This window comes from Kitasatospora sp. NPDC096204, from assembly GCF_044763205.1.
GTDB lineage: Bacteria > Actinomycetota > Actinomycetes > Streptomycetales > Streptomycetaceae > Kitasatospora.
In genome coordinates this window covers 57,214-101,739 of record NZ_JBIWFT010000036.1, presented here as the reverse complement: position 1 = coordinate 101,739, position 44,526 = coordinate 57,214, and the positions used below count along the sequence as shown (strand labels likewise).

Sequence of the window (44,526 nt, the reverse complement as noted above, 5' to 3'; positions counted from 1 at the left end):
GCCGTCCTCATCAACCGAGGAGTCCAAGCACACCTGCTCGAACTCCTCGGCATCGACGAAACCCGACCCCGCTGGCTGGAAACCTAAAACCCCATGTGCGAAGTCCGGGCCTAGCCGGCCACCGCCCGCCCCGCCGCATCGAAGTCCCGCAACGCCTTCGCCAGCCGCTCGGACTGCATCCCCGCCGCGGCCGAGCGCGCCAGCGAAGCCGTGCGGGCCGCCTCCCGCTGGTCGCCGAGCCTGCGGTGGGCCTCGGCGAGGCTCACCATCAGCAACGCCTTGGAGCGGGCCCGCCCCGGCCCGAGCCCGGCCACGGCCTCGGCGAGCAGCACCTTGGCCAGCCGGTGCTGGCCGAGCGCCAGCCGCCCCTCCCCCACCATCCCGGCGAGGGCGGAGCGGGCCTCCTCGGCGCCGGGTAGGCCGTCCAGTTCGGCGAAGGCCCGGGCGGCGGCGGCCTCGGCCTGCTCGGCCTCGCCCCGGCGGCCGTACGCGCGGGCGAGCCGGCCGTACTGGCGGGCCCGGGCGGTGGGGCCGAGCGCGGCACCGTGGGTCTCCAGGGCGGTCGCGAGCGCGGAGACGGCGTCCAGCCCGCGCCCACCGGTGCCCTGGGTGGCGAGCACGACCAGCGCGCCGAGCACCGGGACCCCGAGCCGGGGGTCGCCGCTGACGTGGGCGGCGCGCAGCGCGGCGACGAAGGCGCGCTGGGCGGCCGCGTCGTGGCCGAGGTCGTACGCGGCCCAGCCGGCCAGCCGGGCGAGTCTGCTGGCCGTGCCGTAGAGCTCGCGACCGAGCCGTTCGTCGTACGCACCGAGTTCCAACAGCTTGGCCAGCATGGCGAGTTCGGCGCGGACGGGGCCGAGGACGAGGCCGCCGCCGCAGGCCCGTTCGAGCTTCTGCTTGCTGCGGTAGGACAGTCCGAGCTCGCCGGCCAGCCCGGGTTCGACGCGCAGCGCGCCCTCCCCGCCGCCGACGGGTGGTGGCGGGGAGTCGAGGCGGGCGGCGGCCTGGTCGAGGTCGGCACTGCGGAACAGGTCGGTGAGGCGGACCGGCCCGGCGTCGGTGGCGGCCTCGCGCAGCGCGGTCTGGGCGGTGTCGGCGGTCCACGGGTCGGTGAGCAGCCGGGGCGAGAGGATCTTGGCGCCGCGGTGGCCGCCCATCCGGCCCCAGAGCTGCTCGTAGGTGACGGCGATGCCGAGGGTGCGGCTGAGCACCTCGCAGACCGCCTGGTCGTGCGGGCTGCGCGGCACCATGCCGCGGTCGCGCCACTTGTACGGGGCGGTGGAGCTGATGGCGAGGCCCGGCGGCAGGGCGAGGCTCACCTCACGGGCGAGCCGTTCCGGACTCCAGCCGAGCTGGTGGAGTATCCGGGCCAGTTCCTCGTTCCGCCTTCGCTCCAGATCGGCCATGGCACGACGGTAGCGGGATTCGGGGCTCTTCGACCGGTGGCGGGAGCAGAACGACGAAGAGCCGCCTCCCGATTCCGGGAGGCGGCTCTCGACTGCTGTGGAGCTATGGGGAATTGAACCCCAGACCTCTTGCATGCCATGCAAGCGCTCTACCAACTGAGCTATAGCCCCTTGACCTGCGATGTCACCGCGGTTCCCGGTTGTTTCCGGCCGTTTCCCTCGGCGACATCGACTACTTTACACGGTCCGGGGCGTGCTCCTGAAATCCGTTCCCCGAGGCCCGCACCACGCACCCCGGGCGCCCCACCTCCCGCACTCCGGGCGCCTCATCTCCCGCGCCCCGATGCCCTGCCCCGCGCGCCGGGCGCACGCTTCCCGCCCCGGGCGCGCGGCAACCGGCGCACACCCCGCCACCGGTCACCGTCACAGCCGCCAGCCACCAGCCACCAGCCACCAGCCACCGACCGAAACACCGAGAGCCCGAAACGCCGGAAGGCCGCCACCCCTTGGGTGACGGCCTTCCGAACTCCTGTGGAGCTATGGGGAATTGAACCCCAGACCTCTTGCATGCCATGCAAGCGCTCTACCAACTGAGCTATAGCCCCGCGACACGGGCGACCCTGGCTTACCACGACCGCCGATGCGGAGTGGAGCTATGGGGAATTGAACCCCAGACCTCTTGCATGCCATGCAAGCGCTCTACCAACTGAGCTATAGCCCCGCACTCACCGGATCTCCCGCTTCCCTTCCGGGCCGCGTTCCTTCCCTGCGAACGAGGAAGACTCTAGCTGGTCAGGGCCGGAACTGCGAAATCCGCCCTTCCGGACCCCCGCCGAGCCTCCCCTCCGCGCCCTCGCCGCACCCCGGCCGAGGGCCCCTGAGGGCCCCCGGCACCCGCTGCCGCCCGAGCCGGTACGGCAACGGGTCAGGTGTCGTCGCCGATGACCGGCTGCGGGAGCGTGCCCGCGTTGTGCTCCAGCAGGCGCCAGCCGCGCGCCCCGTGGCCGAGCACCGACCAGCAGCAGTTGGACAGCCCGCCGAACCGCTCCCACTGGGCCGGCTCCAGGTCGAGCAACCGCCCGAGCATGGTGCGGATCGTCCCGCCGTGGCTGACCACCACCAGCGTGCCGTTCTCCGGGAGCTTGCCGACGGCCTCCAGGACCACCGGCACCGAGCGGTCGGCGACCTCGGTGGCCAGCTCGCCGTCACCGCCGCGCCGCACCGGCTCGCCGGCCGCCCAGGCCTCGTACTCCTCCGGGTAGCGCTCACGGATCTCGGCGTTGGTCAGGCCCTGCCACGAGCCCGCGAACGTCTCCCGCAGGCCCTCGTGGTGCTGCACGTCGAGCCCGGTGACCTCGGCCAGCTCCGCGGCGGTGCGCCGGGCCCGCTGGAGGTCCGAGGAGATCAGCAGGTCGGGACGGAGCCCGGAGAGCAGCCGGGCCGCCCGCTGGGCCTGCAGGACGCCCTGGCCGGTCAGCTCGATGTCCGTGGTGCCCTGGAACCGCGATTCGAGGTTCCAGGCGGTCTGGCCGTGCCGCCAGAAGACGATGCGCGGGCCCTGCGTGCCCCGGCTCAGTGCAGGTCCTCGGGCTTGCCGAAGTCGTCGGCGGGGGCGACGGCGTTGCCGGCCTCGTCGGTGTACGCGTCCGGGCGGTTGCGGGAGGCCAGGGCGTCCTCGGGAAGCGGCAGCTCGGGGCAGTCCTTCCAGAGGCGGTCCAGCGAGTAGAAGGAGCGCTCCTCGGAGTGCTGGACGTGCACGACGATGTCCAGGTAGTCGAGCAGGATCCAGCGGCCCTCACGCTCGCCCTCGCGGCGGACCGGCTTGATGTCCAGCTGCTCGCGCAGCTGGTCCTCGATCTCCTCGGCGATCGAGCGGACCTGGCGGTCGTTGTTCGCGGAGGCGATCAGAAAGGCGTCGGTGATCGACAGCACCTCGCTGACGTCGAAGGCGATGATGTTGTGCGCAAGCTTGTCGGCCGCCGCCTGCGCGGCGACGGTGATGAGCTGCTGGCTGTGGTCAGTGACGGTCACGGTGTTCTTCCGGCTCGGCTGCTTGGGGCGCCCCGGCGCGCGGCCGGGGTCGCCTTCCAGGATCTCACGCCGCCCGGGCGGGCCCGGAACCGATTTACGCGCCCCGGGCCCCGACCGCCACCGGGCCCCGACCGCCACCGGGCCCCGACCGCCACCGGGTCGGGGCCGAGGCCGGCCGGGACCGGAGCCCGAGCCGACCGGAGCCGGACCCGGATCGGAGCCGGGCCACCGCCCTACTGGTTCTTCGGCAGCTGGTAGTCCTTGCCGAGCACGACCAGCAGGTCCGCGTTCTGGGTGTCGCCGGTCACCTTCTTCACCGCCGTGTCCGGCAGCCCGAGGCTGGTCGCCAGCGACTTCGCCGCGCCCTGCCGGGCGTCGTCGGTGTAGCGGATCTCACTGGCGGCCTGCGGGGCGGCCTTGGCGCTGCCCGGGATGAAGGTCAGGCCGGAGTTGACGATCTGGACCTGCGCGGCGGCCGCCGCGGCGTCGTTGCCGCTGCCGTCCTGGAGCGCGACCCGGGCCGGGGCGTCGCCGACGGCCGCGGACTTCACGGTGCCGCCCAGCACGTCCTTGACCTGCTTGCCCGCCGTCGCCTCGTCCAGGCTGCCGTCCGGCTTGACGGTCAGCGCGGTGGTCCCGAAGTGGCCGTCCTTCGCCTGCTGGGCGAGCTGGACGAGCACCCCGGCGAGGGCGTCCTCGGGCAGCGAGGGGTCGAGCACCGCGTTCATCCGGTGCACGTCGTCCTTGGCATCCTTGAACTCGGTCGGCATGGTGCGCACCACGGCGTCCATGACCTGCCCGAACCTGGCCAGCTGGGCGTCCCGGTTCTCGCCGGGGTTCTGCAGGGTGGCGTACGCGACCGCCGCCTTCCCGCTGAGCATGGTGTTCTTCCCGGCCGCGGACAGCAGCTTGCCGTCCGGCTTGCCGCCCTCGTGGGTCTCGGCGTTGGTGTCCACCCGGACGCCGCCGAGTTGGGAGACCAGCAGCTCCAGGTACGGGGTGTCCAGTCGCCAGGTGCCGGCGACCGGGGCGCCGAGCACGGTGGACAGGCCCTCGCGGGTCGCCGAGGCGCCGATGCCGTCCATGGACTGGCCGATCGTGGTGACCGGCGGGTCCCCCGGGCCGGGCAGCCGCAGGTTGTCGGGCAGCAGCAGCACCGTGCCCTTCTTCCCGGAGGCGTCGTTGACCAGCAGCGCGCTGGACACCTTGCCCTGGAGGTCGCGCAGGTGGACGACGTTGACCTGGCGTCCGCCGGCGGCGGTGGCCGCGCTCGGCTTGCCGCCGGTGAGGAAGAGGTAGCCGCCGACGCCGCCGGCCGCGAGCGCCACCACCACACCGAGGCCGATCAGCCGGTTGCGCAGCTTGCGGCGGCGCTCGGCGCGCACCTCGCTGCGGGACTCGGCGAACTTCAGCCAGTCGATGACGTCCTCGGTCTCCTCCGCCTCCTCGTCGACGAAGGTGAACTCGCCCGTCGTGTAGTTGTCCCTGGGCGCCTTGCTCCCGGCCTTCCCGGCCCGCGCCCCGGCGACCTGCTCGGACGGCGGCCCGGCCTTGGCCGGCGCCGTCGCCGACTCCGGCTCCGCGGCGGGCCGGGGCACCCGCGGACGCGGTGGGGCGGCAGCAGCCGCAGCGGCGGGCGCGGCGGGAGGCACGGCGGCCTCGGCCTGCGGCTCGGCGGCGGCCGGGGCGGCGGCCTGGTAGGGCTGCTGCTGGTACCCCTGGTAGCCCTGCTGCTGGTAGCCGTACGCGTCCTGCCCGTACACCGGCTGCCCGTACTGGTCGTACTGCTGCTGCTCGTACTGCTGCTCGTACGACTGCGGCTGCTGCTGCGGGAACTGCCCGGTGTGACCGCCCTGCTGGTACCCGTCGTACCCCTGGTAGCCCTGCTGCTGGTAGCCGTACGCGTCCTGCCCGTACACCGGCTGCCCGTACTGGTCGTACTGCTGCTGCTCGTACGACTGCGGCTGCGAATGCTGCGGCTGCGGAGGCTGCTGCGGCTGCGGCTGCTGCTGCGCCTGCTGGTAGCCCTGGTACGGCTGCTGGTACTGCCCGGTGGACCAGTCCTCCGGCCGCCGGCCGTCGTTGCGATCAGTCATGCACCGCTCCTGGATCAGTCCCCGCGCGGCGCGTACAGCGCCCGCTTGTCGATGTAGCGGACCACGCCGTCCGGGACGAGGTACCAGACCGGCTCGCCCTTGGCGACCCGGTTGCGGCAGTCCGTCGAGGAGATGGCCAGCGCCGGGACCTCCACCAGTGAGACCCCGCCCACCGGAAGCCCGGCGTCCGACAGAGTGTGCCCGGGACGGGTGCAGCCGATGAAGTGGGCCAGCGAGAAGAGCTCGTCGGAGTCGCGCCAGGACAGGATCTGGGCGAGCGCGTCGGCGCCGGTGATGAAGAAGAGGTCGGCGTCCGGGTGCAGGGCGTGCAGGTCGCGCAGGGTGTCGACGGTGTACGTCGGGCCCTCGCGGTCGATGTCGATCCGGCTGACCGAGAACTGCGGGTTCTCGGCGGTGGCGATGACCGTCATCAGGTAGCGGTCCTCGGCCGGGGTGACGTGGCGGTCGCTCTTCTGCCACGGCTGTCCGGTCGGCACGAAGACCACTTCGTCCAGGTGGAACGCGCTCGCGACCTCACTGGCGGCGACGAGGTGGCCGTGGTGGATCGGGTCGAAGGTGCCGCCCATCACGCCGAGGCGCTTCTTCACCGGTTCCGGTCCGCCGGGATTCCCGGCCTGCTCTCCCATGCCGCCACACCTTACGCGACACCCGTTACGGTGCGGGAACGGCCGGGTGGGGGTTCTCCGCAGATGCGTGAGGGAGCGGCCGGCCGGTGGCCGGACGCTCCCCGAGCTGCCCCAGGACCGGGCTCAGCGGTCCCGGTTGAAGCGGGTGGTGATGAAGAGCAGGACCAGCAGGATGACCAGCGCGGCGCCACCGGTCAGGGCCGGGTTCAGACTGTCGTGGTTGCCCCCCTCGCCCTCGGCGAGCAGGTTCAGAACGGGGAGTGCGGCAGCAGTGCTCATGGTCGGCGGGACCTTCTCGGCTCGGTGAACGGACCTGGGGGTGGTTCCGGGCCGGTGAGGGCCCACCCGTCATCGTACGGGGGGTTACACCGCAACCGCTCGGCGGCCCACCGCCGCTGACCGGGCGTGAGCGCGCACCCGCGGGAGGGCCGGGAACGGGCCGGGGAAGGACCGGGGAAGGACCGGGAACCGGCCGGTCTAGTTGTTCTTGAAGGCGCGGGCCATGATCCAGACCAGCAGGCCGATGCCCACGAAGGACGCGATCACGATGATCCGCAGGAACAGGCCCGGACCGGTCTCGTCGGAGATGGGTGTGGCCAGGCTGACAAGCGTCTCGGTGGACATCTGCGGGGGCTCCTCGAACTGCTCGGTACCGCGGCCGGATCCGGTCTCGGTCGTCCAGGCCTCAGGTTAAACCGGCCTCACACCGGCGCCGCCCACCGGCCCCGGTGACGCGCCCGCCGCCCCGGCGCCCGCCAGCCCGGCGCCCACCGACCCAGCGCCCGCCGGCCCGAAACCCGCCCACCCCGTGCCGCCCCGCACCCGCCGCCCGCCGCCCGCCGGAAGGACCGCGCGTACGCTGACCCCTCGGGGACGAGTACGCAACCGCACACGTTGCACAGACAGTCGTTGCAGGCGAAGACCAGCGGGGGGCCGGCCAGCGGGCCGCGGCCGCCGTCGACCAGGAGGGTACTCAAACCATGACCGACACGACCGCGAAGACCCCGAGCCGTCGCCGCGAGCGCTTCCCCGGGATCTCCACCCGGGCCTGGGAGCACCCGGCGGACCGCTCGGCCCTGGTCGCGCTGCGCAGGCTCACCGGCTTCGACGACATCCTGAAGAAGCTGGCCGGCCTGGTCTCCGAGCGGGCGATCCGGCTGATGTTCCTGGCCACCGCCGTGAAGACCTCCGAGCGCCAGTTCCCGGAGCTCCACGACATGGTGCGCGACGCCGCCTACATACTCGACCTGGACCAGGTCCCCGACCTGTACGTCTCCCAGGACCCGACGGTCAACGCGTACTGCATCGGCATCGACACCCCGATCATCGTGATCACCAGCGGCCTGGTCGAGCTGCTGGACGAGGAGGAGCTGCGCTCGGTCATCGGCCACGAGGTCGGCCACGCGATGTCCGGCCACGCCGTCTACCGGACGATGCTGATGATCCTCACCAACATCGCCACCCGGATCGCCTGGGTGCCGCTGGGCAACCTGGCGATCACCGCGATCATCACCGCGCTCAAGGAGTGGTTCCGCAAGGCGGAGCTGTCCAGCGACCGGGCCGGCCTGCTCGCCGGGCAGGACCTCCAGGCCTCCATGCGGGCCCTGATGAAGCTGGCGGGCGGCCACAACCTGGCCGAGATGAACGTCGACGCCTTCCTGGAGCAGGCCGAGGAGTACGAGAAGGCCGGCGACCTGCGCGACGGCGTGCTCAAGGTGCTCCAGCTGCTGCCGCAGACCCACCCCTTCGCGGTGGTCCGGGTCGCCCAGCTGAAGAAGTGGGCGGAGAGCGACGACTACCGCTCGATCATGGCCGGCGCCTACCCGCGCCGCTCGGACGACCCGGACGCCTCGGTCACCGACCAGTGGAAGGCCGCCGCCGAGCACTACACGACCTCGGTCAAGGAGAGCAAGGACCCGCTGATGGGCCTGCTCCGGGACGTCGCCGGCGGCGCGGCGACCGTCGGCGGCAAGCTCCGCGACACCTTCACCGGCAACAGCGCCCGCAACGGCTCCTCGGGCAGCGGCTCCTCGGGTGCCGGCTCGTCCGGCACCGGTTCCTCGGGCAACGGCTCCTCGGGCAGCGACGGCAGCTGACCCCACCGCGAACGCGACGGCGGCCGGTGTCCCACCCGGGGCCCCGGCCGCCGCGCCGTTCCCGGCCCCCGCCCGGGCCTGCGCCCAGCCCCCGCCCGGTCCTGCGCGCCTCAGCCGCCCGCCGCCAGCACCCCGCACACCTGCCAGCCCGGCCGGGCGTGGTTGCCGGGGTCGACCGGCGTCGGCGGCGCGACGACCGTGCCCTGCGCGGTGGCCAGCACCGGCTGCAGGAAGCCCGCCGCCGAGGTGCCGCAGGGCTCCGGCCCGGCCTGCACCACCGAGTCCACCAGCCGCAGCTGGCCCGCGGCCAGGTCCACCCGGTCGAACTCGAAGGTCAGCTGCCGCCGCACGGTCTCCAGGGTGACCGGGGCTCCGGCCGGGGCCCCGGCCGGCTTCAGCGCGTAGACGAAGGTGTGGTCGGTGGTGATCTGCAATGTCCCGCTGTCCGCCTCGTCGATCCGCATCGCACCGGCCACCTTCACGGTGTTCGAGGCCAGTGCGACCTGCGCCGGGTCGAAGCGGACCATCCAGCCGGTCGCCGCGTGGTGCCGGTCGTCCACCGGCTGCGTCACGCTCGCGTCGAACTCCGCCTGCTCACCGGGCGTGACGAAGTCCCGCACCTCGGCGGTGGAGCCCTGGACCAGCACGGCCGGGGAGAACGAGGAGGCGACCAGGTAGCGCTGGACGGTGTCGAGTGCCTTGGCCACCTCGACCCGGCCGAAGTGCCCGGTGGCGGCCCCGGTCGGGGTGTTCAGCCCGAGCGCGCCGTCCCCGTACCCGGGTGCCAGCGCCGCGAACGGGTCCGTCCCGTCGGCGACCGGATGGACGGCCGAAGCCGGGGCCAACGCGACCAGGCTGACGGTCAGTTGACTGCCCTCGGGCCGCGCCGCGGTCCCTTTCGGCGAGGTCACCCCGAAGTACACCGCGGCCCCGAAGGCCAGCAGGATGAGGAGCAGCAGCACGAGCGCCTGGCGCGGCACGGTGCCCAGCGGGCCGAGCCGCACCCGCGGCCGGGTGGACTTGCCGAAGGAGCCCGACAGTCGCTCCCGGGCGGACAGTTCCCGGATCCGGGCAGCCCGGACGAACGATTCGTCGAAGACGACGGACCGGAATTCGTCCTCGTTGCCGGAACCGCCCTCGGGCGCACCCTCAGGAGGCTCTCGCGGGTCACCCACACCACCAGGGTAGGCGGACACCAGCGCCGCCACGAGGGTCCGGGCGTACATTCCCGGGAACGCTCCGTGACCACCGCCCCGGGGCGTGCGCCCGCGCCCGGGCGGACCGTGCCGACCCGCCGCCCACGCCGCCCCGCAGACCCGTACCGACCCACCGCCCGCGCCGCCCCGCAGACCCGCCGCCCCGCAGACCCGCAGACCCGCAGACCCGTGCCCGGGCTACCCGGTCGGCGCCGTGACCACCAGCGGGGGCTCCGCCGGGGCCTGCCCCGGGCCGACCCCCGCGCTGCTGCTGCCGGACTCGGGGCGTCTGGGCGTACCCGAGGAGCCGCCCACGCCCTGGTAGACCGCCGCGACCGCGACCGCCACCAGGCCCACGCCCATGATCACGGCGAGCACCCAGGCCACCGGCCGGTGCCAGCGCTGCTGGGCGACGTACCGCCCGCGGGCGCGCACCGGGTCGTAGCCGCGTCGCCACCGCCGCCGGGCCCTGCGGTCGCCCGCCCGGCCCGGCCCCGACCAGGGGTCGGGGTAGAGGTGGTCCGCGTCGAGTCCGCTCGGGTACGGGCGCAGCTCCAGCGGCAACCCGTCCCCGGCCGGGACGTCACGGCCCCAGCCCGGACCCGCGGTGTCCGGCTCGAACCGGGCCTCGGCGGCGGCGAGTTGCCGCTCCTTGGCAGTCGGCTCGTGCACGGCGGCGGACCGGACGAAGGCCTCATCGAGGACCACGGTGGCGAACTCGTCGTCCGCACCACCGTGGTCGGCGCCGTCGGGGTACGGGAAGCCCCCCACATCCTCAGCCACGGATTCAGCGTATTACCGGCCGGGCGTTTTGTCTGTGGCTCCCGGCAGTTGGTCCGTCACACGTGTGAAGGACCCCGCTCGCGCGCCGTTCAGCGGCCGTCCGCGGCGCCGCCGACGGTCTGCGTGCTCTCGCCGCGGACGTGCCCGTCACCAGTGACGATGTACTTGGTGCTGGTCAGCTCGGGCAGGCCCATGGGGCCGCGGGCGTGCAGCTTCTGGGTGGAGATGCCGATCTCGGCGCCGAAGCCGAATTCGCCGCCGTCGGTGAAGCGGGTGGAGGCGTTGACGGCCACCGTGGTGGAGTCCACCAGCCGGGTGAAGCGGCGGGCGGCGGCCTGCGAGGTGGTGACGATCGCCTCGGTGTGGCCGGAGGACCAGCGGCGGATGTGCGCGACGGCGGCGTCCAGCGAGGGCACCACGGCGGCGGCGAGGTCCAGCGAGAGGTACTCGGCGCCCCAGTCCTCGTCGGTGGCCGGCACCACGGTGGCCGGGCCGCCCTCGGCGGCCTTGAGCACCGCCTCGTCGCCGTGCACGGTCACCCCGGCCTCGGCGAGCGCCGCCAGCGCGAGCGGCAGGAAGGCCTCCGCGACGTCCTGGTGGACCAGCAGCGTCTCGGCCGCGTTGCAGACGCTGACCCGCTGCGCCTTGGAGTTCAGCAGGATGCCGACGGCCATCGCCAGGTCGGTCTCGGCGTCCACGTAGACGTGGCAGTTGCCGGTGCCGGTCTCGATCACCGGGACGGTCGAGCCCTCGACCACGGTGCGGATCAGCGAGGCGCCGCCGCGCGGGATCAGCACGTCCACGTAGCCGCGGGCGCGCATCAGCTCCTGCACCGAGTCCCGGCTCTCCCCCGGCACCAGCTGGACCGCGTCGGCGGGCAGCCCGGCCGCGGCGACGGCGTCGCGTACCACGGCGACCAGCGCGGTGTTGGAGCGGTAGGCGGAGGCGGAGCCGCGCAGCAGCACCGCGTTGCCGGACTTGAGGCAGAGCGCGGCGGCGTCCACGGTGACGTTCGGGCGGGCCTCGTAGATGATGCCGACCACGCCGAGCGGCACCCGGACCTGCCGCACGTCCAGGCCGTTGGGCAGGGTGTAGCCGCGCACCACCTCGCCGACCGGGTCGGGCAGGCCTGCCACGTCCCGCACGTCGGAGGCGATCGCGGCGATCCGCTCGTCGGTCAGGGTCAGCCGGTCGACCACCGACTCGGCCGTGCCGGCCGCCCGGGCCCGCTCCACGTCCTCGGCGTTGGCCGCGACGATCTCGGCGCTGCGGGCCACCAGCGCGTCCGCGATCGCCAGCAGCGTGGCGTCCTTCGCGGCGCGCGGCAGCGGGGCGAGTGCGGCGGCGGCCTCCCTGGCTCGGCGCGCTACGGCGAGGACAGGACTGTCGGCGGTGGCGAGATCGCTGGTCATGCTGCCAAGGGTAGCGACTGAACCGGCCCCGCCCGGGCGGTATTTCGCCCGATGAGACGCCGCCTCGACGGTCCCCGGCCCGACGGCCCCCGGCGCACGGCTCCCGCCCCGACCGGGCGGGCGCGGCTCAGTACGGGTGCACCCCGCCCAGGTGCGGCGGCGGATCGCCGAAACCCTCCGCCACCCGTTTGTGGTACGTCGCCCGGTCGACCACCTCCAGCCCGACGATCTCCCAGGGCGGCAGCTTGGCGGTGACCTTGTGCTCGCCCCACAGCCGCAGCGCGATGGCCGCCGCGTCGTGGAGGTCCCGGGCCTGCTCCCAGTAGCGGATCTCGGCGTGGTCGGCCGCGTAACGGGCGGTCAGGAAGAACGAGTGGTCGTGCGCCAGCTGCTCCAGCGAGGCGCGCAGCGAGGGCAACGGGGTGACCTGCCCGGCCACGCTCAGCACCACGTGCCACAGCCGGGCCTGCTCGGGCACGGTCGGCGGCTGGGCCGCCCGGTCGCGTTCGGGCCGCAGCCTGCGCACCCCGCCGGGCCTCTGCGACGGCGGACCGGCCGGCTCGGCGGGGCCGTCCCCGCGTCCGCCGTCGATGCTGGTCAGCCGCCGGCCCGCCGTCCCTGCGGTCAGCGCTGCCTCGCGCCTGCGTTCCACCGGCGGCCTCCTGTTCGGCGATGTCCTGTCGTCCCCACCGGCCCCGTCGGCCTCGGCCGACCGGGACGGCTGCGCCCCTCCTCGCCCGTGGCCGGGCCGCTCCCGGTACGGAGCGGCCCGCCGTCCGCGCTGCGCCGATCGGCCTGTGCCGGCCCGCCGGGCCGGTCAGTCGCGCAGAACGACCAGGTCGTCGCGGTGGACCACCTCGCGCTCGTACGCGGCGCCGAACTCCTGGGCCAGGTCGCGGGTGGACCGGCCGAGCAGGCGGGGCAACTCCCTCGCATCAAAGTTGACCAGTCCGCGAGCCACGATGTGGCCGTTTTCGGCAAGAAGGTCCACCGGATCACCCGCGGCGAACTCCCCGTCGACCCTGGTGACCCCGGCCGGCAGCAGCGAGGCGCCGCCGGAGACGACGGCCCGGACGGCGCCCTCGTCCAGGTGCAGCGACCCGCGCGGGCTGCTCGCGTGGGCCAGCCAGAGCATCCGGTCGGAGGTTCGGCTGCCGGTGCGCAGGAAGAGGGTTCCGGTGGGCCGGCCGGCCAGCGCGTCGGCGGCCTGGCTGGCGGCGGTGAGCACCACCGGGATGCCCGCGCCGGTGGCGATCCGGGCCGCCTCGACCTTGGTGACCATGCCGCCGGTGCCGACCCCGGCCTTGCCGGCGCTGCCGATCTCGATGCCGTCGAGGTCCCGCGGGCCGCGCACCTCGGCGATCCGGCTGGTGCCGGGGCGGGACGGGTCGCCGTCGTACAGGCCGTCCACGTCGGAGAGCAGCACCAGCAGGTCGGCCCGGACCAGGTGGGCGACGAGCGCGGCGAGCCGGTCGTTGTCGCCGAACTTGATTTCGGCGGTGGCGACGGTGTCGTTCTCGTTGACGATCGGCATCGCGCCCATCGCCAGCAGCTGGTCCAGGGTGCGGTAGGCGTTGCGGTAGTGGGCGCGCCGGCTGGCGTCCTCGGCGGTGAGCAGCACCTGGCCGACCCGGATGCCGTACCGGGCGAAGGAGGCGGTGTAGCGGGCGACGAGCAGGCCCTGGCCGACGCTGGCGGCGGCCTGCTGGCGGGCCAGGTCCTTGGGCCGCCGGTCCAGGCCGAGCGGGGCGAGCCCGGCGGCGATGGCGCCGGAGGAGACGAGCACGACCTCCGGTGCCTCGGGGCGGGCGCGCAGCTTGGCGAGCGCGTCCACCAGGGCGTCGACGCGGTCGGCGTCCAGGCCGCCGGTCGCCGTGGTCAGGGAGGAGGAGCCGACCTTGACGACGATCCGCCGCGCGGTCAGCACCTCCTCCCGCAGAGAGTCCTCACTCATCTCGCTGTACGCCCTTCCGGTGTGGTGCGGCTGGGCCCGGGCCCGGCCGTCACCCCCGAAATCTACGCGATCGGTGCAGGTCACCCGCAGGGTGTTTCACTGTCCGGACCCGGGCAGGTCACGGGCTCGCCACAGCCCGGCCGCCGATCCGGAGGCCTGGTATGGTCCCTGACCACAAGCCAGATCGGGGGACGGCTTCTTGCCCGCTGGACCCATGTCGTCATCGACCCTTCCTGTTCACGACGGGCGGCGCCGCACTGGGCAAAGGCCGGCAACGGTCGCGGCCGTGCGCCCAGGAGAAATGCGCACCATGCGTTCGTACACCACCAAGCTGACCGTCGCCGCGCTCGCGGCGGCCACCGCCCTGTCGCTCGCGGCCTGCGGGCCGGACAACGCGGACACTCCGGCCGGTACCGGCGGCGCCACCGGCGCTGCCCCGGCCCAGACCGGCGCGGCCCCGGGGGCCACCACCGCAGGCGCGGCCGGCGGTTCGACCGCGGCCCCGTCGGCCGCGGCGACCGGCGGCGCCACCGCGGGCGGTGCGGCGGCGGGCGGCGCCGCGACGGCCGGCGGGGCCGGTACGGCCGGCACCGCGGACGGCGGGGCCGGTGCCGGTGCCGGTGCGATCCCGGTGGCCGCGAGCAGTGTGAAGATCGGCCAGCCCGCCACCGTGGACTTCGCCGACAAGACCTCCAAGGTCGCCACCAAGCTGGAGATCACCGTCACCGGCGTCGAGGTCGGTTCGCTGCAGGACTTCACCGCCGCCAAGATCAACCTCGTCGGCCTGGAAGGCCGCACCCCGATGTACGTCAGCTACACCATCAAGAACCTCGGGGACGCCAGCCTCTCCTTCACCGCCCCGGACTCGAAGTTCGTGCTCTTCGACACCACCGGCAAAAAGGGCGTCAACGCCATGACCGCCGCGACCCCGCTGCCCAAGTGCACCAGCGCGAAGTTCCAGGGCGTGGCCAAGGGCACCGAGGTCAAGGGCTGCACCATCATCACCACCACCGGGAACACCCCGGCCGCAGTCGGCTACACCGACCTGACGGACCTGCTGAAGCTCCAGGCCTCCTGGACCAAGTGACGTCCCGTCACCGCTGAACACGCGGACGGCCCCCGCCACCTCGACAGGTGGCGGGGGCCGTCCGCGTGAAGCGCTCAGCGCGCTCAGTAGTCCTCGTCGTCGTCGCCCTCGATGGCGGCCTGGCGGCCGCTGGAAAGCGCCTCGAAGGCGAGGAACTCGGCCTCGGCCGCGTCCCGGCCCTTCTGCTTCTCGCGGCGGCGGTCGACCGCCGGGCGCTGGGTCTCCATGCGGTGGTCCTCGCCGCGGCGGCCGAGCATCTCGGCGCCGGCGGCCATGGTCGGCTCCCAGTCGAAGACGACGGCGTTCTCGTCCGGGCCGATGATGACGGTGTCGCCCTCGTGCGCCCCGACCTTCCAGAGCTTGTCCTCGACGCCGAGGCGGGCCAGCCGGTCGGCGAGGTAGCCGACGGCCTCGTCGTTGCTGAAGTCGGTCTGGCGGACCCAGCGCTCCGGCTTGACGCCGCGGATGCGGTAGGCGCCGTCCTCCTCGGTGATGGTGAAGCCCGCGTCGTCGACGGCCGTGGGCCGCAGCACGATCCGGGTGGACTCCTCGGCCGGCTTGGCGGCGCGCGCCTCGGCGACGATCCCGGCCAGCGCGAAGCTCAACTCGCGCAGGCCCTTGCGGGAGGCGGCGGAGACCTCGAACACCCGGTAGCCGCGCTCCTCCAGGGAGGCGCGGGTCAGGTCGGCGATGTCCTGGCCGTCCGGGACGTCGACCTTGTTGAGCGCGACCAGACGCGGGCGGTCTTCCAGGCCGCCGTACTCGGCGAGCTCGGCCTCGATGGTCTCCAGGTCGCTCAGCGGGTCACGGCCGGGCTCCAGGGTGGCGCAGTCCAGCACGTGCACGAGCACCGAGCAGCGCTCCACGTGCCGCAGGAACTCCAGGCCCAGGCCGCGGCCCTGGCTGGCGCCCGGGATCAGGCCGGGCACGTCGGCGATGGTGTAGACGGTGTCGCCCGCGGTGACCACGCCGAGGTTGGGGATCAGGGTGGTGAACGGGTAGTCGGCGATCTTCGGCTTGGCTGCGGAGAGCACCGAGATCAGCGAGGACTTGCCGGCGCTCGGGTAGCCCACCAGGGCCACGTCGGCGACGGACTTGAGCTCCATGACGATGTCACGGGCCTCGCCGGGCTCGCCGAGCAGCGCGAAGCCGGGCGCCTTGCGGCGGGCCGAGGCCAGCGCGGCGTTGCCGAGGCCGCCGCGGCCGCCCTGGGCGGCGACGAAGCTGGTGCCGTGCCCGACCAGGTCGGCCAGCACGTTGCCCTTGCGGTCCAGCACCACGGTGCCGTCCGGCACCAGCAGGACGAGGTCCTCGCCGTCCGCACCGGTGCGGTGGCCGCCGGCGCCCGGCTTGCCGTTGGTGGCCTTGCGCTTGGGCGAGTGGTGGTACTCGAGAAGGGTGGTGACCTGCGAGTCCACGGTGAGGATGACGCTGCCGCCCTCACCGCCGTTGCCGCCGTCCGGCCCGCCGAGCGGCTTGAACTTCTCGCGGTGCACGGAGGCGCAGCCGTGGCCCCCGTTACCCGCGGCGACATGAAGTTCGACGCGGTCCACGAAGGTGGTCATGGGTGTGCCTCCAGTGCGCGAGAGTCTGCTTGCTACCTGCGTAAAGCGCGAAGGGTGGACCGGAGAATTCCGGCCCACCCTTCACTGTGAGTCTTCTCAGACCCGGTGAGCCCGCCCGGACCCGGTGGGTCCGCTCAGACTCGGGAGTCCGCGGGGACTCAGGCCTCGACGGCCACGATGTTGACGACCTTGCGGCCGCGACGGTTGCCGAACTGAACCGCACCGGCGGTCAGCGCGAACAGCGTGTCGTCGCCACCGCGACCGACACCGGCACCCGGGTGGAAGTGGGTGCCGCGCTGGCGGACGAGGATCTCGCCGGCCGAGACGACCTGGCCACCGAAGCGCTTGACGCCGAGGCGCTGGGCGTTCGAGTCACGGCCGTTACGAGTAGAGCTTGCGCCCTTCTTGTGTGCCATTTTTCGCTATCCCCTTACTTGCTGACCGAGTCGATGCTGGTGATGCGCACCGCGGTGTGCTGCTGACGGTGACCCTGACGGCGGCGGTAGCCGGTCTTGTTCTTGTAACGCAGGATGACGATCTTGTCACCCTTGGTCTGGTCGACCACCTCGGCGTGAGCCTTCACGCCGGCCAGGACCCACGGGTCGGAGGTGACAGCGTCACCGTCGACGACGAGGATGGTCGAGAGCTCGACCGAGTCACCCGGCTTGGCCTCGATACGGTCGATCTCCAGCACGTCGCCCACGGCGACCTTGTGCTGGCGGCCGCCTGCGCGAACGATCGCGTACATGCGGTACCTGCTTTCCTTGCTCGGTCGGAACCCCCGACGCCAGCCACCTGGGTACGGACACAGGAGCCTCTCCCCGGCCCTCCGCGCGAACGCGGCGACCTCGGAAGGTGATGTGCTCGGGAGCATGGCGTAGACACGCCGATGGTCAAGAATACGGACCGGCCGCCCGGGGGGCAAACCGGCCCGTACGACCCGGGGCGGAATCGCTCCCGCCCCGGGCGTGGGCACTACTCGGCCGCCGTATCACCCTCGGCGGCCGCGGCCTTCTTGGCCGCCGCGCTCGTCCGCTTGGTCGCGGTCTTGCGGGCGGTGGTCTTCTTGGCCGCCGTGGTGGTCTTCTTGGCGGCGGTCTTCTTCGCGGCGGTCTTGCGGGCGGCCCGCTTCTTCGGCGCCGGCGCCTCCTCGGCCGGAGCCTCGGCAGCGGCCTCGGGGGCCTCGGGGGCCTCGGGGGCCTCGGCGGCCTCCGGAGCCTCGGCGACGACCGCGGCCTCCACGACCGGCTCGCCCGGCGCCTCGACGGCGGCCTCGGCAGCGGCTTCCGCGACCGCCGGGGCGGCGGCCTCCAGGGCCGCCTCCAGCGCCGCCTCGGCCTTGGCCTGGAGCACCACGATCTCGGCGGAGTCCGGGGAACCCGCCGGAGCGGTCGCCTTGCGCACCGCGCGACGACGCGGACGGCCCGCCGGAGCGGCGGCCGGGGCCTCGGCCACGGGAGCCTCGACGACCGGGGCCTGCGCGGCCGCCTCGGCCGGAGCCTCGACGCCCGGGACCTCCAGGGCCAGCTGGCCCTCGATCTCCTCGCGCACCGGCTCGGCCGGCTCGGCGACGGCCTCCACCGGCTCGGCCACGACGGCCACCGCGGCCTCGACGGCCTGCGGCTCCTCGTGGCCCGCACCGCCCTTGCCCCGGCGACGGCGCTTGCCGCCGACGGCCTCGCCCGCCGCCACGGGGGCGTGGACGTGGGCGCTCGGCTGCTCCATGTGAACGATCACGCCACGGCCGTTGCAGTGCACGCACGGCTCGGAGAAGGACTCCAGCAGGCCCTGGCCGACCCGCTTGCGGGTCATCTGGACCAGGCCCAGCGAGGTGACCTCGGCCACCTGGTGCTTGGTCCGGTCCCGGCCCAGGCACTCCAGCAGGCGGCGCAGCACCAGGTCGCGGTTGGACTCCAGCACCATGTCGATGAAGTCGATCACGATGATGCCGCCGAGGTCGCGCAGCCGCAGCTGGCGCACGATCTCCTCGGCCGCCTCGATGTTGTTCCGGGTGACCGTCTCCTCCAGGTTGCCGCCCTGGCCGACGAACTTCCCGGTGTTGACGTCGATGACGACCATCGCCTCGGTGCGGTCGATCACCAGCGAACCGCCGCTGGGCAGCCAGACCTTGCGGTCCAGCGCCTTCATCAGCTGCTCGTCGATCCGGTAGGTGGCGAACACGTCCACCTCGGAGGTCCACCGCTGGAGCCGCTCGGCAAGGTCCGGGGCCACGTTGGAGACGTACTCGTGGATGGTCTTCCACGCCTCGTCGCCGGAGACGATGACCTTGCTGAAGTCCTCGTTGAAGATGTCGCGCACGACCCGGACGGTCATGTCCGGCTCGCCGTACAGCAGCGCCGGGGCGTTGCCGGTCGCGGCCTTCTTCTGGATGTCCTCCCACTGCTGCTGGAGGCGCTGGACGTCGCGGGTCAGCTCCTCCTCGGAGGCGCCCTCGGCCGCGGTGCGCACGATGACGCCCGCGTCGTCCGGGACGATCTTCTTGAGGATCTGCTTCAGGCGGGCGCGCTCGTTCTCGGGGAGCTTGCGCGAGATGCCGGTCATCGAGCCCTCGGGCACGTACACCAGGTAGCGGCCGGGCAGCGAGATCTGGCTGGTCAGGCGGGCGCCCTTGTGGCCGATCGGGTCCTTGGAGACCTGCACCAGCACGGACTGGCCGGACTTCAGCACCGACTCGATCCGGCGCGGGCCGCCGTGGCCGCCCAGCGCGCCGAAGTTGACCTCGCCGGCGTACAGCACCGCGTTGCGGCCCTTGCCGATGTCGACGAAGGCGGCCTCCATCGACGGCAGCACGTTCTGGACCTTGCCCAGGTAGACGTTGCCGACGTACGAGGTGGCCTGCTCCTTGTTGACGTAGTGCTCGACCAGCACGCCGTCCTCGAGGACGCCGATCTGGGTCCGCTGGCCGCTCTGGCGCACCACCATGACGCGCTCGACCGACTCGCGGCGGGCCAGGAACTCGGCCTCGGTGATGATCGGCACCCGGCGGCGGCCCAGCTCGCGGCCCTCGCGGCGGCGCTGCTTCTTGGCCTCCAGACGGGTCGAGCCCTTGATGGACTGCACCTCGTCCGGGTCGAAGGACGGCTCGGTGGAGCGGCGGCGCGGCTCGCGCACCTTCACCACCGTGCGGACGCCGTCCTCGGTGGTCTCGGCGGTCTCGACGGCGTCGGCCTCACCGCTGCGGCGGCGACGGCGGCGGCGACGGCGCGACGAGGACAGGCCGGTGGCCAGGTCGTCGTCCTCCTCGCCCTCCTCCTCGGCGACGGCCTCGGCCGGCTCCTCGGCGGCGGGCTGCTCGGTCTCGACGGCCTCGAAGTCCTCGGCCTCACCGCGGCGACGGCGGCGACCGCCCCGGCGGCGACGGCGCGACGGACGGCCGTCCTCCCACTCGTCCTCGGTCTCCGGACCGGCGGCGGGGGCCTCCACGGCGGGCGTCTCGACGACCGGGGCCTCGACGACGGGCGCCGCGACCGGCGCCTTCGCTGGGGCCTTCGCCGGTGCCTTCGCCGGAGCCTGGGCGGCGGCCTTGCGACGGGTCGGCTCGACCCGGGTGCGGACCCGGCGGCGACGGCCGACACCGCTGTACTCGAACTCGTCGTCCTCCGCGCGCCCGGCCACGGCCGGGGCCTCGGCCGGAGCCTGGGCGGCGGCGGGAGCCTGGGCGGCGGCGGGAGCCTGGGCGACGGCGGGCTGCTCCGGCGCGGACGGCGCGACGAAGGGGGCCGGCTCCTGGAACACCGGGGCCTGGAAGACCGCGGTGGCCGGGCGGACGGCGCGGCGGCGCACCCGGTGGTGCGGCTCGGCCTCGGCGGCCGGGGCGGCAGCGGCGGGCTGGGCCGCCGGCTCAGCGGCGGGGGCCTCGACGGCCTCCTCCTCGGGCTCCTCGGCCTGCGGCTCCTCGGCGGCGGGCTCCTCGACCGGCGCCTCGACGACCGGCGCGGCCTCGACCACGCGACGGCGGCGGGTGCGGCGGGCCGGAGCGGCGGGGGCCTCCTCGGCCGCCGGCTCGGCGGCCGGAGCCTCCACGGCGGGGGTCTCGACGACCGGGGCCTCGACGGCGGACGCCTCGGCCTCGGCGGCGGGGGCACCGGCGGGCGCCTCGGCGCGCTTGCGGGTACGGCGGGCCCGGGCGGGCTTCTCGGCCGTCTCGGCCGTCTCCGCCTTCTCGGCCTTGGCGCTCTTGACGGCCTTCTCGGTCTTCGCGGCCCTGGCAGCCTTCGGAGCCTTCGCGGTGGCCTCGGCCACCGGGGCCTCGGCGGCCTCCGGCGCGGTCACCACGATCGCGGTGGCCTCCGGCGCCCCGGCCGGGGCCTCGGCGCGCTTGCGGGTCCGACGGGCCCGGACCGGCTTCTCGGCGACCGGCTCGGCCGCCGCCTCGGCGGCCGGAGCCGCAGCGGTCACGGCCGCAGGCGCGTCGGCCGGCAGGACCGTCTCGGCCGCCTCGGTGGCCGCACCCTGCGGGGCGCCCGCCGGGCGGGACACCGCCCGGCGACGACGGCGCGGCGGCGCGGCGGACGCGCCCTCGCCACCGGTCGCGGCGGTTTCGTTCTGTTCCGTGGCCGCAGTCTGCTGCGGATCGGTGTTATCGAGCATGCGGGTGGATCTCCCGTCAGGCCCCCGGGCTCCGCATCCGGGCACGGCACGGCACCGCTGGGCGGTCGGCATCGCGACGATGCCGGGACCGGACCCTTTGACGGTGCCGCCGCGCGGACGCGAGGCCGCACAGGGGCTCGTAGTCTCGCTCGGCGCCCCGCGCTCGGCGGGGTGTCGAAAGTCTTCTGGTCTGACCAGTCTTCTGAGGTTTTCCCAAGCTGCGCCTTCCCCCAACCCCGGGTGGCTCCCGGACGGGGTCCCGGACCGGCCGACCTTCGCGGTCGGCAGGCCCCGGGGTGGCAGGCCTGTGCTGCGACGACGCTCGCTCCCCTGGGGAGCCGCGGGAACCCTGGAGGACCGTCGGGCCCAGTGAGGCACTGGGCCCGGCCTCCCCCCGCTAGGCGGACGCGGTAGCGTGCGGCCCTGCGGCCGGCTCCGAGCCGATCGGGGCCGCGGCGCGGTCGAGCGCCAGCGGGTCGGTCACCGTGCCGGCCTCCTCGTCGAGCGGCCCCTGCGCCAGCCTGGTCACCTCTGCGGGGACCGGCGGCGCCAGGTCGGCCGTCACACGGAGACCGGACAATACGTCGTCGGGTCGTACGGCGGGTGTGGCGTGTCGTACTACCAGGCGCAGTATCGCACAGGGACGGCCGGTCCGAACATCGCGGCCGGTTTCGACCCCGGCGTCCGTACCGCCCTCGACCTGCGCCGGGGCGGCTTCCAGCGCCGCCACCGCGCCCCGCGCGTCGAAGACCCGCAGGCCGTTCTTGGTGCGGCGCTCCACCTCGACCCGCTCGGCGGCGAGGAAACGCGCGACCGCCTCGGCGGCCACGTCGGGCTCGACGCCGTCCAGCCGGACCAGCCACTCGGAGGCCTCCAGGCGCTCCACGAAGTTCGGCGTCCGCACCTCGACCGCGTCGATCACGTCCAGGCCGGTCGGCAGCGACTCGTCCAGCTGCGCCCGCAGTTGCTCGGGGTCGCGGACCGCGGCCAGGCCGATCTCCAGGTACTCCGCCTCGCTCGCCACCCCGGTCGGGGCCGCGTTGGCGTAGGAGACCTTCGGGTGCGGGGTGAAGCCGGCCGAGTAGGCCATCGGAACGGCGGACCGGCGCAGGGCGCGCTCGAAGGCGCGCTGGAAGTCGCGGTGGCTGGTGAAGCGGAGCCGGCCGCGCTTGGTGTAGCGGAGGCGAATCCGCTGCACCGTCGGTGCGGGCGGCGGACCGTCGGGCGTACGGCGTGCCAGGGTTGCTCAGTCCTTCGTCACTCTGTCCCGGTCCGGGGCACTGCACCGGACTTCTGTCACCAGTAAGGGTACGCGCCCCGCCCGCCCCCCTTCCCCGCCGGTCCGGACCCCTTCGCCCCGCCCGCGCCCGAAAGGGCAGCCGCCCGGCGGGCCCGCACGACCGCAGGGCTCGGCGGCATCTCATCCAACGACAGCGACGTCAGTAATATCATCCGTTTATCAATCGGCCATGCACGGCGCTCCACCGGCACGGAAGGGAATCACCCCGACATGGAATGCGCAATACCCATCCCCATTCCTCTTGCGACTGTGCGAATAACGCCGTGATCAAAAGTCCCGCGACCCTCCAGAAAAGCACCATCGCCATCACCGCGATCACGGCGATCGCGGCGATCCTCAGATTGTGGCGTTTTCCGGATCTGCCCGGCGGCCTCAACCAGGACGAGGCCGGCGCCGGATACGAGACGTTCTCGCTCCTGACCCACGGCACGGACCGCTGGGGCAATCCCTGGCCGGTCTACTTTCCCAGCTGGGGCTCCGGACAGAACGTGCTGCTCTCCTACCTGAGCGTGCCGGTCGTCGGGCTGTTCGGCCTGAGCGTCTTCTCCGTACGGCTCGTTCCGGTACTCCTGGGCATCGGCGCCGTCCCGCTGCTGTACGTCGCCCTGCGGCGCTTCGCGGACCTCCCCGCGGCCCTGATCGGGGCGGGACTCCTCGCCGTCACCCCGTGGCACGTCACCGCGTCACGGTGGGCACTGGAGTCGAACATCCTGCCGTTCTTCCTGCTCGCCGGAGTGACCACCCTGGGGTACGCGTACACCTCGTCGCGCCCCCGGACACTGATCCCCTTCTCCCTGGTGTTCCTGGCGCTCGCGCTGTACGCCTACGGGGTGGCGGTGATCGTGGTGCCGGTGATCGTGGGGCTCTATCTGTGCGCCCGGTACCGCACGGTGCTGAAGCACCCGGTCCCGGCCGGGCTGAGCGTGCTGGGATTCCTGATCGTCGGCGGGCCGCTGCTGCTGTTCATCCTGGTCAACAACGTCCTGCACCGCTCCCCTCAGTTCATATCCAGCCTGCCGTTCAGCGTGCCGAAATTCCCGTCGTCACGGCTCGACCAGATCACCAACGGCCAGGACCTGGCCGAGCTCAACACCCATTTCGTGACCAGCGGCTTCGACGACGGCTACCTGTGGACCGTCCCCAACGGCTTCCTGGCACTGGGCGTGATCGGAATTCCGCTGGCCGCGCTCGGCGTCCACTTCGCGGCCCGCACCCGCTCCCCCGAAACGAACCTGTTCACGTTCTGGCTGGTGGGCGCGGTCATCCTGCTGTTCGTGGTGCCGGCCAACGGCAACCGGGCCAACGCCCTGTTCGTCCCCCTCATCGCCCTCACCGCGATCGGCGTCAGCGGGCTCTACCGCTCGATGACCGACCGCAGGACCGGACGGGCCGTCGTCGCCGTCATCATGGCCACCGCCGTCGGCTACGCCACGCTGTTCTTCCACGACTACACGACCCGCCACCCGGAGCAGATCGCCCGGGCCTTCGGGGAGGGTTTCGACGACGCGCTGAAGTCGGCCGACGGGGCGCGGCACCCGGACGAACCGGTGTACGTCTCCGACCGTTTTCCGCTCAACTACATGGAAACCCTGTTCTTCCTGAAAGCGGATCCGAAGGACTTCCAGGCGAACAGCGAGGTCAAAACCGTCGACGGAGTGTTCCAGGTGCGCAATTACCGGCACTACTACTTCTCCAACAACGAGGCGTCGCTGGATTCCGCACCCAGCTACGTCGCGGTACTGCGCGGCGACGAACAGCGCAGCTGCGCCCGGACCGAGACACTGACCCGGCATGAACAGTGGACCGTCGCCCGCTGCGTGACCCGCTGACCCTCCGGCCGCAGAACCAGTGGAGCCCTCCCCGAAAAACCCGGGAAGGGCTCCACACGTCGCTCCGGGCGACGGGTTACTTCTGCTGGTCGGCGCCGCCGACGACCGTCAACGGCAGCAACTTCTTACCGGTCGGGCCGATCTGGATCTGGGTGTCCATCTGGGGCTAAATGGAGGCCACTCCACAACCGTCGAGGGGATCACCGACATGGCGAAGCGCGCCCGTACGGCCCGTGCCGCGCAGCAGAAGGCGTACACGGTCGAGACCGAATGGACCGCCGCGGATCTGGCGCTGCTGGAACAGCTGACGAGAGCCGAGGCCGCCCTTCCGGCGGACGCACCCCGGGCGCTGCTCTCGGTCCGGCTGTCCGTACTGACGGAGGACACCACCTCCCCCGTCCGCCAGGAGCTCGACCTCCGCCGCGAGGCTGAACCGGGGGTGCCGCGTGGTCGGCGTCGCCAGCGACCTGAACGTGTCCGCCACAAAGGTGCCCCCGTGGAAGCGGAAGCAGCTGGGTGAATGGCTGAACAACCGGGCACCGGAGTTCGACGTACTGCTGTTCTGGAAGCTCGACCGGTTCATCCGCCGGCTGTCCGACCTGAACACGATGATCGACTGGGCGTTGAAGTACGGGAAGAACCTGGTCTCCAAGCACGACTCGATCGACCTGACCACGGTCGTCGGCAAGATCCTGGTGACGCTGATCGGCGGCATCGCGGAGATCGAGGCCACCAACACGAGCACGCGCGTCGCGAGCCTCTGGGACTACGCGAAGACCCAGTCCGCCTGGCTGGTCGGCAAGCCGGCCTTCGGATACACCACGGACGAGGACGAGAACGGGAACGTCGTCCTTGTCATCGAGGCCGACGCGTACAAGGCCCTGCACTGGTGCCGCCGGATGGCCCGTCGAGGCGTCTCCGCCACCCGCATGGTCAAGCTGTTGAAGCGGGCGGGCCTCGCCAGCGACGGCCTCACAGCCACGACCCTCCTGCGTCAGCTCCGCAACCCCGCCTTGATGGGCTACCGGGTGGAAGAGGAGAAGAAGGGGGGCGCTCGCCGGTCCAAGCTCGTCCTGGACAAGGCCGGGAAGCCCATCAGGGTCGCGGAGGCCGTCTTCGCCGACGAGGAGTTCAACGAGCTCCAAGCGGATCTCGACAAGCGCAGCAAGAACCAGCCGCAGCGCAGGCCCGGTGGTGCCACGAAGTTCCTCGGGGTCTTCTTCTGCGTCGACTGCGGGACGAACATGCTGGAGCAGCGGAACCGCGTCAAGGATCGGGTGTACGAGTACCTGCGGTGCCAGGGCTGCAAGGGCGGAGGCCTGGGCGCCCCCAACCCCGACGTGATCAACGCCAAGCTCGTCCTCGACGTGCTGTCGGTCCTCGGCGACGAGCCCGTACAGGTCCGCGAGTACGCACGCGGCGCGGAGGCACGCGCCCAGGTGGCGCAGCTTGAGGAGTCCATCGCCTACTACATGAAGGAGCTGGAGCCCGGCGGCCGGTACGCCAAGACCCGGTTCACGCGCGAGCAGGCGGAGGAGACGCTGGACAAGCTGATCACCGAACTCGGGGAGATCGATCCCGAGACCACCGAAGACCGGTGGGTGAACGTGGCCAACGGGAAGACGTTCCGACAGCAGTGGGAGGACGGCGGCACCGAGGCCATGGCCGCGGACCTGCTGCGGGTGGGCATCCGCTGTGAAGTCACCCGAACCAAGGTCAAGGGTCAGCGGGCTCCCGCGATCAAGCTGCGGCTCATGATCCCCAAGGACTACCGCGACCGGCTGATCGTCAAGGAGGACGACTTCGCGAGCAAGCTCTGACGAGCGGCCGACCATGCGGAAGCCCCCGGTCATCGAGGCCGGGGGCTGTCATCACTCAGTGCTTGGCGGGGTCGTACGGCTCTTCGTGGCCCTCGTCGTCCACGATGACGATCTCACTCTCGATGATCGGGGCCAGGAGCACCTTCTGCCGTAACGGGACCGGCCCTGCCACCCGAGGCTCGGCCGACGGTCGGAGAGCAGCGCGCTGGGCTGTCACGCTCTCCCCCGGTCTCGATCCGCCACCTTCGCCTCTTCACGGGCGACTTCCCTGTTGGTGGCGAGGTCTTCGGCGATGCCGGCCGCGATCAGCACTTCGGCCGGGGAGTGCCTGGCCCCGACGAAGCGCCAGGCACCTTCGGTCACCGTCTCGCTGTCCCAGCCGCCGTACAGGCCCTGGGCGTGTTCCGCACGAGCCGCCCTGAGCTCCCCATATGTAGTGGAGTAAGCCCGCGTCTTGGTGAGGCAGTGCCCCCGGAAGCCGAGCATGTGGGCCCAGGCGCGAAGGCGCAGGTGTTGCAGTTCGGGCAGGCCGCCGAGGCGCCAGGCGGTGGCGATGAGCGCGCGGACGTGCGGGCTGACCCGCAGTGCCTGTATCTCCGCCAGGGAATCGATGCGGCGGTCGACAGCGCCCGCAGCTTCCACGCTCTTGCTCGTGTACTTGGCTACGTAGGCGGCCACGGCGTCGTCCGTGATGCGTCCACCGTCCCCGTTGGTGAGCCGGTGCGCGTCCAGCTGAGTGCCGAAGCTGAGCCGTCCGCCGCAGTAGGCCGCCGAGTCGGGGCACGGGAGCGCCACGGCGGCAGCCGCCGAGCGGACGGTACCCAGGAGAAGCTCCCCCGTCGCCCAGGCAGGAGGCGGGGCAGTAGGGCCATCGGGACCGTCGAGTCTGACGACGGCGTGGAAGTGGACGGCGCCACGCTTCTGGTACTCGGCGACCTTGGCCGCGGAGACCCGGACCAGGGTGCGTATCTCTGACCGGCCGACGCCCGCCCGGGCGGCGAGGTGGTGGTGGAGGTTGTCGCGGAAGGCCTTCCACAGCGCCGGGGCCATGGCGTTCCAGAGGATGTGGCCGGGGTAGTCGTAGCAGTCCGCACAGAGCGGCTGCCCGACGAGCGGGTCAGCGTCCGGGTGGGTTCGGCCGCAGCCGTGCCGGCCGCCGTGTTCGCAGCGCCGGCGGCGGGCAGGGTGGCAAGCACCCGCTCGGTGGACCGGGCCGAAGGAGGGGGCGGTCAGGGTGACGAACAACCGCGGGTGCGTCCGCACCGTCTCCGGGACGCCTTTGCCGCCGATGAGGCCGGAGCGGACCAGGTGGAAGGTGTCGCCGCTGTGCTCACGGGAGCAGGGCGCGCAGCGGGAGGCCCGGCGGTTGCGGCAGCGGACAGCGAGCCGGCCGCCGGGTTCGGTGGCGGTCGTGAAGTGCCGGAGCACTTCACCGGTCTCCGCGTCGAGGGTTGTGGTGTGCCCGGAGAGGTACACCGGTTCGGCGCAGCCACCGGTGGCGCGGATCTGCTCCAGCCAACGGTTCAGGTCCGGCAGCTCGCCGATTCGGACGAAGTCACGCTCCACCGGCGGCAGTTGGCGCAGCCGCGCCTCCCGGTCGAGGAAGGCGCGGCGTGCGGCGGGGTCGGTGTACGGGTTGGTGGTGGCGGTCATGGTGGGTGTCTCCAGGGCCAGGGTTCGCCGGGCCCCGGCCGGGCCAGGCAGGCGGTGGCGCGGCCGGGGATGGCGTTGGGGTGGGCGGGCCGGGTGGTTGGTCGGGTTGGCACGGTGATCACGCCTCTCAGGTGGTGTGGGTGAGTCCTTGGACGATCCAGGTCACGGCGTAGACGACGGGGTCGGCCCACCCGATGCGGTCGAGGTAGACACCGAGGACGCCGGTCAGGACGACGTGCCAGACCTTGAGTTCGCCGGAGCGGACCAGGAGGAAGGTGACGAGGGCCAGGACGGCGGTCAGGATGAGGGTGGCGCCCATCAGAGGTAGACCCCTTCGCTCGACTCGTCCGGCACGTGGAGGCCGGGCCAGGCCGGCGCCAGCCGGGCGTACTTCCTGGCAGCGCGACGCGCCTGTTCAGGGGTGACGTGGACGGACCGGGCCCGCGCCCATCGGCCGCCGGCGTCCGCCGCGATGGCGACGCCCTGCTCGGCAACAGTGATCTGCTGAGCTGCGACCAAGGCGTCCTTGTCGAGGTCGCCGAGCGCCATCTCCGCCGTCCCGGCATCGTTCACCCGGTGGCAGACCCGACCGGCCAACTGCGCTCGCAGGGCGGTCACCCCGGGCCCGAGGTCCGAGCCGACCCGTTGCCCCGCGATCACCAGGTGGACACCCAGGGCCGCGCCGAGCTGGGCAAGCCTGAGCAGGTTGGTGGAGATCTCCCCCACCTCCGCCTTGTCCTCCCTGGTCGCCGCCAGGTACAGCTCCGCGACCTCGTCCACGATGAGCACGACGGGCACCTTGCGGAGCTTCGCCGGGAGGTCCCAGATCGACCGGGCCCCGACCGAGCGGCACAGCTGCATCCGCGCTTCAGCCTCCGCGACCAACTCCGTGAGCAGGTGCGCGGCTTCGGCCCGGGTGGCCGCCAGCGCCGACAGCCGGTCCTCGAACAGGGACAGCTCCATGCCGCCCTTGAGGTCGATGCCGAACAGAGCGACGCGTTGCGGGGCGAGTTCCTTCACCAGCGCGGCGATGAGAGTGGACTTCCCGGAACGGGTCGCACCGACGATCAGCCAGTGCGGCGCCCGTCGCAGGTCGATCGTCCAGGCCCGGCCGTCCTCCAGCAGGCCGACCACCGCCCGCAGCAGCCGCTCCTTCAGCCGGTACGGCAGCACCGGCGCACGGAGCGGGTCCCAGGCCAGAGCGGACAGGGTGACGAATCCGCGTCCTTCGGACAGCAACCGAACCGCGTGGACCCGCCACGCGTGCGCGAAGGCTTCCACGGCGACGGTGAAGTGTTCGGGCACCTGCCCGGGATGGAGCCGCACCACCACGTCCAGGCCGCCGTGCCGCAGCTTCGGTACGCCCAGGCGGGGCGGGGCCGGCCGCAGCGGATCACCGCGGACGACCGTGTCCCCGATCAGCGCACGCCCGGGACGTTTCGCCACGGCGAGGCCGAGGTTCGTGGTCAGCCGCCGCCACGTCACCCGCACCCGCACGGCACTCACCGGGTAGCCGAGCAGGCACCACCAGAGATAGGGGTAGTTGCGCCGCACCGACGGGGCGATGCTGAGCCCGATGAGCACCGTCGCCAGCATCGCGACCCAGAGCAACTGAAGGACGATCACGGCCGTCCCCCGTTCTCCAGCACCGCGTTGTGCGCCTCGACCTCCAGGTCGCGGGCCTGACCCACGGTCTTGGTGGCGACGGCGGCGATGTGGTCGAAGAGCTGGGCCCCCTCGTCGTCCCGACCGAACGGGTCGACCTCTTCCGCCAGGTCCCCAAGCTCCCTCAGCAGGCCGCGCAGCCTCACGCGCGTCGCGCTGCTCATCAGGCGTCGCCGCCCTTGCGCGAGGCCGCCGGAGCAACGGCCGGAACGGGCGTGATGGCGTCGGCCCGGAAGGACAGGCCGTGTCGGTCCCCCATCGCCCACGAGAAGGCGGTCAAGCCGGTGACGTGCACCCGCACGCCCTCGACCACGCCGACCGGCTCACCGGACACGCTGATCTCGATGATCGAGGCCCGCCGGCCGTCCTGCCGGACCGCGACACCGACCGTGTAGACGGTCTGGCCGTCCCGGTCCTTCCTCAACTCCCCGGTCTCACGGTTCGCCACCCGCGCCTCGGGGGCAACGATGCAGGTCATCGTGCCGAGCCGGGTTCCGTCAACGGGAATGGACTGCATGAGCGCACACTCCTCTGGCACCAAGGCCGCATGACGTCAGTCGTCAAACGTACTTACCTTTGGCGCCTTGACGATGCACACCCCGACGCAAGCAATTCATGCTTACGTTTAACGGCTAGCAACTGACGACAGACATAGAGACGCCGCCCGACCAGGGCAAACGACCACAGACGAACCCTCGAAAACGACACGGCACACGCGAAGCGGGCCCCTCCCCCGGCGCCCGCACCAAGGGGTCAACACCATGGCGATCATCCGGAACGAGGCACTGCATAAGCAGGTCGCAGCTGCGATGCGACAGTCGATCGCCAACGGCGAGTGGCCCCCCGGCACCCAGCTGCCCACCGAGACCGACCTCGCCGAGACCTACGGAGTCTCCCGACCAACCGTCAGGCTCGCCGTCGCCGCCCTCCGCAGCGAGGGACAGCTGGACGTGAAGCAAGGCCGCGGCACCTTCGTCCGCGCCGCCGTCCACGGCCCGAGTGCCAGTCTCGATCGGACCATCGCCGCCCAGGGCGACACCTTCTCGACGCCCATCGACGCCTGGTTCGACCACGCCGAAGAACCCACGGTCTACCGCACCCGCACCGACGCCATCACCGCACCGCTGCTGGAGATGGACCACGACGAGCTGATGCTCGGCTGCGACCGCCTCCTCACCGCCCCATCCGGCGACAGCCGCGCCCTCCACCGCCTCCTGCTCCCCATGGAACGCATCGAGGCCACCCCTCTCGCCCAACATCCCGCCGCCACCCCGGCCGAGGCCTACGCGACCCTCGCCACCGCCGGCCATGACCTCATCTGGCGCGAGCGAGTCACCGCCCGAGTCCCCCAGCCCGACGAGCGCGAGGCCCTCCACCTCTCCGAGGCCGCCGTCCTCCTGGTCGCCCACCGCATCACCTGCGACCAGGCCACCGGACTGCCCCTCATCCTGGAGGAGACCCGCCTCGGCGCCGAAACCACCGCCCTCACCTACGCCATCGACGCCCGCGCGCCCCGCCCCGCCAAGGCTTCCCGCTAACCACCCCGAACAAGTCTCAGCCCCCACGTCCACACCGGGCGCGGGGGCTGTCGCAACTCTTCTTCACTTACTCAAGGGCGCGCACAGCGCGCCAGCGCGCGGCCCTGCCGCTCGCCGTCGCTCCTGTCTGCGCCCCGCTTCGGCGGCGGCCGGCCGCGCACGTCGAACGTGCGGCCGGGAGGGTAGTCGAGGTTAGAGCCCGTCGTGGCTGGGGTCGGGCGGCTCCACAGTTTTACCCACCTCCCCGGTTCGGGACCCGAGTCGAGCAAGAACGGGGGGCCACTCGACCAAATTGCGGTCAGGCCCAGAAGCCCTGACCGAGTCGCAGCAGCTTACGGCCCCCCGATCATGCTCGACCCCAAACCAGGCAGGACACCGGCCAAAACCGCTCCACCACCCTTTGTCAAGTCGCAGTGCAGGGACAGGTGCGGCTGCCCTACCATGTGCCGCATGAATGGCAACGGTCCTGCTGGATTTTGGTCATACAGTCACCGGGACAATGAGCTGGTTGACGGCCGGATTGTCCGACTTGCCAGGTCGATCGGAAACGCGTTCGAACTCATTGCGGGCGAGGAGCTCGCCGTATTCGTAGACAAGGATGACATTGCTTGGGGGGATTCGTGGCGGGCTCGCATTGACCTGGCCCTTTCTAGCGTCACATTCTTGATCCCTGTCATCACCCCTAAGTTCTTCATGAGCCAGGAGTGTCGACGGGAGGTTCTGGCATTTTCCGGCCAAGCTTCAAGCCTCGGCCTGGATGACTTCCTACTGCCGATTCATTACGTTGATGTGCCGCCATTGACCGACGGTCAATCGAGCGACGAGGTAGTGTCACTCATCGCGCGGCGCCAGTGGGTCGACTGGCGGGATCTACGTCTCGAGGACGAGGGTTCGCAGCGCTATCGTCGGGCAATCAACGACCTGGCGTCACGCCTGAAGCAGATCATCGACACGGCCCAAGTTGCCCCCATTCTTTCGCTACCAGTCACTGTGGGCGGCCCGGGGTCGGAAGTGGAGAATCAGGACGAGCCGGGCTTCCTTGACGTTATGGCCGAGGCTGAGGTTGCGATGCCCAAGTGGGCGGAAACACTTCTTGCAATCTCTGAGGTAACGAGGGAAATCGGCGAAAAGGCCCAGCAAGCTACCGTGGATATGGGTGATTCCGATACGCATGGAGGGGGATTTGCCGGACGATTGGCGGCTGCGCACCGCCTAAAAGATTCGCTCGAAGATCCAATCTCTCGATATGTGGAGCTGAGCTCCAAGTATTCGGCAGAGCTGGTTGCCATCGACCCTGGAATCCTTGCTGTTATTCGACTGGCCTCCGAAGGAGGGCTCGTCGGGGACGATGCTCGGGCCGTCAGGGATTTCTTTGCGGTCATTTTGGGCCTTGTTGAGGCATCTCGCGAAACATTTCCAAAGCTGGAGCAGTTGCTGGAAAGCGTAAAGATCCCTGCGCGGCAGAGCAGTGTTCTGAGATCCTCACTGAATAAGCTCCAGTCGGCCATTCGGCAAGTGATTGACGGTAGGGAAATCATTGATGAGTGGGGGAGACTGATCGGCGAGATCGAGGCTGTGTAGTCGCAGCGAGCAGCCATTGGAAAGCTCCACCATCGAGTGACAGCCGTGCCACGGGCGTGCCAGAACGGGCGGTACGTCGCGGTGAATCGCGGGCGCCGGCGGCGAGGTGGCCAGGGAACCGGCAGGGTGGGAGCGCCGCAGGTCACGCCGGGTGTCGAACGTCTGTCCTTGTAAAGATGGGGTAGAACAACCCGCCTTCCGCCCCTCATCGCTGGATCCCGGTCGGGACTGAAAGGCCGGTGCAAGCGGGTCCCTACGTTGGCCCTGTCATGTCAGTTCGCCGCGGACGTTGACTGCCAGGCAGAGCAGCTCCTGGAGGCTCATCCAGCCCTCCAGGACGCCCTCAAGGCGGACCAGCGCTCCGCCCTGAGCGTCGGTGTCGGCGATCGCCCGTAGCTGCAAGCGACCCACGCCGCATGCTGCCAGCAGGGAGTTCACCTCGTCCGCCGTCCGTCTCGCGACCCTCCAGCCGGCCGCGTAGTCCACGCCCGGCAGCCACGCCCACGAGTCCGGGTCGAGGCTCGCCGCCAACTCCGCATCGAAGTCGTCGTCCCCGTCCAACTGTTCTTCAACTCCCCTGGTCAAGAACCGAACCGACCGTCCGTGCACTGGCATGCCGAGGAGCCCGATACCATCGGCATCGGGTTCCGACCCACCGGACCACCCCTCTCCCGCCAAGGTTCCGGGGTGGTCTGGCACGTCTTCAGTTGTCCCTGATCAGGGTCAGGTGCGGTCCCGGGTCGGCTCCTCGCAGCCGAAGATCCGCCGGAACAGCTCCGCCTCGGTCAAGTCGAGCAGCGGATCGTCGACGCCGGTCTTCTCCCGCCAGATCTGCCGCATGAGTAGCAACCGCTGCTCTTCGACGAACCCAGGCTCTGCGAACCATGCCACCGCGTCACGATGCGCGGCCCGCCAGCTCGGCGAGACTGCCCGCACCGGCCAGGAGAACTGGCCGTCCAGCAGCCATCAGGTCGAAACCCGGTCCCACCAGGTCCGCAGGTGCCGGATCACTGGGGCCTCCCGGGGCCAGCGGAGTACAGGCGGACGACGGTCGGGGTCAGGTCGAGGAAGGCCAAAGCCCTCACCTCTCCGTGCGTCGCAAGCCGCTGCCCGATCGTCTGCTCCTCCCACGGCCCGAACAGCTCGGCGAAGTAGGCCTGCTGGTCCGGGCCGAGCGGAAGCGTGCCGACCGCGGTCAGGAGCGCGGCCATCGCCTCCGGCAGCTTGCCGAAGTGCTCGGGCTCCGCGACACCGCGAACTTCCAGGATCACCGGCAAGGTGTACGGGGAGACCGTCTCCGGCGCATCGGGGACTCCAAGCGGCGTCACTTCCCCGGCACCTCCCCCGCGCGGCGCGGGTGCCACTTGTGGACACTTACCGTCTGGCCGTTCACCACGATGCTTCGGGTCAGCGCCTTGCTCAGCCCTGCGCCGCAGTAGAAGCACCGCGTTGCCGCCTCGGACGACCGCCTGCTCATTCCACACCTCCTTCCGGGCCCATCAGGGCCCAAACGATCTTTCCGATGCCTTCGGGCCGGGGCTCGAAGCCCCATTCCCGAGACAGGGCCTCCACCAGGTACAGGCCGCGCCCGGACGCGTCGCTCAGGTCAGCGGCGCACCGGATCGAGGGCTTCTCGCTGCTCGCGTCGTGCACCTCGATCCGCAGGTGGTCGCACACCACCTCGAACCGGACGGCGATCTCACGCCCAGGCGAAACACGCGCGTGCGTCACCGCGTTGGCCACCAGTTCGCCGAGCACCAGCTGGGCGTCGTCCATGAGGGCCGGGCCGCCCGGGACGTTCTGAAGGAAGTCACGCAGGTGGTTCCTGGCCACCGTGGCGGACCGCCTGTGCCGCGTGAGCCTCGCCTCGAACGCGGGTATCCCGGGGGCCGGCTTGTAGGGTTCGGAACCGTCGGGGGGTTCTCCCGAACTGGTCACGTGCACCGCCTCCCGATGCCCAATTGGCGGCCCGAAACCCGGACGTTCCGGCCCTTTGCTCCAGGCTGCCGGGAGGACGTGCGGACTTCGTACCCAAGCTGGTTACCCAGTGTGGGTAAACTCACAGCCAATCAACTTGCTTGCAGCGGCTGCTGATCGACAGCGGGGGCAGTGGTGACCGAGGCTCGCGTACCGGACCGGCTCCCAGTGGGTCTGCTGTCCAACCCGGAGATGATCGCTGCGTGTCGAGGGCGAGACTTCGCCGCCGTGTTCCGGCTGCTCAAGACGGCGGGGATCTACCCGTCGCTCATCGCCCGTTCCTGTGACATGACACCGAGCCGGGTCGGTGAGGTCATGTCCGGGAAGCGCAGGATCGAGAAGATCGATCTCATCGAGCGGATCGCCGACGGCCTTCACATCCCGGGCCGAATGCTCGGTCTGGCTTCTCGTTCATGGGAGCTGGAGGCGCCGGTCCAGCAGCCCCGTCGCCGCCAGCCGGAGCCGTCCGCCAGAGGGACGGGCCTCAACGCACCGATCGACCCCGAGCTCTTCGTCAGCCATCTGCGCGGTGCGATGCCCGGCCACTACAAAGCCGCGAACCTGCTCGGCTCCCGCCACGCGCTCGACGCCGTGACACGGCACTTTCGACTTCTCGACCGCCTCCAACAGGACGCGGGGGGCCGCGCCCGCGACGAACTGCTCACGATCGGCGCGCGCACCGCGGAGTTCCTGGGCTGGCTGAACCAGGATCTCGGGGACTTCGACCGGGCCCTGTTCTGGTCGGACCGCGCCATGGAGTGGGCGCAGGAGGCCGGCGACGACGTGATGGCCGCCTACGTGCTCTTCCGGAAGAGCAACCAGGCCACCGCCCAGCGGCACGCCTCGAAAGCCGTCAGCCTTGCTCGCGCGGCCCAACGGTCGGTCGGGGCCACTCACCGGATCCGGGCACTGGCGGCGCAGCAGGAGGCGCAGGGCCACGCGATGATGGGCAACTCTCGCTTCGCGCAGGCGAAGTTCGACGAGGCTCACGAGATCGCGGCCGCGCCGGACGATTCGCACGCCGACGACGCTCTTGATCTCGCCTACTGCACACCGACCTATATCGAGATGCAGCGCGCGAACTGTCTGATCGAACTCGGCGACCCGCACACGGCCGTGGGCATGTTCGAGGCGGAGCTCCGAGTTCTGCCGCCGGTCTACCGCAACGACCAGGGCGTCTACCTCTCCCGGCTGGCGCGGGCCTACGCGGTGTCCGGTGAACCCGAGCAGGCAGCCGCCGCAGCCGACCGCGCACTGTCCATCGCCGTCGACACCGAGTCGGCGCGCGCAATGTCCGAACTGTCCGCCGCAGGCAAGGCCCTCCAGCGGTGGAACGCCGTACCCCAAGTAGCCACGTTCACCCACCGCTTGGCACTGATGAGCAGCGGAAGCCCTCTCGACCGCTGACGACCCGATGGGAGAGGCTGGGCCCATGGACGCACTGATCACGGCCGCCACCTCCGCAGACGAACGCCGGCGCGGCGCCAAGATCGCCGTGCTGCCGGTCGGCAGCTTCGAGCAACACGGCGATCATCTGCCCCTGACCACCGACACCGTCGTCGCCAGCCTGATCGCCCAGCGGATCGCCACCGACTACGACCTGTTCCTCCTGCCACCCATCACGCTGTCCTGCTCCCACGAGCACGCCCACATGCCGGGCACGGTCAGCATCAGCGCCGCCACGCTCTACGCCGTGATCAACGACATCTGGAAGTCCCTCCAGGCCTCCGGCGTCCCCGGCCTGCTGATCGTGAACGGGCACGGCGGGAACTACGTCCTCTCCAACGTGGTCCAGGAGGCCAACACCGAAGGCCCGCGCGTCGCCCTCTTCCCGGTCCGCGAGGACTGGCACCAGGCCCGCGAAGCCGCCGCCCTGGAGAGCAGCGGCGCCGAGGACATGCACGGCGGCGAGCTGGAAGTCTCCCTGCTCCTCCACGGCGCTCCCCACCTCGTCCGGGACGGAGTCGAGCACGACGACCACGACGCCCCGGAGCGGCCCCATCTCCTCACCCTGGGCATGGCCGGCTACACCCGCAACGGCATCATCGGCCGCCCCTCGCTCGGCACCGCCGAGAAGGGCAAGGCCATCCTGGAGAACCTGTCCAAGTCGGCCGCCGCCCATCTGTCACTCATAGGGGGTAGCTGACCGCGGTCAGCCATCACCCGAAGGCGGCCGATACGCCCAGCGAGCAGAAGAGCCCTCCCCGAGAGATTCGGCGAGGGCTCTACGCGTGGCCTCAAGCCCTCAGACCCACTCGATCGAGGACTCGATGCCCGGGGCACTCCGGGCGGCGGGCAGAGGGGTCTTCCGGTCGCCTTGCCGGGCCTCCCGGACGGCAGGGCCGGGCCCGCCCGGGGCGCGCGTCATGCCGAGCGCACCCAGGACGAGCTCCCGCTCACCCTCCGAGAGACTGTGAAGTAAGTCACACAGCTCGCTCACCGTGTCCCCCACGCCGCCGCCTACTTCTGCTGGTCAGCGGCGTTGACGACCGTCAGCGGGAGCAGCTTCTTGCCCGTCGGGCCGATTTGTATGGCCGTGTCCATCTGGGGGCACACGCCACAATCGAAGCACGGGGTCCAGCGGCAGTCGTCGACCTCGACCTCCTCCAGGGCGTCCTGCCAGTCCTCCCAGAGCCAGTCCTTGTCGAGGCCGCTGTCCAGGTGGTCCCAGGGCAGCACCTCCTCGTAGCTGCGCTCGCGGGTGGTGTACCAGTCGACGTCGACGCCGGTGCCGGACAGGGCCTTGTCCGCGCAGGCCATCCAGCGGTCGTACGAGAAGTACTCGCGCCAGCCGTCGAAGCGGCCGCCGTCCTCGTAGACCTCGCGGATGATCGCGCCGACCCGGCGGTCGCCGCGGGAGAGCAGGCCCTCGACGATGCCGGGCTTGCCGTCGTGGTAGCGGTAGCCGATGTTCTTGCCGTACTTGCGGTCGCCGCGGATCGAGTCACGCAGCTTGGCCAGGCGGGCGTCGGTGTCCTCGGCGGACAGCTGCGGGGCCCACTGGAACGGGGTGTGCGGCTTGGGCACGAACCCGCCGATGGAGACGGTGCAGCGGATGTCGTTCTGGCCGGTGACCTCGCGGCCCTTCTGGATGACGTTCTTCGCCATCTCGCCGATCTGGAGCACGTCCTCGTCGGTCTCGGTGGGCAGGCCGCACATGAAGTACAGCTTCACCTGGCGCCAGCCGTTGCCGTACGCGGTGGCGACGGTGCGGATCAGGTCCTCCTCCGACACCATCTTGTTGATCACCTTGCGCATGCGCTCGCTGCCGCCCTCGGGGGCGAAGGTGAGGCCCGAGCGGCGCCCGTTGCGGGACAGCTCGTTGGCGAGGTCGATGTTGAAGGCGTCGACGCGGGTGGACGGCAGCGACAGGCCGATCTTGTCCTCGGTGTATCGGTCCGCGAGGCCCTTGGCGATGTCGCCGATCTCGGTGTGGTCGGCGCTGGACAGCGACAGCAGGCCGACCTCCTCGAAGCCGGTCGCCTTCAGCCCGCGCTCCACCATCTCGCCGATGCCGGTGATGCTTCGCTCCCGCACGGGGCGCGTGATCATGCCGGCCTGGCAGAAGCGGCAGCCGCGGGTGCAGCCGCGGAAGATCTCCACGGACATCCGCTCGTGCACCGTCTCCGCGAGCGGGACGAGCGGCTGCTTCGGGTACGGCCACTCGTCGAGGTCCATCACGGTGTGCTTGGACACCCGCCACGGCACGCCCGGGGCGTTCGGCACGACGCGGCCGATCCGGCCGTCGGCCAGGTACTCCACGTCGTAGAACTTCGGGACGTACACCCCGCCGGTACGGGCCAGGCGCAGCAGCAGCTCGTCCCGGCCGCCCGGGCGGCCCTCGGCCTTCCAGGCGCGGATGATCTCCGTGATGTCGAGGACGGCCTGCTCGCCGTCGCCGACCACCGCGCAGTCGATGAAGTCCGCGATCGGCTCCGGGTTGAAGGCCGCGTGGCCGCCGGCCAGGACGATCGGGTCCTCGTCGGTGCGGTCCTTGGCCTCCAGCGGGATGCCGGCCAGGTCGAGCGCGGTCAGCATGTTGGTGTAGCCGAGCTCGGTGGAGAACGACAGACCGAACACGTCGAAGGCCTTCACCGGGCGGTGGGCGTCGACGGTGAACTGCGGGACGCCGTGCTCGCGCATCAGTGCCTCGAGGTCGGGCCAGACGCTGTAGGTGCGCTCGGCGAGCACGCCCTCGCGCTCGTTCAGCACCTCGTAAAGGATCATGACGCCCTGGTTGGGCAGGCCGACCTCGTAGGCGTCGGGGTACATCAGCGCCCAACGGACGTCGCAGGCGTCCCAGTCCTTGACGGTCGAGTTGAGCTCGCCGCCGACGTACTGGATCGGCTTCTGGACGTGCGGGAGGAGGGCCTCCAGGCGTGGGAAGACCGATTCGACAGTCATGTACTAGGAACCCTTACGACGTGATTCGATGCCGAGAGCCGGCACGGGTGGGGTGACCCTCAAGGGTAGCCCAATCCGGGGAACGGGCCGTCTGCCCCGGCTCACGGGCCCTCCGTGCTCCGGCGCGACCCGGACGGCCGGAGTCCGCCCGCACACGCCCGCACCCGCCGGTACCCGCCACCGACCGCCGGTGCCCACCCCGGCCCACCCCGGCCCGCCCCGGCACGTGCGGTGGGCGCCCGCCGGCCCGCGCCGTCCGCCGTTGACACGCCCGGACGGGCCGTGCGGTACTGACAGGGCTCCGCCAAAGAGATCTGCACCCCTTCCGGACAAGGAAGTTGAGTCGTACGCTCGGCCCTCGTCGGTTTTCCGGCCGACGCGCCTCTTCCCTCACCACGGGCCGCCGCAGCACAGCCCTGTCCGCCCTGCCAGGCCCCGCCCCGCTCGGCCGCCGTTCCCCGGCCCCGCGGTGCCGCCCCGTCCGTTCCCGTCCCCCGCCCGCACGCCGTGCCCGGCGGCGCACCCGCACGCCCGCGCCCCGGCGGCCGTACGACCGGCGCTAGGAGAACCATGACCGACACCGGTCGGCGGATCCGCCCGCTCCGGCCCCTCGACACCCGGCCGGCCCGCTACCCGACGCCGGCCCAGGCCGAGTCCGCCGCGCGGCGGCTCGCGCTGCGGCACCCGGACCGCTGCCGGCTGCGCGAGGTGGGCCGTTCCCGGGCCGGGCGCCCGCTGATGCTGCTCTCCGTGGACCGCGGGCCGCGCGCGGTGCTGGTGGTCGGCGGCCCGCACCCCAACGAGCCGATCGGCACCGCCGGGACGGTCCGGCTCGCCGAGGTGCTGCTGGACCGTCCCGCCCGCCCCGGGCTCTCCTGGCACCTGCTGCTCTGCCTCGACCCGGACGGCGCCTCGCTCAACGCCGGCTGGCTGGACGGCCCGCTCACCATGCGGCGCCACTACGAGCACTTCTTCCGCCCCTCCTTCGAGGAGCAGCCCGAACTGCTGCCCGCCCCGGGCTCCGGCCGCCCACCGATGCCGGAGAGCCTGGCGCTGACCGGTCTGATCGACGAGCTGCGCCCCTTCCTCCAGTGCTCGCTGCACGGGGTGGACTTCGGCGGCGCGTTCGTCCAGCTCACCCGCCCGGTCCCGGGCCTGGCCGGGCGCTTCGCCCGCTCCGCGGAGCGGGCCGGCGTCCCGCTCGACGTGGACTCCTACGACGCGATCGGCTGGGCCAGCCCGGACCCCGGCACCTATCTGATGCCGCCCCCGGGCGCCGGGGGCTCCCGGGCCCTGCCGGACGAGCCCGAGCTGTCCACCTGGTCGTACGCGGCGGGGTACGGCGCGGTCAGCGCGGTCCTGGAGGTTCCGATGTGGGCCGTCGACGCGGTCGGCGACGCCCGCCCCCACCCGGCCGGGGCGCAGGCCCTCGCGGCGGCCGCCCGCGACCTCACCGTCCGCGCCGAGCAGCTCACCGCCCTGCTCCCGGCCGTCCCCGCGCACGGCGCGCGGGCGTACGGCGCCGAGGCGTCCGGTGCCCTGCTGCGCACCGCCGAGTCCAGTCTGGCGGTGGCCCCGCGGGTGGCCGCGGAGTGGCTGGAGCGCTGGGGTGCCGAGCCGCTCACCGTCTCCCGGGTGACCACCGCCGGACTGGTCGCGGCCCGGGTGCCGCTGCGGGTCGCGTCGGTCCTGCTGCGGCTGCTCGCCGACGACCGCGGGCCCGCCGCCGAGGCCGCCCGGGACCGCGCCCGCGCCGTCGTCGGTGACAGCCTGGACCGGCTGCGCCACCGCTTCGGCGCCCGTTGGGTCCCCGTCCAGGAGCAACTCGCGCACCAGACCCGCGCCGTCCTCACCACCGCCGACTGCCTCCGCTAGGCCCACGTCCAGGAGCGCGTCCAAGACCGCGTCCAGCACCGCGTCCAGCACCGCGTGCGACAGGTCACGCCGGCTGCGACACGACGGGCCGCGACACGACGGCGGGGCCGGCCCGGGAAGTCCCGGACCGGCCCCGCCGCGGAGCGCGCTCAGGCCGCTATCGGCCGCTGGCTCCGCACCGCCTGGAGCAGCCCGATGGCCAGCCAGTTCGCGAACATCGACGAGCCGCCGTACGAGACGAACGGCAGCGGGATGCCCGCGACCGGCATGATGCCCAGGCACATCCCTATGTTCTCGAAGGCCTGGAAGGACAGCCAGGCGATGACCCCGGCCGCCACGATCGTCCCGTACAGGTCGGTCGCCTGCCGGGCGATCCGGCAGGCCCGCCAGAGGATGACGCCGACCAGCGCGATGATCGCCAGCGCCCCGACGAAGCCCAACTCCTCGCCGGCCACGGTGAACACGAAGTCGGTCTGCTGCTCCGGCACGAACTGCCCGACGGTCTGGGTGCCGTGGAACAGCCCCTTGCCGGTCAGCCCGCCCGAGCCGATCGCGATCCGGGCCTGGGCGGTGTTGTAGCCGACGCCGTTCGGGTCCAGCTGCGGGTTGGCGAAGGCGGCGAAGCGGTCGATCTGGTACTGGCTCAGCAGCCCGAACTTCCAGATCGCCACGCACCCGGCGGTGCCCGCCATCAGCAGGCCGAGCACCCAGCGGTTCGCGGCGCCCGAGCCGAGCAGGATGCCCAGCACGATCGCGGCCATCACCATCACCGAGCCGGCGTCCGGCATCAGCATCACTATGGCCATCGGCAGGCCGGCCCAGAGCAGGCCCCGGAACACGGCCCGGTGCGAGGGGAACTCCCGCTCCCCCGCGTCCACCTGGTCCGACAGCACGACCGCCATCGCCAGCACGATCGCGAGCTTCGCGAACTCGGCCGGCTGGATCGAGAAGCCGCCGCCGAGCTGGATCCACGAGTGCGCGCCGTTGATGGTCGAGCCCAGCGGGCTGAGCGTCGCCAGCAGCATCACGATCACGCCGACGTACAGGAACGGCACGATCGTGCGGAAGCGCCGGCTCCCTATCGCTATCACCACGGAGCACAGCACCAGCCCGACCACGAAGTTGGTCAGGTGCCGGTACAGGAAGTACTGCGGGTCCCCGTGGGTCAGCGAGTCGCGCCCGCGGGTGGCCGACCAGACCAGCAGCGAGCTGCCGGCCGACAGGGCCAGCGCGGCCACCAGCAGTATCCAGTCCAGCCGCCAGAGCGGGGAGTCCTTGGCCAGGGCCTTGGAGACCCCGCTGCGCTGCGGGGCCAGCCGCAGCTGCCGGTACGAGCCGTAGGAGGTCATGCCCGTCCCCTTCCCGGTCCGCGCGAGGGTTCGAGCGCGGCGTCGGCCGCGGTGTACGACGCCGGACGGTCGGTCGGCGGTGTCTGGTCGAGGAAGGCCGTCGCGGGGGCCGGCTGCGCCGCGTCCGTGTCGGGCAGCCCGGCGGCCGGCACGACGGCCGGGGCGGCGCCCGCCCCCTGGAGCTGGGCCGGGGTCTGGAGCTGGGCCGGGGTCTGGGCCTGACCCTGACCCTGGACGCCCGCCGCCTGGCCGGCGCCGTAGGTGACCGGCTTGATGATCGCGGTGCCGTCCGGGTTGAACTTCGGCAGCTCGGTCTGCGGCGCGGGCAGCAGCGCCTTGCCGTTGTCGATGGTGCCCTTGTCGTCCACGCCGTACAGCGCCTGGTAGATCCGGCGGATGGCGTCACCGGAACCGCCGGAGCCGGTGCCGCCCTGGCTTATCGTCATGACGACCGCGTAGTCCTTGCTGTACGTGGTCAGCCAGGAGGTGGTCTGCTTGCCCTCGACCTCGGCGGTGCCGGTCTTGGCGTGCAGCGCGATCTTGTCCTGCGGCCAGCCGTTGAACTTCCAGGCGGCGGTACCGGACTTGATGACGCTCTCGGTGGCCTGGTCGATGTAGCTGAGCAGCTTCTGGTCGCCGGGGAACTGGGCGTCCGCCTGCGGGGCGATCTCGCGGACGAGGTCTCCGCCCGGGCTTATCACGGCCTTGGCGATGGTCGGCCGGTAGAAGGTGCCACCGTTGGCCAGCGCCGAGTAGATCCGGGCCATCTGGACCGGGGTGACGAGGGTGTCGCCCTGGCCGATCGCGAAGTTGACGGCGTCACCGGCGCGCATCTGGTAGCCGTCGACGCAGTTCTCCCGGGCGATCTGGTCGGAGTAGCTGTTGCCGCCCTTCTGCCCCTGGGCGCACCAGGCGTCCTTGTTGTTGTCGTAGAAGGACTGCTTCCACTGCCGGTCCGGCACCCGGCCGGACACCTCGGCCGGCAGGTCGATGCCGGTCTTGGCGCCGAGGCCGAACTGGTGGGCGGTCTTGAAGAACCAGTCGCCCGGGTCCTTCTTGGGCTTGATGCCGCCGTCCTTCATCCACTGGTCGTACGCCAGGCCGTAGAAGACGGTGTCGCAGGAGACCTCGAGCGCCTTCTCCAGGGAGATCTGGCCGAAGTTCTCGCTCTCGAAGTTCTTGAACTCGCGGCCGCCGATGGTCATGCTCTTCGGGCAGTCGTAGCGGCCGTCCAGCGAGTAGCCGGCCTGCACGGCGGCGGTGGTGGAGATGACCTTGAAGGTCGAACCGGGGGCGGACTGGCCCTGTATGGCCCGGTTCAGCAGCGGGAAGTTGGACTCCTTGCTGGTCAGCGACTGGTAGTCCTTGCCGCTGATGCCGCCCACCCAGAGGTTCGGGTCGTAGGTCGGGGCGCTCGCCATCGCGACGATCCGCCCGGTGTGGACGTCCATCACCACGGCGGCGCCGGAGTCGGCCTCGTAGTTGCGGTTGGTGACCTTGTCGAAGGTGTTCCTGGCGTCGTTCATGGCCTGCGCCAGGTTGTCCTCGACCACCTTCTGCACCCGGGCGTCGATGCTGGTGACCAGGTTGTCGCCGGTCTGCGGGGCGACGGTGCCGGCGTTGCCGATCACCCGGCCGAGGTTGTCGACCTCCAGCTTGGTGATGCCCGCGGTGCCGCGCAGGTCGCGGTCGTACACCGACTCCAGGCCCGCCCGCCCGATCTGGTCGGCCGGCAGGTAGCGGTCCAGGCCGCTCTTGCCGGCGGTCTTGCTGACCTCCTCGTCGGTGACCGGCGAGAGGTAGCCGAGCACCTGGGCCATGTTGGCGCCCTCGGCGCCGGTGTAGCGGCGCACGGCGGTGGGCTGCGCGGTGACCCCGGGGAAGTCCTCGCGGCGCTCCATTATCTGCATCGCCTGCTGGGTGGTCGCCTCCTTGGTGACCGGGATCGGCTGGTACGGCGAACCGTTCCAGCAGGGCTGCGAGGTCTTGGCGTCGCAGAGCCGGACCTTCTCCTGCACGTCCTTGGCGGGCATCCCCAGCACCTCGGCCAGCCGGGACAGCACCGCCTTGCCGCCGTCCTTCTGCTGCAGCAGCGAGGTGCGGCTGACCGAGACCACCAGCCGGGTCTCGTTGCCGGCCAGCACCCGCCCGGACGCGTCCAGGATCTCGCCGCGGACGGCCGGCTCGACCACCTCGCGGATGTGGTTGCCGGTCGCCTTCGCGGTGTACTCCTTGGCGTTGCGGATCTGCAGGTACCACAGCCGCCCGCCGAGGGTGGCGAGCAGCGACAGCACCAGGATCTGCAGCACCACCAGACGGATCGTCACCCGTCGGGTGCGTCCGGTCTCGGGGATGTTGCTCACGTCTCGTGCGCTCCAGGATGCGGGGAGGTCGGGTGGTCGGGGCCGGGCCGGTTACGGGCGGCGGGCGAAGCCGGGCACGCGCCGCTTCTTGTACGACGGACCGGAGGTGGAGGCCTCGCGGGTGGTCCGGTAGCGGGACAGCGTGCCCAGACCGGAGCCGCCCTCGTCGTCGTCCGCGGCGGTCACCGGGTCGCGCCCGAAGCGGCAGCCGAGGTACATCACCAGCGGCACCACGAAGGGCGCCAGCAGCAGGTCGTAGAGCAGGGCGCTGATCACCAGTCCGCCGAG

38 protein-coding genes, 3 tRNA genes and 1 pseudogene (1 of these 42 only partly in view) are annotated in these 44,526 nt (G+C 71.8%); 9 read left to right on the top strand and 33 right to left on the bottom strand.

Features of this window, described 5'->3' with window-relative positions:
* Positions 1–110: 110 nt before the first annotated feature.
* The 10 genes from ACIQ87_RS31470 to ACIQ87_RS31425 all read right to left on the bottom strand — a co-directional run bounded on the left by ACIQ87_RS31470 (position 111) and on the right by ACIQ87_RS31425 (position 6,804).
* Entirely contained in the window at positions 111–1,406 is a 1,296-nt protein-coding gene (locus ACIQ87_RS31470; protein ID WP_402413325.1) for a hypothetical protein, read from the bottom strand.
* 98 nt (positions 1,407–1,504) lie between these two features.
* Positions 1,505–1,577: transfer RNA gene (locus ACIQ87_RS31465), tRNA-Ala, on the bottom strand.
* Between the two features lie 361 nt (positions 1,578–1,938).
* A tRNA-Ala gene (locus ACIQ87_RS31460) sits at positions 1,939–2,011 on the bottom strand.
* 43 nt (positions 2,012–2,054) lie between these two features.
* Positions 2,055–2,127, bottom strand: a tRNA-Ala gene (locus ACIQ87_RS31455).
* A gap of 204 nt (positions 2,128–2,331) precedes the next feature.
* A complete protein-coding gene (locus ACIQ87_RS31450) occupies positions 2,332–2,982 on the bottom strand; it encodes a histidine phosphatase family protein (RefSeq protein WP_402413335.1) in 651 nt (216 codons plus the stop codon).
* The gene (rsfS, locus tag ACIQ87_RS31445) at positions 2,979–3,437 is read right to left on the bottom strand and encodes a ribosome silencing factor (protein WP_355265854.1); all 459 of its coding nucleotides are present in this window, start codon (positions 3,435–3,437) and stop codon (positions 2,979–2,981) included. Before rsfS ends, ACIQ87_RS31450 begins: the two co-directional genes overlap by 4 nt.
* Before the next feature lie 233 nt (positions 3,438–3,670).
* Complete coding sequence (locus ACIQ87_RS31440; RefSeq protein WP_402413322.1) at positions 3,671–5,533, bottom strand: LytR C-terminal domain-containing protein; 1,863 nt, start codon at positions 5,531–5,533, stop codon at positions 3,671–3,673.
* A 14-nt stretch (positions 5,534–5,547) separates the two neighbouring features.
* Positions 5,548–6,180 carry a nicotinate-nucleotide adenylyltransferase gene (nadD, locus tag ACIQ87_RS31435; RefSeq protein ID WP_402413319.1) on the bottom strand — a complete coding sequence of 211 codons (633 nt, stop codon included), beginning with the start codon at positions 6,178–6,180 and terminating at the stop codon, positions 5,548–5,550.
* A 123-nt stretch (positions 6,181–6,303) separates the two neighbouring features.
* Entirely contained in the window at positions 6,304–6,459 is a 156-nt protein-coding gene (locus tag ACIQ87_RS31430) for a hypothetical protein (protein WP_181970583.1), read from the bottom strand.
* 198 nt (positions 6,460–6,657) lie between these two features.
* Positions 6,658–6,804, bottom strand: coding sequence for a hypothetical protein (locus ACIQ87_RS31425; RefSeq protein WP_402413315.1), 147 nt, complete (start codon positions 6,802–6,804; stop codon positions 6,658–6,660).
* A gap of 356 nt (positions 6,805–7,160) precedes the next feature.
* On the opposite strand from ACIQ87_RS31425, the gene ACIQ87_RS31420 reads away from it, so the two are divergent.
* Entirely contained in the window at positions 7,161–8,276 is a 1,116-nt protein-coding gene (locus ACIQ87_RS31420; RefSeq protein ID WP_402413312.1) for a M48 family metallopeptidase, read from the top strand.
* A 110-nt stretch (positions 8,277–8,386) separates the two neighbouring features.
* Here ACIQ87_RS31420 and ACIQ87_RS31415 read toward each other — a convergent pair whose 3' ends face one another.
* The 5 genes from ACIQ87_RS31415 to proB all read right to left on the bottom strand — a co-directional run bounded on the left by ACIQ87_RS31415 (position 8,387) and on the right by proB (position 13,621).
* Positions 8,387–9,451, bottom strand: coding sequence for a hypothetical protein (locus tag ACIQ87_RS31415; protein WP_402413309.1), 1,065 nt, complete (start codon positions 9,449–9,451; stop codon positions 8,387–8,389).
* A gap of 219 nt (positions 9,452–9,670) precedes the next feature.
* A complete protein-coding gene (locus ACIQ87_RS31410; protein WP_402413306.1) occupies positions 9,671–10,255 on the bottom strand; it encodes a hypothetical protein in 585 nt (194 codons plus the stop codon).
* A gap of 89 nt (positions 10,256–10,344) precedes the next feature.
* Positions 10,345–11,667 carry a glutamate-5-semialdehyde dehydrogenase gene (locus ACIQ87_RS31405; protein ID WP_402413303.1) on the bottom strand — a complete coding sequence of 441 codons (1,323 nt, stop codon included), beginning with the start codon at positions 11,665–11,667 and terminating at the stop codon, positions 10,345–10,347.
* A 127-nt stretch (positions 11,668–11,794) separates the two neighbouring features.
* Positions 11,795–12,319, bottom strand: a complete 525-nt coding sequence (locus ACIQ87_RS31400) for a hypothetical protein (RefSeq protein WP_392869914.1) — start codon at positions 12,317–12,319, stop codon at positions 11,795–11,797.
* 165 nt (positions 12,320–12,484) lie between these two features.
* Entirely contained in the window at positions 12,485–13,621 is a 1,137-nt protein-coding gene (gene proB / locus ACIQ87_RS31395) for a glutamate 5-kinase (protein WP_402413299.1), read from the bottom strand.
* Positions 13,622–13,922: 301 nt separating this feature from the next.
* On the opposite strand from proB, the gene ACIQ87_RS31390 reads away from it, so the two are divergent.
* Positions 13,923–14,708, top strand: a complete 786-nt coding sequence (locus ACIQ87_RS31390) for a hypothetical protein (protein WP_402413296.1) — start codon at positions 13,923–13,925, stop codon at positions 14,706–14,708.
* Between the two features lie 83 nt (positions 14,709–14,791).
* On the opposite strand, the gene obgE is transcribed toward ACIQ87_RS31390, so the two are convergent.
* The 5 genes from obgE to ACIQ87_RS31365 all read right to left on the bottom strand — a co-directional run bounded on the left by obgE (position 14,792) and on the right by ACIQ87_RS31365 (position 22,082).
* Positions 14,792–16,273, bottom strand: coding sequence for a GTPase ObgE (obgE, locus tag ACIQ87_RS31385; RefSeq protein ID WP_402413293.1), 1,482 nt, complete (start codon positions 16,271–16,273; stop codon positions 14,792–14,794).
* Between the two features lie 158 nt (positions 16,274–16,431).
* Entirely contained in the window at positions 16,432–16,689 is a 258-nt protein-coding gene (gene rpmA / locus ACIQ87_RS31380) for a 50S ribosomal protein L27 (RefSeq protein ID WP_030058248.1), read from the bottom strand.
* A gap of 14 nt (positions 16,690–16,703) precedes the next feature.
* Positions 16,704–17,021 (bottom strand): 50S ribosomal protein L21, encoded by a 318-nt coding sequence (gene rplU / locus ACIQ87_RS31375; RefSeq protein WP_045696828.1) that lies wholly within the window; start codon positions 17,019–17,021, stop codon positions 16,704–16,706.
* A 227-nt stretch (positions 17,022–17,248) separates the two neighbouring features.
* Entirely contained in the window at positions 17,249–20,884 is a 3,636-nt protein-coding gene (locus ACIQ87_RS31370; protein ID WP_402413290.1) for a ribonuclease E/G, read from the bottom strand.
* Between the two features lie 397 nt (positions 20,885–21,281).
* Complete coding sequence (locus ACIQ87_RS31365; RefSeq protein WP_402413287.1) at positions 21,282–22,082, bottom strand: TIGR03936 family radical SAM-associated protein; 801 nt, start codon at positions 22,080–22,082, stop codon at positions 21,282–21,284.
* A 365-nt stretch (positions 22,083–22,447) separates the two neighbouring features.
* Between ACIQ87_RS31365 and ACIQ87_RS31360 the strand changes: the two genes are divergently transcribed.
* Together ACIQ87_RS31360 and ACIQ87_RS31355 are read left to right on the top strand one after the other, a co-directional pair.
* Positions 22,448–24,013, top strand: a complete 1,566-nt coding sequence (locus tag ACIQ87_RS31360; protein ID WP_402413284.1) for a glycosyltransferase family 39 protein — start codon at positions 22,448–22,450, stop codon at positions 24,011–24,013.
* A 208-nt stretch (positions 24,014–24,221) separates the two neighbouring features.
* Positions 24,222–25,833: pseudogene (locus ACIQ87_RS31355) on the top strand (recombinase family protein).
* A 213-nt stretch (positions 25,834–26,046) separates the two neighbouring features.
* Here ACIQ87_RS31355 and ACIQ87_RS31350 read toward each other — a convergent pair.
* The 5 genes from ACIQ87_RS31350 to ACIQ87_RS31330 all read right to left on the bottom strand — a co-directional run bounded on the left by ACIQ87_RS31350 (position 26,047) and on the right by ACIQ87_RS31330 (position 29,668).
* On the bottom strand, positions 26,047–27,486 hold the full coding sequence (locus tag ACIQ87_RS31350; RefSeq protein WP_402413281.1) for a replication initiator: 1,440 nt from the start codon (positions 27,484–27,486) through the stop codon (positions 26,047–26,049).
* Positions 27,487–27,613: 127 nt separating this feature from the next.
* A complete protein-coding gene (locus tag ACIQ87_RS31345; RefSeq protein WP_402413278.1) occupies positions 27,614–27,805 on the bottom strand; it encodes a hypothetical protein in 192 nt (63 codons plus the stop codon).
* Entirely contained in the window at positions 27,805–29,112 is a 1,308-nt protein-coding gene (locus tag ACIQ87_RS31340) for an FtsK/SpoIIIE domain-containing protein (RefSeq protein ID WP_402413275.1), read from the bottom strand. Before ACIQ87_RS31340 ends, ACIQ87_RS31345 begins: the two co-directional genes overlap by 1 nt.
* The gene (locus ACIQ87_RS31335; RefSeq protein ID WP_402413272.1) at positions 29,109–29,315 is read right to left on the bottom strand and encodes a hypothetical protein; all 207 of its coding nucleotides are present in this window, start codon (positions 29,313–29,315) and stop codon (positions 29,109–29,111) included. The genes ACIQ87_RS31340 and ACIQ87_RS31335 overlap by 4 nt, the downstream gene beginning before the upstream one ends.
* Positions 29,315–29,668, bottom strand: a complete 354-nt coding sequence (locus tag ACIQ87_RS31330) for a hypothetical protein (RefSeq protein ID WP_402413270.1) — start codon at positions 29,666–29,668, stop codon at positions 29,315–29,317. Before ACIQ87_RS31330 ends, ACIQ87_RS31335 begins: the two co-directional genes overlap by 1 nt.
* 244 nt (positions 29,669–29,912) lie before the next feature.
* Here ACIQ87_RS31330 and ACIQ87_RS31325 point away from each other — a divergent pair, with 244 nt between their 5' ends.
* On the top strand, positions 29,913–30,689 hold the full coding sequence (locus ACIQ87_RS31325) for a GntR family transcriptional regulator (protein WP_402413267.1): 777 nt from the start codon (positions 29,913–29,915) through the stop codon (positions 30,687–30,689).
* Positions 30,690–31,139: 450 nt separating this feature from the next.
* Positions 31,140–32,270, top strand: a complete 1,131-nt coding sequence (locus tag ACIQ87_RS31320) for a toll/interleukin-1 receptor domain-containing protein (RefSeq protein WP_402413264.1) — start codon at positions 31,140–31,142, stop codon at positions 32,268–32,270.
* A 267-nt stretch (positions 32,271–32,537) separates the two neighbouring features.
* On the opposite strand, the gene ACIQ87_RS31315 is transcribed toward ACIQ87_RS31320, so the two are convergent.
* From ACIQ87_RS31315 to ACIQ87_RS31300, 4 genes are all read right to left on the bottom strand, one after another.
* Positions 32,538–32,855, bottom strand: a complete 318-nt coding sequence (locus ACIQ87_RS31315) for a hypothetical protein (RefSeq protein ID WP_402413261.1) — start codon at positions 32,853–32,855, stop codon at positions 32,538–32,540.
* A 138-nt stretch (positions 32,856–32,993) separates the two neighbouring features.
* The gene (locus tag ACIQ87_RS31310; RefSeq protein ID WP_402413258.1) at positions 32,994–33,161 is read right to left on the bottom strand and encodes a hypothetical protein; all 168 of its coding nucleotides are present in this window, start codon (positions 33,159–33,161) and stop codon (positions 32,994–32,996) included.
* 116 nt (positions 33,162–33,277) lie between these two features.
* On the bottom strand, positions 33,278–33,598 hold the full coding sequence (locus tag ACIQ87_RS31305; RefSeq protein WP_402413255.1) for a hypothetical protein: 321 nt from the start codon (positions 33,596–33,598) through the stop codon (positions 33,278–33,280).
* A gap of 145 nt (positions 33,599–33,743) precedes the next feature.
* Complete coding sequence (locus ACIQ87_RS31300) at positions 33,744–34,103, bottom strand: ATP-binding protein (RefSeq protein WP_402413252.1); 360 nt, start codon at positions 34,101–34,103, stop codon at positions 33,744–33,746.
* A 312-nt stretch (positions 34,104–34,415) separates the two neighbouring features.
* On the opposite strand from ACIQ87_RS31300, the gene ACIQ87_RS31295 reads away from it, so the two are divergent.
* Together ACIQ87_RS31295 and ACIQ87_RS31290 are read left to right on the top strand one after the other, a co-directional pair.
* Positions 34,416–35,654, top strand: a complete 1,239-nt coding sequence (locus ACIQ87_RS31295; protein ID WP_402413249.1) for a hypothetical protein — start codon at positions 34,416–34,418, stop codon at positions 35,652–35,654.
* A 25-nt stretch (positions 35,655–35,679) separates the two neighbouring features.
* Positions 35,680–36,393 (top strand): creatininase family protein, encoded by a 714-nt coding sequence (locus ACIQ87_RS31290; protein WP_402413246.1) that lies wholly within the window; start codon positions 35,680–35,682, stop codon positions 36,391–36,393.
* Positions 36,394–36,707: 314 nt separating this feature from the next.
* Here the strand turns inward: ACIQ87_RS31290 and ACIQ87_RS31285 are convergent, their stop codons facing one another.
* Complete coding sequence (locus tag ACIQ87_RS31285) at positions 36,708–38,651, bottom strand: TIGR03960 family B12-binding radical SAM protein (protein WP_402413243.1); 1,944 nt, start codon at positions 38,649–38,651, stop codon at positions 36,708–36,710.
* 570 nt (positions 38,652–39,221) lie between these two features.
* Between ACIQ87_RS31285 and ACIQ87_RS31280 the strand changes: the two genes are divergently transcribed.
* Entirely contained in the window at positions 39,222–40,526 is a 1,305-nt protein-coding gene (locus ACIQ87_RS31280; RefSeq protein WP_402413241.1) for a M14 family zinc carboxypeptidase, read from the top strand.
* A gap of 149 nt (positions 40,527–40,675) precedes the next feature.
* Here ACIQ87_RS31280 and rodA read toward each other — a convergent pair whose 3' ends face one another.
* The 3 genes in view from rodA to mreD are tightly spaced (at most 51 nt apart) and all read right to left on the bottom strand, a layout consistent with a single transcriptional unit that may run on beyond the window.
* Positions 40,676–41,875 (bottom strand): rod shape-determining protein RodA, encoded by a 1,200-nt coding sequence (gene rodA / locus ACIQ87_RS31275; RefSeq protein ID WP_402413238.1) that lies wholly within the window; start codon positions 41,873–41,875, stop codon positions 40,676–40,678.
* Positions 41,872–44,238: a penicillin-binding protein 2 gene (gene mrdA / locus ACIQ87_RS31270; protein WP_402413235.1), complete on the bottom strand. Its 2,367-nt coding sequence runs from the start codon at positions 44,236–44,238 to the stop codon at positions 41,872–41,874. Before mrdA ends, rodA begins: the two co-directional genes overlap by 4 nt.
* Before the next feature lie 51 nt (positions 44,239–44,289).
* A protein-coding gene (gene mreD, locus ACIQ87_RS31265) for a rod shape-determining protein MreD (protein WP_402413232.1) crosses the window boundary here: on the bottom strand, positions 44,290–44,526 show its end. The gene runs 405 nt beyond the window's last position; only the last 237 of its 642 coding nucleotides appear in the window; its start codon lies beyond the right edge, outside the window; it ends in the stop codon at positions 44,290–44,292.

Excerpts from the sequence above, each read along its gene's own strand:
- ACIQ87_RS31370 (WP_402413290.1), bottom strand. The coding sequence starts at position 20,884 with ATGCTCGATAACACCGATCCGCAGCAGACTGCGGCCACGGAACAGAAC.
- ACIQ87_RS31345 (WP_402413278.1), bottom strand. The coding sequence starts at position 27,805 with ATGGGCGCCACCCTCATCCTGACCGCCGTCCTGGCCCTCGTCACCTTC.
- obgE (WP_402413293.1), bottom strand. The coding sequence starts at position 16,273 with ATGACCACCTTCGTGGACCGCGTCGAACTTCATGTCGCCGCGGGTAAC.
- ACIQ87_RS31320 (WP_402413264.1), top strand. The coding sequence starts at position 31,140 with ATGAATGGCAACGGTCCTGCTGGATTTTGGTCATACAGTCACCGGGAC.
- ACIQ87_RS31420 (WP_402413312.1), top strand. The coding sequence starts at position 7,161 with ATGACCGACACGACCGCGAAGACCCCGAGCCGTCGCCGCGAGCGCTTC.
- rpmA (WP_030058248.1), bottom strand. The coding sequence starts at position 16,689 with ATGGCACACAAGAAGGGCGCAAGCTCTACTCGTAACGGCCGTGACTCG.
- nadD (WP_402413319.1), bottom strand. The coding sequence starts at position 6,180 with ATGGGAGAGCAGGCCGGGAATCCCGGCGGACCGGAACCGGTGAAGAAG.
- ACIQ87_RS31290 (WP_402413246.1), top strand. The coding sequence starts at position 35,680 with ATGGACGCACTGATCACGGCCGCCACCTCCGCAGACGAACGCCGGCGC.
- ACIQ87_RS31350 (WP_402413281.1), bottom strand. The coding sequence starts at position 27,486 with ATGACCGCCACCACCAACCCGTACACCGACCCCGCCGCACGCCGCGCC.
- ACIQ87_RS31325 (WP_402413267.1), top strand. The coding sequence starts at position 29,913 with ATGGCGATCATCCGGAACGAGGCACTGCATAAGCAGGTCGCAGCTGCG.
- ACIQ87_RS31390 (WP_402413296.1), top strand. The coding sequence starts at position 13,923 with ATGCGCACCATGCGTTCGTACACCACCAAGCTGACCGTCGCCGCGCTC.
- ACIQ87_RS31330 (WP_402413270.1), bottom strand. The coding sequence starts at position 29,668 with ATGCAGTCCATTCCCGTTGACGGAACCCGGCTCGGCACGATGACCTGC.
- proB (WP_402413299.1), bottom strand. The coding sequence starts at position 13,621 with ATGAGTGAGGACTCTCTGCGGGAGGAGGTGCTGACCGCGCGGCGGATC.
- ACIQ87_RS31335 (WP_402413272.1), bottom strand. The coding sequence starts at position 29,315 with ATGAGCAGCGCGACGCGCGTGAGGCTGCGCGGCCTGCTGAGGGAGCTT.
- rodA (WP_402413238.1), bottom strand. The coding sequence starts at position 41,875 with ATGACCTCCTACGGCTCGTACCGGCAGCTGCGGCTGGCCCCGCAGCGC.
- ACIQ87_RS31440 (WP_402413322.1), bottom strand. The coding sequence starts at position 5,533 with ATGACTGATCGCAACGACGGCCGGCGGCCGGAGGACTGGTCCACCGGG.
- ACIQ87_RS31470 (WP_402413325.1), bottom strand. The coding sequence starts at position 1,406 with ATGGCCGATCTGGAGCGAAGGCGGAACGAGGAACTGGCCCGGATACTC.
- ACIQ87_RS31285 (WP_402413243.1), bottom strand. The coding sequence starts at position 38,651 with ATGACTGTCGAATCGGTCTTCCCACGCCTGGAGGCCCTCCTCCCGCAC.
- rplU (WP_045696828.1), bottom strand. The coding sequence starts at position 17,021 with ATGTACGCGATCGTTCGCGCAGGCGGCCGCCAGCACAAGGTCGCCGTG.
- ACIQ87_RS31425 (WP_402413315.1), bottom strand. The coding sequence starts at position 6,804 with ATGTCCACCGAGACGCTTGTCAGCCTGGCCACACCCATCTCCGACGAG.
- ACIQ87_RS31430 (WP_181970583.1), bottom strand. The coding sequence starts at position 6,459 with ATGAGCACTGCTGCCGCACTCCCCGTTCTGAACCTGCTCGCCGAGGGC.
- ACIQ87_RS31280 (WP_402413241.1), top strand. The coding sequence starts at position 39,222 with ATGACCGACACCGGTCGGCGGATCCGCCCGCTCCGGCCCCTCGACACC.
- ACIQ87_RS31405 (WP_402413303.1), bottom strand. The coding sequence starts at position 11,667 with ATGACCAGCGATCTCGCCACCGCCGACAGTCCTGTCCTCGCCGTAGCG.